The organism is Caballeronia sp. LZ065 (assembly GCF_031450975.1).
Lineage (GTDB): Bacteria > Pseudomonadota > Gammaproteobacteria > Burkholderiales > Burkholderiaceae > Caballeronia.
The window spans coordinates 1,593,625-1,649,631 of the sequence record NZ_JARUXV010000001.1 but is presented as its reverse complement, the minus strand read 5'-3'; the positions used below and the strand labels follow the sequence as shown (position 1 = coordinate 1,649,631).

The window sequence follows — 56,007 nt, the reverse complement described above, 5'->3', positions numbered from 1 at the left end:
AAGCGATGCCTTATAATCTTTTCTTCGACGGACGCGGGGTGGAGCAGTCTGGCAGCTCGTCGGGCTCATAACCCGAAGGTCGTAGGTTCAAATCCTACCCCCGCAACCACAGTTGAAGATTCATGCAGTGTGGCATCTGTCAGGGCCAGCGAATCCGGCAACACGTCGTACACATCAACCCGCCATCGAGCGGGTTTTTTGTTGTCTGCGGTTCTTCTTCTGCATTCAATCCGCGTCGAATCGCCGCTCCACCCGCCCCCGTCCCGCCATACCCCCATGGCATAATCCCCCCGTTCAGCATCGTCCAAACATCGAACGCGGCATGCATCACTTGCGTCGGGCCATCGTCAGGAAGATCGGCGGAATCGCAGCACTCTGCGCGATACTGCTGCTCTCGCTTGCGCCCGTCGCATCGCAGGCGCTCGAACATGCGCGTATCGATGCATTGCTCGCTTCTGTCTGCGCTTCCATTGCGCCCATCGCGCATTCAGACCAGCAGGCTTCCGCTCATCGCACGAACCACGACAGGCTCGCGCACCTGCAAGCCTGCGCCTATTGCGACTTCATCGCGCACGCGCCCACGCCGCCCGCAGCGCCATCCCGCCCAGACATCCTGCAAGCCGCCCGTGAACCGTTCACGACCCAGGCTCCCGCCGACGCGCCATTCAGCGCACGACTGCGCACCGCACAACCCCGTGCCCCGCCCGCCGCTCTCTGACCTCTGACGCGCGCGCCTGAAATCAGCGCGCCGAGCCTTCGTTCCTCATCAACACCCATCCGCGACGCACCCCGTCCGGAGCCTTCAAGGACACGTCATGACGCCTTCATCGCTTATGCGCGGCGCGCTCGCGCTCGCCTGCGCCCTGGCCACGCAACTCGCGCTCGCCCACGCCTTGCCCAAGCTGCAGCAACCCGGCCCCGGCGCGACGGTCAGCGCGCCGCACGAGGTTGCCATCGATTTCGGCGAAGCGCTCGAACCGACCTTCAGCAAGCTCATCGTCACGAATGCGCAAGGCACGCAGGTCAACACCGAAAAATCCGTGGTCGCCGACAGCGACAAGAAGCACATGAGCGTCGCGCTTCCTGCGCTGCAACCGGGCGTCTACAAGGTGCAATGGACCGCGCTCGCCGCGGACGGGCATCGCACGCAAGGCCACTACAACTTCACCGTCAAGTGAGCACCACATGAAAAAAATTGTTCTTTTCGCAGGCGCGCTCACATGCGCGTCCCTCGCCCAGGCAGCCACGCTCGAAGCGCATGACTGCTGGATTCGCGCGATGCCGCCCACGCTGCCGTCGTCGGGATATTTCAGCCTCGCCAACAACGGCGACGCGCCCGTCACGCTCACCGACGCGCACACCCCCGCCTTCGGCATGGCGATGATGCACAAGTCCGACATGAAGAACGGCACGGCCACGATGTCGCCCGTCGATTCCGTCGATGTCCCCGCGCACGGCAAGCTCGACTTCGCGCCGAAGGGCTATCACCTGATGCTGGAGGAACCGGCGAAGCCGCTCAAGGTCGGCTCCAGCATTCCGCTCACGCTGACGTTCGCGGACAAGTCCACGTTGCAGATGAATTGCTCGGTCAAGCCGGCAAGCGCGACCGGTCACTGACAAGCCGCCGCCTGAAATAAAAAACGCGCCAGGTTCTTTCCGAACCCGGCGCGTTTGCTTTGCAACGCAGCGTTTGAAAGCAGCACCCCTACGGCTTGCTGAACATGTCCATGATCTGCTTGCGCTCGTCGGTGGTGACTTGCGGCGGCGGCGCCTGCATGCCCGCCGGGCCGACACCGCCCATGGTGGTGGCATCGCCGGCCATCGGATTGGTGTTGTCGAGCCCGACGCTCGCGACGAAGCCCATGCCCGGCGTCCGATCGGCATAGAACAACTCGCCATCGACCGTCGTGATGCCGTCCGGCTGGGTCATCTCCTGCTGCGGGATGCCGCGCAGCGCGCGTCCCATGTACTCGACCCAGATCGGCAACGCCAGCTGCGCGCCGAACTCGCGGCTGCCGAGCGTCTTAGGCTGGTCATAGCCCATCCACGCCACCGCGACCAGCTGCTTCTGATAGCCCGCGAACCAGCCGTCCTTCGCGTCGTTGGTCGTGCCGGTCTTGCCTTGCAGGTCATTGCGCTTCAGCACATTGGTGCCCGCGCCCGTGCCCTGGGTCGCCACCGTGTGCAGCAGACTGTTCATGATGTACGCGTTGCGCGGCTCCAGTGTCTGCGGCGCATTGCTGCCCGCCGTCAACGGATTGGCGCGCGAGATGACGGCGCCGCGTGCATCGTCGACTTCGCCGATCAGATACGGATTGATGCGGAACCCGCCGTTTGCGAACACCGAATACGCGCCGGACAGTTGCAGCGGCGTGACCAGCCCCGCGCCGAGCGCGAGCGGCAGGTACGGCGGCGTCTTGTCCTTGTCGAAGCCGAAGTTCTTCGTCACGAAGTCCTGCGCGTAGCTCGTGCCGATGTACGACAGGATGCGGATCGACACCAGGTTCTTCGACTTCTGCAAGCCCGTGCGCATGGACATCGGGCCATCGGGCTGGTCGTCGTCCTTCGGCTCCCACGGATCGCCGCCGTTGGTCGCCGGGAAGAACAACGGCGCGTCGTTGATGATGGTCGCCGGCCCGAGTCCCTTGTCGAGCGCCGCCGAGTAGATGAACGGCTTGAAGCTCGACCCTGGCTGGCGCCAGGCCTGCGTCACGTGGTTGAACTTGTTCTTGTTGAAATCGAAGCCGCCGACCAGCGCGCGGATCGCGCCGTCCTGCGGCACCATCGACACCAGCGCGCCTTCAACCTGCGGCAGTTGCGTGATCTGCCAGCCGCTTTTCTCCTTGTCGTCGCGCATCAGGCGCACGATCGAACCCGGCTTGATAGCCAGCGTCTTCGATGCATTGCTGCGCAGCGCGGCCGCGACGAAGCGCAGGGCATCGCCGGACAGCGTCGCGGTATCGCCGCCGACGAACTGCGCCGTCACCTGCTTCGGGCTCGCGGACGTCACCACGGCGGACACGAGTTCGCCGTTGTCCTGGTGATCGACGAGCGCGTCCTCGATGGCCTCCGCGCGATCGTCCGCATTCGACGGCAAGTTGATGTTGCCTTCCGGACCGCGATAGCCGTGGCGCCGCTCGTAATCCATCACGCCCTTGCGCACGGCCTTGTAGGCGGCGTCCTGATCGGCGGAATCGATGGTCGTGACTACCGTCAGGCCGCGCGTGTAGGTTTCTTCCTTGTACTGCGCGTACATCATCTGCCGCACCATCTCCGCGACGTATTCGGCATGCACGCCGTACTCGGTGCCGGCGGACTTCGTGTGGATTTCCTCGGCGGCGGCCTGGTCGTACTGCTCGCGCGTGATGAAGTTCAGGTCCAGCATGCGCTTCAGGATGTACTGCTGACGCACCTTCGCGCGCTTCGGATTGACGACCGGGTTGTACGCCGAAGGCGCCTTCGGCAGGCCCGCGAGCATCGCCGCCTCGGCGAGCGAGGTGTCCTTCAGATCCTTGCCGAAGTACACGCGCGCCGCCGCCGAGAAGCCGTACGCGCGCTCGCCCAGATAAATCTGATTCATGTACAGCTCGAGAATCTGATCCTTGCTCAACGCACGCTCGATCTTGTACGCGAGCAGCATCTCGTAGACCTTGCGAGTGTAGGTTTTTTCACTCGAGAGGAAGAAGTTGCGCGCCACCTGCATCGTGATCGTGCTGGCGCCCTGCGATGCGCCGCCGTGCATCAGGTCGGCGACGCCCGCCCGCAGGATGCCCACGAAATCGACCCCGCCGTGATCGTAGAAGCGGTAATCCTCGATTGCGAGCACGGCCTTCTTCATCTGGTCGGGAATGTCCTGGAAGCGCACGAGACTGCGGCGTTCCTCGCCGAATTCGCCGATCAGCACGTGGTCCGCCGTGTAGACGCGCAGCGGCACTTTCGGCCGGTAGTCGATCAGCGCATTCAGCGACGGCAGGTTCGGCTCCATGACGACGAGCGCGTAGCCGACGATGAGTCCGCCCACCACGGCGCCGAGCGCCACGAGGCCGGCGAACCAGAGCGCGATGCGCGCCATGACGGAGCGGCCGCCACGGCCGCCTCCGCCGTTGCGGTCATTGTGGCCGTTGCCGCCGCCACGGCGGCCGCCGCCGTCACCGCCGCCGCGGCGGGTGCGGCCGCCGGCGTCGGAGTCGTTGCGTGCCTGGTTGCGTGATTCGTTCCAGCTGGGTTCGCGATCGTGTCGCGTGGAATTCGATGAGTCGGGTCGTTTGATGATAGGCATGACTGGGTTCGTTCGGCGTGCGCCGGAGGCGCGCGCTGCGCCGCTGCACTGCTGTGCGGGCGCGACTGCAAAGACGGGCGAGCGAATGAGCGGGCCGGTGTCGACCGAGGGTAACAGCGCATTTTAAAGAATTCGCGCGCGTCACCCCAAAACCGCACGGATTTTTTTGTAAGTGAGTGCGCAGAAGGGCTTATGCGGCTCCCTTGCCGCCCCCCGTGACCGCCCTTGTGTTGAGTTACCCACAGAGGCACTGCACAGAGTTGTGGACAACTGTATGAGAATATAGGCAAGTGTTTGAACGCACGGCAGTTTCAGCGCGTGCTCAAAGCATGAACAGCGAGTGTGATCAGCGAGCGGCGGCCCACCGACGCTCAGCCCACGCCCGCGCGCAAACCGATATGATGGATGCATGGATTGCAGGTTCCCGGTCGGTCATGCGCGAACCCTGCGGTAAAGATGTCGTGCCGTTTGATGAACCGAAGTTGCGATTCGTCCAGCCAGTCGTCCGGTTACGATCGCCTTACTGTTTGCGAGCCGCTCATGTCGACCAAACCCAGCGAACGCATCGTTGTCTTCGTCACTCCCGCGCAGAAGCTGGCCATCAGCAAGACAGCGGACACGCTCGGCATCAGCGTGAGCGAACTCATGCGCCGCGCCGTGCTGAACTTCAACGCCACCAGCGAGCAGATCAAGGTGGCCGGCATCGTCGACCGCTTGCGCGCTCCGAAGGCGCCTGATCCGCTCAATGTCGCGCTGAAGAGCGTGGCCGCCAAGGCCGCCGCGCGCGAGGCACGTGAAGCGGCGGCGAACGCGACCAAGCGCGCCGCCCTGCCGCCCCGGGTCCGGACGGAGCCGCCTGCCGCCGGCGCCACAGCAAGCATGGCCCCGCGCACCGACGACACCCTCAACGAACACGACTCACTCGGTGCAGGCGAAGATACAGGCGAAGACGCCTCGCTCACCGATGACTCAGGCTCCGGCCATTGATACTGCCCTGCCCGTGGCCGATGTGTCCCGCGCAAGCCGGGGAACATCGGGCGTTACACTCCTTAACGTCAGGTTAAGGTCGGATTAAGGGCGGGCGTGCTCTAATGGGCGGACAGACCCCGCGCGGTGGCACACTCGCGCTCGCATCCGCGGGAAGTTTTTCTCGAACCGCTTGCAATCCCGCATCTCGCCCTTCAACTACGCGCCGCGCACGCCCGCTGCGGCCAGATAGCACGCGGCGCAGGCGAGCCGCAGTCTTCATCCAGGAGAAATACATGTCGCTTTTCGATTCGATTACCCGCACGGTCAAGGGTCTCTTGAACGACGCCGCCGACACCATGCAGGATCCGTCGCGTGACGCGCGCCAGATCGTGCGCGAGCTCGACGACAGCATTGCCAAGGCGGAGAACTCGCTTATCGAGATCGAGGCGCAGGTCGCGACGCAGCAAAGCAAGCGCGACGCCGCCGCCGACAAGGCGAAGAAGTACGAGGACGGCGCCCGGCGCGCGCTGCAATCCGGCGACGAAGGTCTGGCGCGTGAAGCGCTCGCCGCGCAAGCCAACGCCGAAACCGAACGCGACGCGCTCGCCGGTGAACTCCAGACGCTGGAGCCGTCGGTCGAGCATCTGAAGACGCAGATCGCCGACATGCGTCAACGCCGCAACGATCTCAACGCACGCTCGAACATCCTCCAGGCGAAGCAGCAGATCGCGCAGGCGAAGGACACTGCGGCCACGGCGCTGGGCGGGATCGGCGGAAAGAATCTTTCCGAAGACTTTCAGAAGCTCGAAGACAAGATCCAGCTGGCCAACGCCCGCTCGGATGCGCGCCTGAATTCGGCCGACCAGAAATCCGGCAAGGCGCTGGAGGACAAGCTCGCCGCGCTGAATCGCGGTCCGTCGGTGGAAGACCGTCTCGAAGCGCTGAAGAAGCAAGTCAATCCGCCGGCGCAGTAATTGCGGACGGAGGCAGGTGCAATTGAATTGTCCGGCGCGCCGCCAACTCACCGCTTCGCGACGCGTCGGAGCATGATGCGTTATCTCGAGCAGGACATGTTTGCAGCTTCAACAGGAGACGGACGTTTATCGCGTCCGGCCGGCCTCATGAAAAAGTTTTTGACGGCCCTCGCATTGTCGCTGTCGCTCGCTTCGCCGCTCGCATTCGCCGTACCGACGGTGCAGCAGGTCGAGCAATCGATGACGCAGGGCAACTGGCAGAAAGCCGACTCGCAGTTGAGCGAAGTGCTCGACGCCCATCCGAAGAATGCCCACGCGCATTATCTGTATGCGCAGGTATTGGATCGCGAAGGACGCTACAGCGATGCGTTATCGCATCTGCAACAGGCGAAGACGATCGATCCGTCGCTGAGCTTCACCGATCCGGCGCGCTTCGCGGCTACGCAAGCGCGCATTCAAGCCGATTCGACCCGCGCCAGCATCTCGCCGCGCCCGGACAACGGCACGAACACGACGGCGGTGCGCAATCCGTTCAACCCGGATCAGGCCGCGGCTGCCGCGCCGCAGAAGCACGGCATCGGCATGGGTGCGTGGATCGGCTTCGCGGTGTTGATCGCGGCCATCGCGCTGGTGCTGCGCTGGGGCTTGCGGCGCGCGCGCGCACGCGACGACGGCCAGGCCGAAACCGACCGCCGCGGGCAACTCAAGCGCGCCACCGATCTTCTCAACGAAGTGCGCTCGCTCAAGCTCGACGTGCGGCTCTCGACCGCGCCTGGGCATGAAGCGCTGCTGAAGGACGTCGAGGGTGCGGAAGCGCAGTTGCGCGATACCGTCGAGTCACTGACGAACGCGAAGAATCCGGTGCCTCCGTATGCCATCGAGGATCTGGAGAATCAGGTTGCGAGCCTCAAGGCCCGCGCTGAAGGCCGCCCGGACCCGGCCGCCGCTGCGCAGGCTGGCGCACCGAACGCTTCGCCGTATGCACAGGAAGCCGAGCGCTTCGGCCGCGGCCAGCAGCCGCCTTATCCGCAACAGCAAGGACCCTATCCGCCGCAGCAAGGGCAGCCGCCCGTCATCATCCAGCAAGGCGGCGGCGGGTTTGGCGGCGGCATGGGCGGATTGTTGACCGGCGTGCTGCTGGGCGAAGCGCTGTCGCATGGACGGGATCGCGTGATCGAGCGCGATGTGCCGGTCGATCGTCCGGCGCAGAACGACAACGGCGGTCTCGACTTCGGTAACAACAACGGCGGCGGCCTCGACTTCGGCAACGGCTCCAACGACTGGAGCGACGGCGGAGGCGGCGGCATGGATCTCGGCAACAACGACGACGGCTGGCGCGATACCTGATCCGCTGATCCGTCTGCCTAGCACATGACAAGGCCCCGCATGCGGGGCCTTTTTTTTGGGGAAGCGCGAGAAACAAGCGCGCTCAGCCGCCACCGCCGAGAAAGCGCAGCAGCCCCCACAGGAACTTGAAGAAGCCGACGACGAACGCCCAGATCCGCTCCAGCTGATCCCAGTTCGCGAGGTAGAGCAGCGTCCGCAGCATCATGCGGCGGGCGTGGCGCGGCGGCGAATGCTCACGCGGTCATGCAAGGTCAAAGCGGCCATCAGCGAAATCAGGAGAAAAAAGAAGGCGGCTCGCGCCGCCTTCGATTGCAATCGCAAAGATCGCATCATACCGCCCCGCCGGTCAGCGACTCACCTGCCGCCTCACTGCTCCGACTGCTTCGACTGGTCCTGCGGCGGGATTTCGTCCGTCAGCGCTTCTTCCAGACGCTTGAAGATGCGTCGCGTCGCGCCGCGCGGCTGCAGCGCGAACAGCACCAGCGAGCGGCCCGTCACCTGGTAGACATCGTCGGAACCGAACACCGGCAACTCCTCGCGGACCGGCGCGTTGGTGTCGATCAGACAGATCCATTCGTCCGGTCCCGGAATGTCCGGCAGCGTGAAATCGACGACATCGTGATAAGCATTCACGATCAGCAACAAGGTCGCATCCGACGCCGGCTTGCGAATGCCCGTCGCCTGCGCGCGCCCGTCCATCACCACGCCGAAGCAGCGCATGTTCGGATCGTCCCATTGCTCCTGCGTCAGCTCGTCGCTGCTCGGGCTCAGCCACCTGGCGTCCGCGACCTGCAGATCCTCGCGATATTCCCCTGTCAGAAAGCGCTGTCGACGCAGCACCGGCAGCGTATGCCGCAAGGTCGTCAGCTTGCGCACGAACTCGGTGAGCGCGAGACCGTTTTCATCGATGTCCCAGTTCACCCAGCTGATGTCGTCATCCTGGCAATACGCATTGTTGTTGCCTTGCTGCGTGCGGCCGAACTCGTCGCCGGCCAGCAGCATCGGCGTGCCTTGCGAAAACAGCAGCGTCGCCAGCAGGTTGCGCTTCTGGCGCTCACGCAGCGTGCGGATCTCGTCATCGTCGGTCGGGCCTTCGGCACCGCAGTTCCACGACTTGTTATCCGAATGGCCGTCCTTGTTGTCTTCGCCGTTGGCCTCGTTGTGCTTGTCGTTGTAGGAGACGAGATCGTTCAGCGTAAAACCGTCGTGTGCGGTCAGGAAGTTCACGCTCGCCCACGGACGCCGGCCGCGCTTGTTGAACTTGTCGCCGGACGCGGTCATGCGGGTCGCAAGCTCGGGCGCTTCGCCTTCGTCGCCCTTCCAGAAGCCGCGCACCGTATCGCGATAGCGATCGTTCCATTCGGCCCAGCCCGGCGGAAAACCGCCGACCTGATAGCCGCCCGGACCGCAATCCCACGGCTCGGCGATCAGCTTGACGCTGGAGAGAATCGGATCCTGGCGGCAGCTGTCGAGGAACCCGCCGCCTTCGTCGAAGCCATACGGCTCGCGGCCGAGAATCGTCGCGAGGTCGAAACGGAAGCCATCGACGTTCATCTCCGTCACCCAGTAGCGCAGGCTGTCGGTGACCATCTGCAGCACGCGCGGATGCGACAGGTTCAGCGTGTTGCCGGTGCCGGTGTCGTTGATGTAATAGCGCGCCTCTTCCGGCATCAGCCGGTAGTACGACGCGTTGTCGATACCTCGGAACGACAGCGTCGGGCCGCGCTCGTTGCCTTCCGCCGTGTGGTTGTAGACCACGTCGAGAATCACTTCGAGACCCGCCTCATGCAGACGGTCCACCATCTCCTTGAATTCCGCCACGACGCCCGCGCCGCGCGCGAAGTAACGCGGGTCCGCCGCGAAGAAGCCGATCGTGTTGTAGCCCCAGTAGTTCGTCAGGCCCTTGTCGGTGAGATGGCTGTCGTTGACGAACGCGTGAATCGGCAACAGTTCGACCGACGTCACGCCGAGGCTCTTGATGTATTCCACCACTTCCTTCTGGCCCAGGCCCTCGAAGGTGCCGCGCATGTGCTCGGGCACCGCCGGATGGCGTTTCGTGAAGCCGCGCACGTGGGTTTCGTAGAAGATCGTGTGTTCCCAGGGCACGCGCACACGGGTGGCGTGCGTCCAGGAAAAGCTCTGGTCGACGACCTGGCACTTCTGCATGAAGGGTGCGCTGTCGCGTTCATCGAAGGTGAGATCGTCGCCTTCGGCGAGCAGCGTATAGCCAAACACCGCCGGGTCCCACTTCAGCTCGCCGACGTGCGCCTTCGCATACGGGTCGAGCAGCAGCTTGTTCGGGTTGAAGCGATGGCCGGCTTCCGGCTCGTACGGACCGTGCACGCGGTAGCCGTAGACGGCGCCGGGCTTGAGATCGTGGACATAGACGTGCCAGACTTCGTCAGTGTATTCGGGCAGTTCGATGCGCTCCAGTTCCTGTTCGCCCTTCTCGTCGAACAGGCACAGGTCGACCCGCGTGGCGTTCGCGGAAAACAGCGCGAAGTTGACGCCGTTTCCGTCCCAGGTGGCGCCGAGCGGAAACGGGGAGCCTTCGGCAATGCGGTGTTCGTTCGGCATGAGATGATCGGATTCGAGTGATGACGCGTGGCGTCGGGATCGTGCGGTGTGTGCTGTGTGCATTGCGGACACGTAAGGCGGATCGAAAAAGAGCATTTTGCGTGCCCGTGGAGCGGCACGGCGCGCGGCTTGCTTGGCGCTGCACTGGACGTTCATGCGCCGCGTCCCTTTTTGTGCGCCGCCGTGTGCCCGACGCGCACACCGTGTAAAACGTGCAAGTCGAGGTCGTTGCGCGCCTGACGCATCTGCCGGACGGCTCACGGTGTCCAAACTTCAAGGAGAGCTCGCCTTGTCCACGCATACCGGTTCCACCCCAGCGAATCCCCAGACCGGCGGCACCGCCGACGCCAGTCGCGCGGCCGGACGCGCCCTGCGCGACGCGGTGCCGTTCGGACAGCACGCCGCATGGCAGCCCGAGTCCGCTCGCCCCGATCCGGTCGAGCGCGTTCTCGCCGGCAACGCCGGCCGCCAGGAGCGGTTCATTCCGCTGCGCATGCAGCGCATGGCGGAGTCGCCGTTCGCCTTCCTGCGCGGCGCCGCCACTGTGATGGCCTGGGACCTGGCGAAGTCGCCTTCGATCGGCCATAACGTCATCATCGACGGCGACGCGCACATCAATAACTTCGGCCTGTTCCGCACGCCGCGTCAGGACGTGGTGTTCGACCTGAACGACTTCGACGAGACGCTCGTCGGACCGTGGGAATGGGACCTGAAACGCCTGACTGCAAGCATCAATGTCGCGGCGCGCGAAAACGGAGTGGATCCGGCCGGACGCGAGCGCGCGGTGCGGTCCGCGTGCGCGGGCTATCGCACGACCATGGCGACGCTCTGGCAGGTGAATCCGTACGATCTCTGGCAGATGCGCAGCTACGCGAGCGCCCTGCACATGGATGCGCCGACGCGGCTCGACGCCGAGGAAAAGGCCACCATCGAGAAGACGGTCGAGCGCGCGATGAAGCGTTCGCACGCGACCATGCTGGCGAAGGTCGCCGAGCCGGTGGGCAAGGGCTATCGCTTCAAGGTCGATCCGCCGATCCTCACGCAGCTCGACGCCGCCGAGAAAAATCATGTGATCGATGGCCTGAAGGCCTATCTGCAGACCATCGCCGGCGAGTGGCGCATGATGCTCGAACGTTACGACGTCGCGGATGTCGCGCATCGGGTGGTCGGCGTGGGCAGCGTCGGCACGCGCGCCTATCTGGTGCTGATGCTCGGCCGCGCGCTCGGCGATCCGCTGTTCGTGCAGGTGAAGGAAGGCATCGTCCCGGCCGCCGCGCCGTTCGTGCCGCCGCTGGACGAGCCGTTCCAGCATCAGGGACGGCGCGTCGTGCATGGGCAGCGGCTGATGCAGAGTTCGTCCGATGCGCTGCTCGGCTGGACCACGATCTCCGGCCGGTACTTCTACGTGCGCCAGATGAAGCAGATTCGCGGCTCGATTCCGGTGGACTGGCTGCACGGCGCCACTTTCGATTTCTACGCGTGGTGCCTCGGCATGCTGCTCGCGCGCGCCCACGCCCGCACCGGCGACGCCGCGCTCATCGCCGGCTATTGCGGCAGCTCGGACAAGCTCGATGCCGCCTATGCGACCTGGGCCGAGCGCTATGGGGCGCAGACCGTGGCGGACCACGCCGCGTTTTGCGCGGCGATCAGCCAGGGGCGCGTGCCGGCGAAGTGAGACACGCGAGCACAAGACCGAGTGTGCTGTGCGCGGGCGGTTCGCAGTCGAATTGACTATCATGGACGCTGTCCACGCCGCATTGCCCGACGCGGCGCGGCTTACCGGCGTTTCAATGGCATAGCCCTTGCTGCCGCTCTACCCCGTTACACCGTCCCGAACTTCAACTGGAGGAAGCCGCGCATGAGCATGATCGATGAATTCAAGAACTTCGCCCTGAAGGGCAATGTCATGGACCTCGCGGTCGGCGTCATCATCGGCGGCGCGTTTTCGACGATCGTCAATTCCGTCGTGAAGGACCTGATCATGCCGGTGGTCGGCCTTGCCACCGGTGGCCTCGATTTTTCCAATCTCTTCGTCAAACTCGGACCCATACCCCCAACCTTCAAAGGCAATCCGGATTCGTACAAGGACTTGCAGACAGCGGGCGTGGCCGTGTTCGGCTATGGCTCGTTCATCACGGTGCTGATCAACTTCATCATTCTCGCGTTCATCATCTTTCTGATGGTCAAGTTCATCAACAACCTGCGCAAGCCCACGGAAGCCGCCGCGCCGCCGTCCACGCCCGAAGACGTGCTGCTGCTGCGCGAAATCCGCGACGAACTGAAGAACGCACCGCGCGTCTAGGCGGCCGATCCTTCGAGAATCTCAGGAACCCGCGCGGCGTGCGCGGGTCTGCATAAACAGCAGCCCACTTCCGTTGGTGCGCCCTGCCGCTTTTTTCTTTACGAAAGCTGTTCTTGCGGGCAGGAGCGGGACTATTATTGGGAATAGATGCTCAGAGGGATGCCCAGATGGATGCCAAGCGGGCCGCCAATCGGTCAACGGCATGAATCGTGCGCCAGGATCGTGCAATCAGGCAGGAGACCGTGCAAATCTTCGGTCGTGATCCTTGGCCCGAATCACCGTGACCTATTCACATCGATGCGCTATAAAAGATCGACGTGCGGCGCGCAAGACGGGAGTGGCCGCATGAGGACGCTGCGTTTCTTGCAATTCTTTTTCAGGCGAGTTTTTATGTCCTTCCCGAAAAAGCGTAAACGCGTGAAAGCCGACGGCGACGAGTCGTTCCTCGCCGTGCTCCGGCATTTCAGGCCTTTCGGTCAGCTAGACACCAAGATCGCGCGCGCGCGTGCGCAGGACGAACCGGTGCTCTACGCCCATGTGTTGCCCGGACTCGATGTTCTTCTGTGCAGCGTGCGCGGCGCCCAGCCGCCCTATCCGGCGATCGACGAACTGCACAGGCGCTGTGTCGAATCCATCACCAATGCGCTCGAACAACCGCTCGACGGACTCGAGAACGGCGGCTACTGGTATGAGGCCAACGGTTTCGGTTTTCTTGTTTTCGCCAGCCGCGCCCGCACCCAGATCCTGAACGACTTTGGTGCCACCGTTTCGGCACGCAGGCGGCGCGGCGCGCGCCGGCAGGATGCGGGGGACGCCGCTTCACGTCCGTTGCGCTGAGTTTTTCATAATCCCCCGTAGCGCGAATCGATCGGGCCTCCATGCGAGGCCCGATGCATTCAGGGCGATGGATCGAGCACGTCCCTCGCGCAAACCCCGACTATTCCCGCAGGCTTTCATGTTCTCTAATGGAAGCCGCGCGCCGCCACAGCCAATGGCGCGCGCCTTGCTGCAACGACATTGCAAGCTTCTCGCGACGCCACCGGCCCATCGCGCCGCCCTTCATCAAGAACGGAGAACACCATGTCGGAACACGTCTACAAGCAGATCGAACTCACCGGTTCCTCGCCCCAGTCCAGCGACGACGCCGTGCGCGTCGCTTTATCGAAAGCCTCGAAGACGCTGCGCAACATTCACTGGTTTGAAGTCACGGAAACGCGCGGACACGTGGAGGACGGCAAGGTCGCGCACTGGCAGGTGACGCTCAAGGTCGGCATTCGCCTCGAGGATTGACGCGTTCACCCGTCGCATGAAAAAGCCGCGCTTCGTGTCGCAACGAAGCGCGGCTTTTGATTTGCTGGCGGCCCAAGACTGACAGACCGACAGACCGCCTGGCCAACGTACTTACTTTGGCAGCGAACCGTCCACGCCTTCGACGTACCAGTTGATGCGTTGCAGTTCCGGATCCGTCAGCGTCTTGCCGGCCGGCACCTTCTCCGCGCCCGACTGATCCTTGATCGGACCGCTGAACACATCCCACTTGCCGCCATGCAGCTCGTCACGCTTCGCGGCAACCGCCTGCACCGCCTTCGCGGGAATCACGCCCGTGTTCAAGTCTTCCAGGTCCACGGCCTTCTGCGGAATGCCGAGCCAGACCGGATCGTTTTTCCACTTGCCGTCGATCACCTTCTGGATCACGTCGTTGTAATAGACGCCCCAGTGCGCGACCACCGAACCCAGATGCGCGTTCGGGCCGAACTTCTTCATATTTGAATCCCAGCCGAAGGCATACACGTGCTTCTCGGCGGCCGTGTTGAGCGTCGCGTTCGAATCCGTGTTCTGCAACAGCACGTCGGCACCCTGGCCGATCAGCGTTTCGGCCGCCTGTTTTTCCTTGCCCGGATCGAACCAGCTGTTGATCCAGATGACCTTCGTGTGGATCTTCGGATTCACCGAGCGCGCGCCCAGCGTGTACGCGTTGATGTTGCGGACCACTTCGGGAATCGGCACCGACGCGACGAAGCCCAGCGTGTTGGTCTTCGTCACGTAACCGGCCGCGACACCCGCGAGATACGCGCCCTGGTACATGCGCACGTCGTAGGTGCCGAAGTTCTTCGCCTTCTTGAAGCCGGTGGCCGTCAGGAACGTGGTGTCGGGAAAGTCCTTCGCCACCTTCAGCGCGAAATCCTGATAGCCGAAGCTCGTCGCGAAGATCACCTTGTTGCCCTTGTTGGCGAGATCGCGGAACACGCGCTCCGAATCGGCCGATTCCGGCACGTTCTCCACGCGCGTGATCTTGATCTTGCTGCCGTACTTCGCCTCGGCTTCCTTGCTGCCCGCGTCGTGCGCGAAGGTCCAGCCGGCATCGCCCGGATTGCCGAGATAGACGAACGCGACGCCCGGCGCATCGGCCGCCTGCGTGCTCATCGCGGCGACGCTGGCCGACAGCGCGACCGTCGCGGCGACGGCCTTGAGCCATGGTTTATTCATTGTGATTCTCCTGGTCGATGTTGTGTGTGAATCAATTGTGCGTGTGACAGAGTGTGGTCAGCCAAAAAAACGGACGAAAGCGCCGGGCGCGCCGTGGCAGTCCGCTAGCTCGCCGCAAAAAACGGCTTGCCGAGCGAAGCCGGCGCATTGAGCTTGATGGTGTTCGGGTTGCGCGAGATCAGCACCAGCACGACGATCGTCGCGATGTACGGCAGCATCGCGAGGAATTGCGTCGGCACCGGCACGCCGATGGCCTGCGCATAGAACTGCAGCGCCATGACCGCGCCGAACAGAAGCGCGCCGATCAACAGGCGTCCCGGCCGCCAGGTCGCGAACACGACGAGCGCGAGCGCGATCCAGCCGCGTCCTGAGGTCAACTGCTCCTGCCAGACGTGCAGATAGACGATCGAGTAATAACCGCCCGCGATGCCGGCCATCGCGCCGCCGAACAGCGTCGCGCCGTAGCGCACGCCGACGACCGGAAAGCCCACCGAATGCGCGACCGCCGGCGATTCGCCTACCGAACGCAGCACGAGCCCCGCGCGCGTCTTGTAGAGGAACCAGCCGATCACCGCGAACATGATGAACGCGAGATAGCCGAGCGGCGTGAGCGAGAACACCGCCGGGCCGAGCACGGGAATCGACGAAAGACCGGGAATCGGCATCACGTCGATGCTCGCGCGCACCGCCGCCGAGGTGTACGGCTTGCCGACATAGGCCGAAAAACCGATGCCGAAGATCGTCAGCGAGAGTCCGGTGGCGACCTGGTTGGCGAGCATCGTGATGGTGAGAAAGCCGAACAGCAGCGCCATCGCGAGCCCGGCGAACACCGAGGCGACGATGCCGAGCCACGGGCTCCCGGTGGTCGCCGTGACGGCGTAGCCGGTGACGGCGCCCATCAGCATCATGCCTTCCACACCGAGGTTGAGCACGCCCGACTTCTCGGCGACGAGCTCGCCCGCGCCGGCGTACATCAGCGGGATGGCGGCGATGACGGCGCTCGACGCGAGGCTGCTGGCCTGATTGATATCCATGGTCTTCTGCTCTCGTTAGGCTTAAGCGGCGTGGCGCGCCGAGCGACGCGTGATGCGGTAGTTCACAAAGAGATCGCAGCCGAGCAGGCAGAACAGCAGCAGGCCCTGGAACACGCCCGCGAGCGCCTGCGGCAGTTGCAGCGAGGTCTGCACGGCTTCGCCGCCGAGATAGAGCAGCGCCATCAGCAGACTCGCGAGCACGATGCCCACCGGATGCAGCCGCCCGACGAACACGACGATGATCGCCGTGCAGCCGTAACCGGGCGACCAGCCCGCCTGCAACTGGCCGATCGGACCGGCCACCTCGCCCATGCCGGCCAGGCCCGCCAGACCGCCCGAGAGCAGCAGCGAGGTCCAGATGGTCTTCTTGTCGGAGAAACCGGCATAGCGCGCGGCGAGCGGCGCGAGACCGCCGACGTTCATCCGGAAGCCCGCGAAGCTCTTGCGCATGAAGACCCATACGCAGGGAATCGCGATTGCCGTGAGAAACACCGACGCGTTGATGCGCGTGCCCTTGAGCCACGCCCAATGCCAGTCGCCGTAGAGGCGCGGGAACAGCGCGTCGTCGCCGAACATGGCCGAGATCGGAAAGTTCATGCCGTCAGGATCGCGCCACGGGCCGCTCACCAGATAGATCAGCAGTTGAGCCGCGACGTAGGTGAGCATCAGGCTCGTCAGAATTTCATTGGTGTTGAACCGGCTCTTGAGCAACGCGGGAATCGCCGCCCACAGCATGCCGCCGACCACGCCGCCCGCCATCATCAGCGGCAGCGTCCACCAGCCGGATGCATCGCCGGCGTGGATCGCAATGCCGCCCGCGACGATGCCGCCCAGCAGCATCTGCCCTTCCGCGCCGATGTTCCACACGTTCGCGCGATAGCCGACCGCGAGGCCCAGGCCGATCAGGCACAGCGGCGACGCCTTCAGCACGAGTTCCGACCAGCCGTTGACGCTCGACAGCGGTTCGATGAAGAACGCGTGCATCGCGCGCAGCGGATCCTGGCCGACGAGGCTGAAAATCAGAAAGCCGATGACGAGCGTCGCGACCGCGGCGACCACCGGCACGGCAAGCTGCATGGCGCGCGACGGCGTCGGGCGCGCTTCGAGTCGATAGGGAAAGATCATCGTTCGCTTACTTCGGGAGTGAATCGAGTTCGGCCGACTGCGCGCGCTTGCCGTCGAACAGGCCGGCCATGAACAGGCCGATCTCTTCCGCGTTGGTTTCGCTGGTCGGGCGCACCGGCGAGAGCTTGCCGCCCGCGATCACCGCGAGCCGGTCGCAGATGTCAAAGAGTTCTTCCAGTTCCTCGGAGATCACGAGAATCGCGACGCCGCGCGCTGCGAGATCGAGCAGTTGCTGACGGATGAAGCCCGCCGCGCCGACATCGACGCCCCAGGTGGGCTGCGCGACCACCAGCACTTTCGGCTCCTGGAGAATCTCGCGCCCGACGATGAACTTCTGCAGGTTGCCGCCCGACAGGCTCTGCGCGAGCGCGCCGCAGCCGCCGCAGCGCACGTCGAAGGACTGGATGCAGCGGTTCGCGAACGCCTGCACCGCACCCGAGCGGATCCAGCCGCCGCGCACCATGTTCTCGCGATGCGCCGTCAGCAGGCCATTGTCCGCGAGCGACATGGCCGGGACCGCGCCGCGTCCGAGCCGCTCTTCCGGCACGAAAGCGAAACCCAGCCGCCGCCGTCCGCCCGCGCTCAGGCGCGCGGCGGGCCTGCCGCAGATCGACACGGCATCGGCGGCAATGTGTTTGTCGCGGATCTCGCCCGACAGCGCCGCCAGCAGTTCGGCCTGGCCATTGCCCGACACACCCGCAATGCCGAAGATTTCGCCCGCGTGCACGGCGAACGAGACGTTGTTGAGCGACGTGCCGAAGGGATCGGGGCTGGCCGCCGACAGGTTCTTCACCGCAAGCCGGATCTCGCCCGGCTGGTGCTCGCGCCGCGTGTAGTCCGGCAGCGAATGGCCGACCATCATCTGCGCGAGCGAGGCCGGCGTCTCACGGCGTGGATCGGCATTGCCGGTTACGCGGCCGCCGCGCATCACGGTGGCGTTCTCGCAGAGCGACTGGATTTCGTCGAGCTTGTGGCTGATGTAGAGAATGCTGCAGCCTTCGGACGCGAGACGGCGCAACACCTTGAAAAGCTTCTGGACCGCCTGTGGCGTGAGCACCGATGTCGGCTCGTCCATGATGAGCAGACGCGGATTCTGCAACAGGCAGCGCACGATCTCCACGCGCTGCCGCTCGCCGACCGTCAGGCTGTGCACGTGGCGCTGCGGATCGACATCGAGCCCGTAGTCTTTCGACACCTCTCGAATGCGTTTGCCGAGCGCCTTCATGTCGAACTTTTCGTCGAGCGCGAGCGCGATGTTCTCGCCCACCGTCAACGTCTCGAACAGCGAGAAATGCTGGAACACCATGCCGATGCCGAGCTTGCGCGCCGCCGCCGGGCTGCCGATCTCGATGACCTCGCCTTCCCAGCGGATCTCGCCTTCGTCGGGCCGCACGGCGCCGTAGATGATCTTCATCAGCGTGGACTTGCCCGCGCCGTTTTCGCCAAGCACGGCGTGGATTTCACCCGGCATGACGACGAGATTCACGCCGTCGTTCGCCTTGACCGACGGATACTGCTTGCTGATGCCTGACAACGCCAGGCGCGGTGGCGTCGTCGACGATTGGATGGCGTCGCCCATTGAGATCCAGAAATGCGCCCGGCCACCGAGCAGGCCAGGCTGGAAAAGTTACCGCGAAACCGGCGCGCGACAAATGGACGTCACGCAAATCGGGCCGCGGGCAGAATGTACAGAATTCGGGTCTCCAAGTCGATCACTCAAAATAACGCGCCAAATCACGCGCAGCCAGGTTTTGCGGGTAAGCCACACCTTGACGAAATTTTCGAGACATACTAAAAACCATATGGACAACCCCTGCTTATATCAGGCAGAACGTATAGTGGAGATAACATGAGTCAGCAACGCGAGGCGATCGATACTTACTTATTGCGCGTCTTGCACACTCTGCTGATGGAACGCAGCGTGACCCGCGCGGCCGTCAAGCTCAACCAGTCGCAACCGGCCATCAGTGCAGCGCTGCGCCGCCTGCGCGACATCACCGGCGACCCGCTGCTGGTACGCGGCAAGTCCGGCATGGTGCCCACCGAATACGGCCTGCGCCTCCTCGAACCCACCCAGAACGCCTTGCGGGAAATCGAGCGCATCAAGGTGCAGCAGCACAACTTTGATCCGTCGACGTCGGTGCGGTGTTATCGCATCGGCTGCCCCGATTATCTCAACGTGCTGTTCGTGCCGACGGTCGTCGAACGCTTCCGCCAGGCCGCGCCCGACGCCACGCTCGAATTTCATTCGCTCGGCCCGGCGTTCGACTACGAACTCGCGCTGGAAGACGGCAAGCTCGATATCGTCGTCGGCAACTGGCCGGAACCGCCCGAGCAACTGCATCTGTCCAATCTGTTTGTCGACAAGATCGTCTGTCTCGTCAGTAATACGCATCCGTTCGCCAAGCGCGGCGGTCTCACGCTCGATCAGTATCTGAACGCCCCGCATCTCGCGCCGACGCCCTATTCCGTTGGCCAGCGCGGCGCAATCGACGTGCATCTGGCGCGCGAGCGGCTCAAGCGCCATGTGGTCGTGACGCTGCCCTACTTCAATCTCGCGCCTTACGTGCTCATCAAGTCGGACCTCGTGTTCACGACGACGCGGCTCTTCGCGGATCATTACGCGCGCTTTCTGCCGCTGGCCGTCGTGCCCGCGCCGCTCGATTTCCCGCCGATGCAGTATTACCAGCTGTGGCACGAGCGCTGCCATTACTCCGATGAAGTCCGCTGGCTGCGCGGGCTCGTCGCGGAGGCGACGCGCTCGCTGATCGATCAGCCGTGATGCCGTCGCGGGGCGCTTGCAGGCGCCCCGCAGCGTTTTCTACGCCCGGTTCGCGAGTTCGCCCGCCAGCCGGTTATGCCGTTCGACGACGGCGCCGAGATCGAGCGTCGTCAGGCGGCCTTCCTTCACGACAACCTTGCCGTCGATCACGCTCGTCGATACCTGCGACGGCGCGCAGAACACCAGCGCCGCGACCGGATCGTGCAGTGCGCCCGCGAACGCCGTCTGCTTCAGGTCGAACGACACGAAATCCGCGGCCATGCCGGGCGCGAGTGCGCCGATGTCGTCGCGATTCAGCACTTTCGCGCCGCCGAGCGTGGCGATCTCGAGCGCCTCGCGGGCGGTCATCGCGTCGGGGCCGAAGCCCACGCGCTGCAGCAGCAAGGCCTGGCGCACTTCCGCGACCATCTGCGCGCCGTCGTTCGACGCGGAGCCATCCACGCCGAGTCCCACCGGCACGCCGGCATCGCGCATGGCGCGAATCGGCGCGATGCCGGAAGCCAGCCGCATGTTCGAGCATGGACAATGCGCGACGCCGGTGCCGGTGCGCGCGAACAGTTCGATGCCCGCGCGGTCCAGCTGCACGCAGTGCGCGTGCCATACGTCATGCCCGACCCAGCCGAGGTCCTCCGCGTATTCGGCGGGCGTCATGCCGAATTTCTCGCGGCTGTAGGCGACGTCGTTGACGTTTTCAGCCAGATGCGTGTGCAGCGAGACGCCGTGTTCGCGGGCGAGCAGCGCGGCGTCGCGCATCAGTTCGCGGCTCACGGAGAACGGCGAGCACGGCGCCACGACGACGCGCAGCATCGCGTAGCGGCCTGCGTCGTTGTAGGTTTCGATGAGGCGCTGCGTGTCCTTCAGGATCGCGTCTTCCTTCTCGACGACGGAATCGTGCGGCAAGCCGCCGTCCTTCTGTCCGACGCTCATGCTGCCGCGCGCCGCGTGAAAACGCATGCCGATCTCGCGCGCGGCCGCGATGCTGTCGTCGAGCCGGCTGCCGTTCGGGTAGATGTAGAGGTGATCGCTGGACGTCGTGCAGCCGGAGAGCAGCAACTCGGCCATTGCGGTCTGGGTCGAGACGTGGATCATCTCTGGCGTGAGATGCGCCCAGATCTTGTAGAGGTTCGTGAGCCAGCCGAACAGCTCGGCGTTCTGCGCGGCGGGAATGGCGCGCGTCAGGCTCTGGTACATGTGATGGTGCGTGTTGACGAGGCCCGGAATCACGAGATGGCCGCGCATGTCGAGGATGTCGTCGGCGGTGGCGGGAAGTTCGCTCGTCGGGCCGACCGCCACGATGCGGTTGCCTTCGATGAACATGCCCCCGTCAGCGATTTCGCGACGCTGCGCGTCCATCGTGACGAGCATGTGGGCGTTCCTGACCAGCAGGGTTCTGGATTGCATCGATGTTTCTCCTGAAAACGGCGTTGAGGTCCGGTTGAGCCCCGGTTACCCAGCGTGGCTCGCCGTCTTCGGGACGCGGCACAGTATCCTGATATCGTGCGCGCCATGCCACTGTCCGCAGCCAAAAAATCGGACGCAATCAGACTCCCAGCATGGTCGTCCTCAGCCCGCCGATATATTTGCGATTTTTGGCGCGGTTAACATCGCCGGGAGGCCCGGCAGACGGGCGCAAGGGCTGCTTCGGGACCGCGCTCATGCGTTGGGCATTATCTTTCCTATCGCGGGCGCACAGCGCGCGGCGACTTCCTACAATGCTGTACACGGCGCGCATCCGAAACGCCGACGGGTATGTAGCCACTGACGTGGAGCCTCGATCCGCCGCACACGCACCCCGCCCCGGGGACGCGGAATTTCGGATCAGCGCTCCGCCAGATCTCGCATAACTCAAGGAAACTGCGAATGGGCAAGCTCACTACCCACGTCCTCGACACCGCGCACGGCCGCCCGGGCGCGCATCTTCAGGTCGAACTGTTCGCGCTCGACGGCGACACGCGCCGCGCGCTCAAGACCATCCACACCAACGACGACGGCCGCGCCGATGCGCCGCTGCTCGAAGGCGCCGAATTTGGCATCGGCGAATACGAACTCGTGTTCCATGCCGGCGATTACTTCGCGAAACTGGGCGTGAAGGTGCCCGAACCGCGCTTTGTCGACCGCGTGGTGCTGCGCTTCGGCATCGCGGACGCGGCATCGCACTATCACGTGCCGCTGCTGGTTTCGCCGTGGGCGTACAGCACGTATCGCGGCAGCTAGACCCATTACGTTGCGCCCTGCCCCTGGTCCCCTCGCAGACGGCGCGCATAAAACAAATCGGTAGTGGAGGAGTACATGGAAGGCTTTGTCACCGACTGGCTCAATCTCGTATTGCGCTGTCTGCATGTCATCGTGGCGATCGCCTGGATCGGCGAATCGTTCTACTTCGTCGCCCTGGATAACAGCCTGAAACCGCCGACCGACCCGAACGCGCGACGACGCGGCGTGTTCGGCGACTTCTGGCACGTACACGGCGGCGGCTTCTATCACATGCAGAAGTATTCCGTCGCGCCGCAGGACATGCCGGAAAACCTGCACTGGTCGTTCTGGCCGTCGTACACGACATGGATGTCCGGCTTCGGTCTCTTCTTCGTGCTGTATCTGCTGTCGCCGTCCACGTATCTGATCGACAAGAGCGTGCTGGACATGGGTCCGGTGGTGGCGGTGTCGGCGGCGCTGGGCTTCCTGATGGCCGGCTGGATCGTGTATGACACGCTGTGCCGCGTGCTCGGCACCAACGACAAGCTGCTCGGCATCTGCGTGGGCATCTATGTGCTGATCGCGGCGTTCATCGCGTGCCACGTGTTCGCGGGCCGCGCCGCCTACCTGATCACCGGCGCGATGATCGCGACCATCATGTCGGCGAACGTGTTCTTCGTGATCATTCCGGGGCAGCGCAAGATGGTCGCCGCGATGCTCAAGGGCGAAACGCCGAATGCCATCTTTGGCAAGCGCGGCAAGCAGCGCTCGGTGCACAACACGTATTTCACGCTGCCGGTGGTCTTCGCGATGCTGTCGAACCACTATGCGATGACCTACACGCACAAGTTCAACTGGCTGATTCTGGTGCTGATCATGCTGGCCGGCGCGCTGATCCGCCAGTTCTTCGTGATGCGTCATCGCGGGCAGGTACTGTGGTACATGCCCGTTGCGGGGCTCGTGCTGGTGCTGGGCGCGTTCGCCTGGACGATGCCCGCGCCGACGATGCCCGTCGCCCAGGCCGCCGGTGCGCCGACGATCAAGGTCGCGGATATCCAGCCGATCATTCAGCAGCGCTGCGCGACATGCCACTCCGCGCATCCGACGATGATGGGTAGCGCGCCGGCGGGTGTATTGCTGGATACGCCGGCCGAGATCAAGCAGAACGCGCAGCGCGTGAATCAGCAGGCGGTGACGCTGAAGGCGATGCCGTTGGGGAACGTCACGCAGATGACCGATGCCGAGCGGCAGAAGGTGGCGGCGTGGTTTGCCGGAGGGGCGGTGGAGTAAGGCCGTGCTTCTGGCTTGAGAAAGCTTGGTTTGAGTTTGAGCTGAACCCCGGTTCGTTGGACTTCGGTCCAGGGAATCGGGGTTTTGATTTCCAGGCGCCGATTGCGCGATATCGAATACATTCGCGACCACTTCACGAACACTAAACCGAATTTTTAAGACTATTCGTGTATCAGTCTTCGATCCAGCGCGAGAGGATCATCTCGGATGGCGCGCGCTCGTGCGCCTGTTCTGATAACGGGTTAGTCAACAATGAGTTTTCCAGCGTCCGTGCAGTACGACAATGATGAGCCGTCGTATCACTGGGATGATAAACGTGAACCGGCGGCATCCGACATTTTCGAACTGCGTCCGCCGGGAGTCCCGGAACGCGCGAAATCGATCTACGACGAATATCTGAACGCCGTCATTGGGTATCAGGATGAGATTGCGGGCGTTTCCAGGATCTACTCGCTCGACGGGATCATGCATTTAACGGAAAAGCCGCTGGAAACACCGTTGCTCGATCCACTCGACATTATCTTGATGATCGGAGGGTTTTCGCGCGCCGGAATGCAAAGCTTTACTCGCTCGGGACTTCGGGGTATAGGAGCGACTATCGGCGAACATACCCTATCTGGATTGCGATCGCGCTATCTTGCGATGTCGCAGGCACCGATAAAGTTTGCGGCTCAACCGCTGACGCACATGAGAAACCCCCATCGATTCGTGCCCGTGCATATCTTGCGACTCGCAATAATGTTTGGAAAGCGTGGCCCGGATCCGAAAAACATGAAAGGGTTATCCATGTATGAACAAGCCATCAAGATTAACGGAAAAGCGTATGTACTCGAAGTTCTGGTACGCGAGAAGGACTATACTATTCTTCATTTTCTCTATAAGCAGATCAGATGAACCCGATGATCAGGGTAAAGCCGGCACTGCACGAACCTCCTTTGGTCAAAAGCTATTGGGATGTTAACGCCTTTTCATTGCTGTGCGAGATCGCGTATGGTGATGGCGAACCTACGACAGACACCGGGACGCTGAGTCAAGCACTCGATCGTCAATTCAGTATCCATCCCCGTGGCTACGTTCTCACAGCCAGTTCGTTTTCAATGGCGCTCGATTCAAGAAAGCGAGTGATTGACTGGGATGTTTTGACGAATCCGGCGCAATGGATTGATTGCACCTTTCCGCATGTCGAAGCGCCCCTATCCATACTCACCTTCTCGGCGGATTTCGATTCGAACAATCGCGCGGGAATGGAAGAGCCCACGATCTACTACGAACGCACAAACGGTACGCTCTATCTGTCCTGGTCCCCTGCGGCGTCCTGGTACGCAATCGATAAAGAGCTTGCGTTCGGAGCAACGGAAGACGGTTATCTGGCCCAGATCCGTCTGGACGGGTTTTCCATCGACAGTCGTTGAGTCCGACTTCGCGATATCCGAAGGGAATCGGAGTCTTCATTGAGTGAAGCATCTTCCGGATGCTCCGACTCCTGCTGACCATGCGTTGAATCGGCCCTTTCCTCTGAGCCGGTGCAACCAGGCAGACGACGTCACGAGCCCGCTTCTCCGATGCGCAATCGAAACCCCTCACCGCGCAAAGTACCCCTTGACGGCCTGAATCACCGTATCGATGTCTTCCCGCGACACATCCCGATGCGTCACAAACCGCGACGCATACAGCATCTGCATCAGAATGCCCCGCTCCTTCAGATACGCTTCCAACGAAGCGCAATGCCCTTCAGGAATCTGCGCGAACACCATGTTCGTGGCCTGCGACAGCACCTTGATCGGCTCGATCTGCGCAAGCCCCGCGGCGAGACGTTCGGCGTTCTCGTGATCCCGCGCGAGCCCTTCGACATGATGATCCAGCGCATGCAAACAAGCAGCCGCGAGCAACCCCGCTTGCCGCATCCCGCCGCCCAGCACCTTGCGCCATCTACCCGCCACCTCCAGCAGCGCGCGCGGCCCCACCAGCACCGAGCCGACCGGAGCGCCCACGCCCTTCGAGAAACAGATCGACACGCTATCGAAAGGCGCGCAGATGTCCGCGATCGGCTTGCCCGACGCCACCGCCGCATTGAAAGCGCGCGCGCCATCCAGATGCACCGACAAACCGCGAGCGCGCGCAAGACGCGTCGCCTCCTCGACATACGCCGCCGGCAGCACCTTCCCGCCGATGGTGTTCTCCAGCGCAAGCAGCTTCGTGCGCGCGAAGTGATTGTCGATGGGCTTGATGGCCGCCGCGATCTTGTCCAGCGGCAGCGAGCCGTCCGCCGCATTCTCGATGGGCTGCGGCTGGATGCTGCCCAGCACCGCGGCGCCGCCGCCTTCGTACTTGTAGGTATGCGCCGCCTGCCCGACGATGTACTCGTCGCCGCGTGCGCAATGCGCCATCAGGGCCGCGAGATTGCTCTGCGTGCCGCTCGGAAAGAACAGTCCGGCTTCCTTGCCGGTGCGTTCGGCGAGCGTCGCCTGGAGCTTGAGGACGGTGGGATCGTCACCCCAGACGTCGTCGCCGACTTCGGCCGCCGACATCGCGGCGAGCATGGCCTGACTGGGACGGGTAACGGTATCGCTGCGCAGATCGATCATCGTGTGGAGGTAGTCGGGGAAAAGAGCCGCCTATCTTAACGCCCCCAAATAAAAAGGACCGGCTCGACTGCAACCGGTCCTTCCCCGCGTGCCCGAAGAATCGTCTCAACGCATCGCTTCTTCAGTCAGCCACAGCGACTCTCTCAGGTCCTGCTCGTTGAGGTTATGCCCTTCGCCGCCGCCGCGATCGACGACGATGTAATCGCTCACCTTCTCCAGCGCCAGCAGCGGGTGATGCCATACGCCCTTCGCGTAGTTGACGCCCTGCCAGCCGCGCGTGACGAAAGCGCGAATCTTCGTTTCGTCGAGATCGCCCGCAGGCGCGACGACCACCAGCGTCGGCCGGTCATCCAGCGGAATGAACGCCTGGCTGCCGAACGGATGCCGTTCCAGCATCGTGCATTCGAACGGCAGCGCGCGCGGCTGCCCGCGAAAGAGATTGACGATCGCGTGACCGCCGCCGTCCGTTACATCGACGCGGCACAGATCGTGGAAACGGATCGTCGTGCCGAGGTTGATCGGGATCTGCTTCGCGCCATCGAGCTCGATGACATCGCCGAACGGCTCGAATGCAGCGCGCGTCAACGGTTCGATGACGAGTTTCTTCATGATGCCAGGGTTCCGAAAAGACGCAGGCGCGACACGCCGCCGTCAGGGAAAATGTTGAAGCGCACGTGCGTCACCGGACCGAGCGCTTCGAGCTCGGATTCGAAGAAATGCTGCTTGTCCATCTGCAGCTTCTGTTCGCCGAGCAGGACCGGCCAGAACATCGCCTGCGTGACGAGCGAACTGTCCGTGCCGCCCTTCACATACGCCGCCTGGAGCGAGCAACGGTCGGGATAGTTGCCTTTGAAGTGCGCGGTATCCACTTCCACTTTCTTGATGACGCCCGGCTGTGCCAGCGCGACGATGCACCAGTCGTTGCCCGGCTCGCGGCGACGACGCGTTTCCCAGCCGTCGCCCATGTTGACGCCGCGGCCCGGCATCAGCAGCGTCGAGGCCAAGCCGAAGTGCTGGTTATTGGTGCCGACCAGATATGCGCCGTTTTCCATCGCGCCGAGATCGACGAGCTGGTTGCGGTCCGCACGGCTCCAGTCGAGTTGCGGCTGGCCATAGACGCGCAGCCGCGCAATGCCGCCGTCCGGATAGATGTTCACGCGCAGATGCGTGAACGGCTGCTCCGTCTTCACGTCGAGATAGTGATGGTTGTTGCCCTGCAAGGTCGTGGACGGCACGATTTCCGTCCATTGCGTCGACTGGTTCGGCGCGCCTTCGATCACATGCGCGCCCTCGATCGACGCCGCCGGCGGGAAGTTGCCGGTGAAGTGGCTCGTATCGAGATCGATGCCCTTGATCACGCCCGGCCGCGCCAGCTTGACGATGCACCAGTCATAGCCGGTCGAACGCTTGCGGCGGGTTTCCCAGCCGTCCATCCACTTGCCGTGATCGTCGAACTTGCCGGGAATGAACACGGCCGGCTCGGGGTTCAGCATGCGCTCCTTCGGCGCGAAAAAATCGTCGCTCGCCTCGAGTGCCTGCGCACCCAGACGCGGATCCGCCAGGTTCACATGGCGGCGCGTGAATTCGGGTGCGTTGGGATCGAGTGTCGGAATAGCCATTTATCAAGTCCTTGTCGTGGATCGTGGCGGTGAAGGCGGATCAAGCCTGGATCAGGTCGTTCAGCCTGAAACGGGCGATCCGGTAGATCTGGTCGAGGCTCGTGCGCAGCTCTTCGGCGCGATCGTGATTCACGCGCTGCTCGAAGTTCGCGATGATGCCGTGCCGGTCATAGCCGCGTACCGCGAGGATGAACGGAAAGCCGAACTTCTCGCGATAGCGCGTGTTGAGTGATTGAAGCTTGTCGAATTCTTCCTGCGTGCAGAGATCGAGGCCCGCGCCGCTTTGCTCGCGCGTGGACTCGGCGGTCAGTTCGCCGCGCACTGCCGCCTTGCCGGCGAGCTCCGGGTGGGCGTTGATGAGCGCGAGCTGCTTCTCTTCGCCCGCTGTCTCGACGATATGCGACATCGCCGCATGCAACGCATCGATGTCCTTGAAGGGACGTTGCCGCGCCGCCGCTTCCGGCACCCACGGCGAATGTTCGAAGATGCCGGCGAGCACCGTCACGAAGGTGTCGGCGGGCATGGAATTGAGTTGGTCGAGTGAGTAGTGCATCGCCTTCATGCCGCCGTCCCGTTGCTGGATTGATCGAAAGGATGGTGTTCGCGCCAGTGCCGCGCGATGTCCACGCGCCGCGTGACCCACACGCGGTCGTGCTGCTCGATGTGATCGAGGAACTTCTGCAGGCCACGGAACCGGCCCGGACGGCCCAGCAGACGGCAATGCATGCCGATCGAGAGCATCTTCGGCGCTTCGTCGCCCTCTGCGTACAGCACGTCGAACGCGTCCTTCAGATAGGTGAAGAAGTGATCGCCGGTATTGAAGCCTTGCGGCGTCGCGAAGCGCATGTCGTTGGTGTCGAGCGTGTACGGCAGGATCAGATGCGGCTTCTTCTCGCCGCCCGTCACCTCCACTTCGGTCCAGAACGGCAGGTCGTCGCCGTAGTTGTCGGAGTCATAGAGGAAGCCGCCATATTCCGCCACCAGCCGATGCGTATTGGGGCTGTCGCGGCCGGTGTACCAGCCGAGCGGCCGCACGCCGGTCACGCGTTCGATTGCCTCCATACCGAGGCGCATGTGTTCCGCCTCGCGTTCCGCCGACATGTCCTGATAGTGAATCCAGCGATAGCCATGACACGCGATTTCATGTCCGAGTTCGACGAACGCTTTCGCCAGTTCCGGATGACGTTCGATGGCCATGCCCACGCCGAAAATGGTGAGCGGCAAACCGCGTTTCTCGAATTCGCGCAGGATGCGCCACACGCCCGCGCGCGAGCCGTATTCGTAGATCGACTCCATGCTCATGTGACGCGACGGATACGACGCCGCGCCGACGATCTCCGACAGGAACTGCTCCGAGCCCGGATCACCGTGCAGGACGCAGTTCTCGCCGCCTTCCTCGTAATTGAGCACGAATTGCACGGCGATGCGTGCGTTTCCCGGCCAGTTGGCCTGGACCGGGTGGCGGCCGTAGCCGATCAGGTCGCGTGGATAGTTCGGATCGTGTGACATGGCTGGGTGTTCGCAGGCTGGCGTTGGAAAGCGGGATTGTTGACGATTCAGTGTAGCCAAAAGACCCGGACGCGCCCATACATCAGGGCAGATAATCCGGGTCACGCCAGCGGTATGTGGGTCCCGCCGGCGCGCCGGTGCAGGCTCAGCGCGGACTGAAATCGGCCAGCACGCCGTCGTAGCGCTTCGCCAGCGGCCGCGCGTAGTCACCGCGCTTGGCGGTGTGAAGTTTCAACGCGACGAGCGCCTCGGTCCATTTCACCGCCGCCGTGACGCCCTCCACCACCGGCGCGCCGATCGCGTCCTCCACCTCGCGGCAGAACTCCGCCATGCCCGCGCAGCCCAGCACGATGGCGTCCGAACCGTCTTCGTCGAGCGCGCGCCGGCACTCGTCGATGATCGTCTGGCGCGCCGACGAACCCGGCTCGTCCAGTTCGAGCACGGCGACGTCGGTGGCGCGGACGTTCTTGCAGAAGCGCGACATGCCGTAGCGCTCCGCCAGATGCCACGCCATGCCGACGGTGCGCTGCAAGGTCGTCACCACCGAGAAGCCCGGCGCGATCACGCTCGCCGCATGCATCGCCGCCTCCGCGATGCCGATCACCGGCCCACGCGCCAGTTCGCGCGCCGCGTACAGGGCGGGATCGCCGAAACAGGCGATCACATAGCCGTCGAAACCCTGCTTCTCTCCCGCCTCGATCTCGGCCAGCAGGCCGAGCGAGGCCACCGCTTCGTCGTAATAGCCTTCGATGGACGGCGGGCCCATCGTCAGGCTCACTGCCACGATCTCCGTGCCCGGTGCGGCGACTTGCCGGGCGCAGTGTCCCATTGCGTCGGTCATGCGCTGCGTCGTGTTGGGGTTGATCAGTTTGATGCGCATTGCGGTTCTCCACGTACTGCTTCGAAAAGGCTCTCAGGTTCTTGTTGGTTCACACCGTCAGACGTGCTTGCGGTCCGCCAGGAAGAAATAGAACACCGCGCCCAGGCCCGCACCGATGAACCACGAAAAGTTCGCGGCGCCTTCGAGCGACGGCAGCATCACGCACAGGATCGCGATCACGGCGGCCGGCAGCAGCGCCATCACCGCACGGCGGTTCACGCCCTTCGTGTACCAGTAGCGGCCTTGCTCGGAAACGGTGTAGAGATCGTCGACGGCGAGCTTGCCGCGCTTGACCATGTAGAAGTCGAGAATCAGCACGCCGTACAGCGGTCCGATGAAGCTGCCCAGGATATCCAGCGTGTAGTGGATGACGGCCGGGTTGTTGAACAGGTTCCACGGCGTGATGAAAATCGACGCGGTCGCGGCGAGCATACCGCCCATGCGCCAGCTGATGAGCTTCGGCGCGACATTCGAGAAGTCGAAGGCCGGCGAAACAAAGTTCGCAACGATGTTGATGCCGATGGTGGCGATCGTGAAGGTCAGCGCGCCGAGGATCACGGCGGTCGGATGATCGATGCGGCCGACGGTTTCCACCGGATCGGTGATCAATTGGCCGAACACCGGCAAGGTGGCTGCGGTGGTGATGACGGTCACCAGCGAGAACGCCAGGAAGTTGACCGGCAGTCCCCAGAAGTTGCCGCGCTTGACGCTGCGGAAGCTCTTGCCGTAGCGCGAGAAGTCGCCGAAGTTGAGCATCGGGCCGGAGAAGTACGACACGACCAGCGAGATCGCGGTGATCATCACCGGGATGACTTCCATGCCGTGATACTTCACGCCGCCGAGGTTCAGACCGATGTTCTTGATGCCCGCGCGCCACACCATGTAGCCGGCGAGCATGAACATGACCACGTAGACAGCGGGACCGGCGAAGTCGATGAACTTCTTGATCATCTCCATGCCGCGCCAGAAGACGACCGCCTGCAGCACCCACAACAGCATGAAGCCCGCCCAGCCGAGCGCGGAGAGCCCGACGAAGCCGTACTTGTGGACATCGGCGTAAGGCATCAGCGACGGCACGAACTTCAGCACGACGATCACCAGTGCGCTCGACGCCAGATAAGTCTGGATCCCATACCACGCCACCGCGATGAGGCCGCGGATCACGGCCGGAATGTTCGCGCCGAGCACGCCGAAAGTGGCGCGGCATGCCACCGGATACGGTACGCCCGCGACCTGGCTCGGTTTCGCGATCAGGTTGCACAGCACGTTGACGAAGCCGATGCCGATCAACAGCGACACCAGCACCTGCCAGCTTGTCAGGCCGAGCGCGAACAGACTGCCGGCGAACACATAACCGCCGACGCTGTGGACGTCGGACATCCAGAAAGCAAAGATGTTGTAGGCGCCCCAGGTCTGGTTCTTGAGCGGGGCGAGGTCTTCGTTGTAGAGGCGGTCGCTGTAACCGGCGGGCATGCCCGGATCGTGTCCGGGTGCCTGCTCTTCGTATTGCGGCAGGGCTGAGCTGCCTGATGCACTGAACTGGGCCATGACGTCTCCTTCATTGGCTGCTTGCGTGATGAATGACTGCAGATTCCCGAAAGACCCTGGCGGGTCGGATACCTTCGCTGTCGTCCTTTCCTGTCCGGCGCAGCGCGATACTCTTTGGATTTGCATTTGCACCGCCGGGCGTGAAGCCGAGAGCGCCCGAGGCGTGTGCCTCCGCGCCCGCCCGACGGCGGTTGTTCATCTGCCGCTCATCGGCGACTCACGTGAGCGTGCGGTTCAATGCAACGCGCATGGCGTTTTCGACGCATGCGACTGGCCGCGCGCCCGGTGTCTGGCGGGGCGCGGTGTGACTGGATCGTGTGGTTCCTACGTGTCGGACGGCGTGTCGCGCCCGGCAGGCCTTGCGAATACTTCTCTCAGATCGACCGCGCCGCGCGCCGGCCGCTCCAGCATCTTCAATTCGACATCGCGCAGATGCCGGGCCATCAATTCGGCCGCCTCGGGCGCGCGTCCTGCGTCGAGCGCGGCGAGGATGGCTTCATGATCCTCAAACGAGCACGAACTCTTGCCGAGTGACTCATACAGCGCCGAGATCAGCGTCGAGCGCGCGACCAGACCGGCAAGACAGTCGCACAGCACCGTGTTGCCGGTGAGCGCCGCGAGCTCCGTATGGAACTCGCCGGACAGCCGGATCCACGACGAGAAATCGTGGCTCTCGAAGGCCCGGCGCTCCCGTCCGATCGTCGCGCTGATCGACTTGAGGCGGCGCGTGCCATGCCCTTGCGCGATCCGTTCCACAACCGCCAGCTCGATGATGCGGCGCATCTCGAACACTTCATGCACTTCCTGCAGCGACGGACTCGCGACGAAGGCGCCGCGATTCGGCTCCAGATCGACGAGCCGCTCGTTGGCGAGTTGCGCCAGCGCCTGACGCACCGTACCGCGCTTCACCGCAAAGACTTCGCACAGTTGCGCCTCGGTCAGCTTGGCGCCCGGCGCCAGACGATGTTCGAGGATCGCGGCGCGGATGTTCTCGGCGATCGACTCGGCATTCGCCGCGCCGGGGTTGCCGGGGGCGCTCGATGAGGCATTCAGTGCGGCAGTGGCTTGGGCGTCGGACATGATGTGCTCGCTGGCATGTTGATCATCTTAGAAGCGACATAATGATTGTCAACAATCAATTTCAATTGATTGCTGCGAATTGGCTGTTTTCAGCGGCTCGTGCGCGCCGCGAGGCCGTAGATACGGGACTTCCAGCCGATTACGTCAGTTTTTGTCAGCATTGCACGCACGTTTTTGTCGACAATCCATCGCGTGGAATATTGGCGTCAGGACAGGCGTGCGAATGAGAATTCGGCGGTTAGTTGTCGGTGACGCGCATAAAAAAAGCGCCTTTCGGCGCCTTCTATGCGTCCGCCCCGAACCTCAACTCAGATGCGGATAGTCGGACAATTTCAGCGTGAACCCGCGCGGCTCCGCGACGAGATGCGCCGTAGCACCGAAAGGCAGCGTCAGCAAGTTCTCGACGTGCCCGAATTGCAGGCCCGTCACCACAGGAACGCCTGTCGCCGTGCGCACCTGCTCGATCATCGCGTCGAGGGAATAGCCGTTGTCGTAGTCCGAGAGCCGTCCACCGGAAAACTCGCCCATCACGATTGCCTGCTGCCGCCCGAGCACGCCCGCCTGATGCAGTTGATAGATCATCCGCTCGATCCGGAACGGATGCTCGTTGACGTCTTCGATGAACAAAATGCCGCCTTCGACCGGCGGCAGATAAGGCGTACCGACCAGCGATGCCAGGATCGCCAGATTGCCGCCCCACAGCATGCCCGTGACGTCGACCGACTCACGCTGCGGCACGTTGCTCCGCACCGTGAACTCCGCGTGCGAGATCGCGTTCCAGAAGTGTTGCATCGTGAAGGCGCTCATATTCTCAGCGCCGAAATCGCCCGCGAACATCGGCCCGCCGAAACTCTTCACGCCCGCATGCGCGTAGAGCGCGCACTGGATCGCCGTGAAATCGCTGTGACCGACGATCGCGACCGGCTGATCCGCAAGACGCCGCAGGCCGAGATAATCCAGCCCGTGCAGCAGACGCGTCGCGCCGTAGCCGCCGCGCACCGCCAGCACGATGTCGGGCACCGGACGCGCAGGATCGGCGAGACGGTTCAGATCCGCCGCGCGCTCCGCATCCGTGCCGCCGAAACGCTGGAAGCGCCGGCGCGTCGCCTCGACGTTCTCCAGCCGATGCCCTTCCCTGCGCAAACGCGTGAGGCCGCGCTCGACCGCGGCGGGATCGCTCGGATAACCGGAGGGCGCGACGAGATCGATGGTGCGTGATTTCACGGTGTTGTCGTTGGATTCGTTATTGGAGCGGAAGAAGAAACACCCTCGCCCGACGCGGCCGCCGCTTCTCGCGCGCGACGGGCATCGCGCTCATCGCGGGCAAGACGCCTGCGTTCGGCAAAGAAATTCTTGAGCGCGTGACCGCACTCGTCGGCGAGCACGCGGCCCGTCACCGATGTGTGGTGATTGAGCTGCGCGTTCGCGAACACGTCCACCACACTGCCGCACGCGCCCGTTTTCGGATCAGTGGCGCCGAAAACGACGCGTGCAATGCGTGCATGCATGATCGCGCCCGAGCACATCAAACAGGGTTCGAGCGTCACATAGAGTTCGCAGCCCGGCAACCGGTAGTTTTCGAGCTTCTGCGCCGCGGCGCGCAGCGCGACCATTTCGGCGTGCGCGGACGGATCATGTGCGTGGATCGGATGATTGAAGCCGGTGGCGATGACTTCATCGCCCCGCACGATGACGGCGCCCACCGGCACCTCGCCCGCGCGACGGGCTTCGTCGGCGGCGCGCTGGGCGAGCGCCATGAAACGGCGGTCGCGTTCGCTGGGAAAATCCGCAGGAGAAAGCGCTGCGTGCAGGACGCCCGGAGACGGTGAGTCGGGCGTGCCGGTCACTTCGGCGGTTGCGCCGCGCGGGACAGCGCGCGCTCCGAGAGCCGTTCAGCGATGCGCCGGCGATACTCATGCGGCACGCAACCGCCGCCGCGCAACGATTCGAGGGCCATGTCGAGCGCGAGCATCCTGGCTTGCAACTGGCAGCGGGCGGCGGGATCCGTCACCCGGTCGAACTCCTCCTGGAGGCCACGAAGGGCCCGGAGTTGCTCGACGGCGGGCGGCACGAAGCCCGCATTTTTGAGAATCCGATTGGCGACGCGCACTTCCTCGGGAACGAGGACGTCGTCTGCGAACTGGAGCGGAGCGCCCTCGCCCGGCAAGTCCTTGAACTCACCACGCGCGGCGGCTTCATTGATCCGCTGTTCGACCAAAGCATCTAACAATTTCATCGGGGATTTCGACCGGCTTGAACCCGCCTGGGGCGGACGCGGTCTGTCGCGATTTCCGTTGGTTGGCCTGAAGTCGGAGGGCAGCCGGAAGACCACGTTCACGCAGTGTTCGGCACGTCTCGACAACCCAGTGCCTATTCTATCAGCGGCCGCGGCGCCGTTTTCGTCTGATGAAGCATGGTATGTGGGCTGCCGCCGTATACAGGGCTTACTGACATCGATATGCGTCCTTTGCGCAACATGCGTTTGACCGCTCGGTGCCGGATATGCTTGTACGACGACTACGTTCGTGGCGCCCCTTCCGGACGTCGCGTATAGCCTTCGGTGGCGGCGAGCAGGCGCCGCGTGTACTCGTGTTCGACGCGACGCGCACGCACCGCTTCCACGTCCACCTGTTCGACGATCTCGCCATTGCGCATCACGGCGATCCGGCTGCACAGAAAGCCGATGACCGACAGGTTATGGCTGACGAGCATCATCGTGAGCTTGCGTTCCCGATGGAGCCGCCGCAGCAGATTGAGGATTTCGGCCTGGACGGACACGTCGAGCGCCGACGTGGGTTCATCGAGCAGCAGCACGCGTGGTTCGACGATCAGCGCACGCGCGATCGACACCCGTTGCCGTTGGCCGCCGGACAACTGATGCGGATAGCGGAATCTGAAGGTTGGCCCGAGCCCGACTTCGCCCAGCGCGGCGAGAATGCGCGCGTCCGGGTCGCCGATGCCGTGAATCGCGAGCGGCTCGCGCAAGGTCTTGTCGACGGTGAAGCGCGGATGCAGCGCGCCATACGGGTCCTGGAAGACCATCTGCACGTCGCGGCGCGCGCGGCGTGACGCCGTCTCGCCGCCAATGCGCATCGTCCCGCCCGCGAGCGGCGCGAGACCGGCGAGCCCGCGCAGGAGCGTCGACTTGCCGCTGCCCGATTCCCCGACGAGCCCGAACACCTCGCCCTCGTTCACCTGCAAGGACACGTCGCGCACGGCGTCGACGTGGCCGGTGCGGGTGCTGAAGCGGATCAGCGCGCGGTCGATCTCGATCATCGCGCGGCTCCGGCGTCGAACGTCTCCGCGAGCCAGGCGGGATCGCGGCGCAAGGTCGGCAGTTCGTCGGGCGGATGATCGAGCGGCGGATGCGCGGCGAGCAGCCCTTGCGTGTACGGATGGGTGGCGTGCCGCAGATCGCGCGCCGCGCAGGTCTCGACGATGCGTCCGCCATACATCACCGCGACGCGGTCGCAGAACGACATCACCAGCGGCAGATCGTGACTGATGAACACGAGCCCGGTGTCGTGGCGTTCGATCATCTCGTCGAGCACGGCCAGCACCTGGATCGACACGAGGACGTCGAGCGCGCTCGTGGGCTCGTCGGCGATCAGAAGCCGCGGCCCTGCGCTCACCATCATCGCGATCATCACGCGCTGCCCCATGCCGCCCGACAGCTCGTGCGGATAGGCGTCGGCCACGCGTTGCGGATCGCGGATATGCACCGCTTCGAGCGCCGCGACGATGCGCTCGCGCAGCTGACGCCGGCTCTCGCCGGGCGTCTGCCGGACGAAGGTCTCGCGCATCTGCTGCGCGACCGTCATCACCGGATTCAGCGAGTATTTCGGGTCCTGCAGGATCATGCTCATGCGCGTGCCGCACAGCCGGCGACGTTCCTTCGGACGCATCGCCAGCAGATCCTGGCCCTCGAAGCGCAGCGCGTCGGCGGACCAGCGCGCCTCGGGCGGCAGCAAGCCGAGCAGCGCCCGCCCGGTCAGCGACTTGCCCGAGCCCGATTCACCGACGATGCCAAGCCGTTCACCGCGCCGCACCGTCAGCGAGACGCCGCGCACGGCGGGCGTGAGCGTGCCGTCGGTAGCGGTGAAAGCCACCTTCAAGCCGTCGAACCGTGCCAGCGGCTCGTCCATGTCAGCCTCCATGACGGGGATCGAAGACGTCGCGCAGACCGTCGCCGAGCAGGTTGAAGGCGAGGCTTACCGCGAGGATCGCGAGGCCGGGAATCGTCGCGACCCACCAGGCGTCCAGCAGCACGTTGCGCCCCGCCGCGACCATGTAGCCCCATTCCGGGCTCGGCGGCTGGGCGCCCAGCCCGAGGAAGCCCAGCCCCGCGACGGCGAGAATGATGCCGGCCATGTCGAGCGTGGCGCGCACGATCACCGACGACGAACACATCGGCACGATATAGCGCAGCACGATGCGCAGATGCGAAGCCCCTTGCAGGCGCGCCGCGTGGATATAGTCCGACTGCGCGAGCCGCAGCGACTCGGCGCGCGCGAGCCGCGCATACGGCGGCCACGCAGTGATCGAGAGCGCGATGACCGCATTCAGCACGCCCGGCCCGAGCGCCGCGGCGAACGCGAGCGCCAGCACGATCTTCGGAAACGCGAGCGCGACATCGGTGACGCGCATCAGCACCGTATCGACGATGCCGCCGCAATAGCCCGCCACCGTGCCGATCAGCAAGCCCACCGGCACGACCAGCACGACCACCAGCAACGCGATGGCCAGGGTCAGGCGCGAGCCGTACACGAGCCGCGAGAGAATGTCGCGGCCGAGTTGATCGGTGCCGAACCAGTGCGCCGCGCCCGGCGGCGTCAGGCGTTCGGCGAGCACTTGCGCCAATGGATCGCGCGTGACGGCGAGCGGCCCGAACGCGGCCGTCGCCACGAGCAGCAGCAGGATCGCGAGCCCGAGCATGCTGAGCGGATTCGACGCGAAACTCCGCCAGCGCCGGTACGCGCGCCCGAGCGACGCCTGCCGCGCGGACGCGGGCGTGTCGGTGAGCAGCCAGGCGCGCCAGCTTCCCCGTTGACGTGTCATCGGCGTGCGGTCCGCGGGCGATTGCATCGGCGTGTGTGCTCCATGTCAGCGCGCGCGGGGATCGAAGACGCGGTAGAGCGCATCGGTCAGCAGATTGAGCGCGATGAAGGTCGCGCCGATCACAAGCGTGCTGCCGAGCACGGCGTTCATGTCGGCGTTGAGCAGCGCGCCGGTCAGATACGATCCGATCCCGGGCCACGCGAACACGATCTCGGTCAGCACCGAACCTTCGAGCAGATAGCTGTAGGCGAGCGCGATCACCGTCAGCAACGGCACCGCGATGTTGCCGAACGCGTGACGCCAGATCACGCGGCGCTCGGGCAGGCCCTTGGCGCGCGCCGTCGTCACGTATTCCTGGCTCAGTTGTTCGAGCATGAACGAGCGCGTCATGCGCGACAGATACGCAATGGAATAGAACGCCAGCACGCCCGCCGGCAGCGCAATGTGCGAGAACGCGTTCCTGAAGACATCCCACTCGCCGGCGAGCAGCGAGTCGATCAGCAGGCTGCCGGTGCGGGTATCGACCATGCCGTCGTACATCGGATCGATGCGGCCCGGACCCGACACCCAATGCAGCCGCGCATAGAACAGCAAGAGGCCCATCAGCGCGAGCCAGAACACCGGCACGGAACTGCCCGCGAGCCCGATCACGCGCGCGAGATGATCGACGATGCGGTTGTGCCGCACCGCCGCCGCGACGCCGAGCGGCACGCCGATCGCCACGCCGACGAAGGTCGACAGCGTCGCCAGTTCGAGGGTGGCGGGAAACACGCGTTTGATATCGTCGATGACCGGATTGGCCGTCAGCAGCGAGATGCCGAGATGGCCATGCAGCACGTCGCGCGCGTAGATCAGGAATTGCTCGACGAGCGGTTTGTCGAGCCCGAGTTGCAGTCGCGCGGCCGCGTAGGCGGTGGCGGACGCGCGGTCGCCGAGAATGGCCAGCACCGGATCGATCGGAATCTTGCGGCCGATGAAGAAGGTGATCGCCAGCAGCCCGGTGAACGTGATGGCGAGCATCGCGAACCAGCGCAGCAGCGCCAGCGCGATGCGCAATCCGCCGCGCCGCGCGCCGGCTGTGCGCACGCGCTCGATGAACGTGGCCGCGCTCACTGCTTCCTGAGAGTGCGATAGGACACGAGATCGTTGATCGGCCCGACTTCGAGGCCGGTCACGCCCGGACGCGCCGCCACCTGCGACACCTTCTGGAACATGATCACGAACGGCGACTTCGCGAGCACCTCGCGCTGCATCTTCTCGTACAGCTGCGCACGCTTCTTCGTGTCGCTCTCGGCGAGCGCGGCGTCGGTTTCCTTCGTCAGCTGCGGGATGTCCCACGCGTTGCGCCATGCGAGCATCTTGTAGCTCGATGCATCCGAGTTGTCCGGATTCCACACGAAACCCTGCGCGTTGCTGTGCGGATCGATATAGTCCGCCGACCACTCGCCGATGTAGATGTCATGCGCCCGCGCGCGATAGCGCCCGAGCGTCTGCTTGTTGTCGCTCGGCACGAGCTGCACCTTGATGTTCGCGAGCGCGAGATTGGCCTGCACCGCCTGCGCGATCTCGCTGTACGGATAGTCGTTGCGCACGTCCATCTTCACGGTGAAGCCGTTTGCGAGACCGGCCTTCGCGAGCAGCGCCTTGGCCTTCGCGACGTCCTGGTGATACGGGTTTTCGTTCAATGCGCCAAGGAAGCCTTCGGGCAGGAAGCTTTCATGCACCTTGTAGGTGGTGCGGATCACGTTCTTCTGGATGCCCTGATAGTCGATCAGCCATTTCATGGCTTCCCAGACTTCGGGCTTCGCGAGATTCGGGTTCTTGTTGTTGAGCCCGAGGTACATCAGCGTGGCCTGCGGCACGGCCGTCGCCTTGATGACGCCGGACTTCGAGAGCGTGTCGAGGTCGTCGGGAGAGAGATCCCGCGCCACGTCGATGTCGGCGTTCTGGATCATCAGCCGCTGGCTCGCGGCCTCGGTCACGTGGCGCAGCACGATGCGCTTCATCGCGAGCGGCACGCGATAGCCATCGAAACGCTGCAACACGATGCTGTCGTTCGCGGTCCACTTGACGAGCTTGTAGGCGCCCGAGCCGGCTTCGTTGGTCTTGAGCCATTCGTTGCCGTAGTCATTGCCCTTCGCGTGCGTTTCGAGCAGCTTGCGATCCACCACCGACGCCGGCCACGCGCCGAGCACGTTCAGCACGAAGGTCGGCGCGTAGCGGCGGTCGGTCGTCACGGAGACGGTGCTGTCGTCCAGCTTCTTCACGTTCTGCAGGGCGTTCGTCTTCGTGAGCCCGATGCCCGCCAGCACCGCCGCCGCGCCCTTGTCGAGCAGCGCGGTGCGCTGGATCGACCAGGCCACGTCGTCGGCCGTGAGCGGATTGCCGGAATGGAACTTGAGGCCCGGACGCAGCTTGAAGGTGAAGGTCAGGCCGTCGGGGCTCACGGTCCAGGACTCGGCGACATCGCCATTGAATTTCGATGGATCCTTCAGGTCCACGCGCACCAGCCGGTCATAGGTGTTCGCGACGTATTCCTCCGGCACCAGTTCGTAGATCTCGCCGGGATCGAGCGACGTGAATTCGTCGAGCAAGGTCGCCATGACAAACATGTCTTTCGGCGTGGCCGCGCCTGCCGGCTGCGTGCCGAAACCTGCCGTCAGCGCGGCCGCGAACGCGAGCGCCGTCAATGCCTTCTTCATCGGGTGTCGTCCTGTGGATCTTTCGAATGCCGCCATCACATGAGCCGCAGCGGGCCGCTGTCTTCGTTGTCGATCACCTCGAGTTCGCGCGAGCCCGGCAGTTCGTAATGCCACCACTCGCTCTTGATGTGCGTGAAGCCCGCGCCATGCATCACGCCCAGCAGCAAGGTGCGATTGCGCTGCACGTGCTCCGGCAGGCCCCCGTGGAAATGTTCGGACGCGGGCACCATCGCGTCGAAACCGGTGCCCATGTCGAGTTCCTGGCCGTCGCGATCGACGAGCGTCAGGTCCAGCGCCGTGCCGCGACTGTGATTCGAGCCGCGTCCGAGTTCGGCGATGAAGGTCGGATCGGGCAGGAAGTCCCAGAGCACCTTTTGTGCTTGCGGCGGCCGGTAAGCGTCGAAGATTTTGAGTGTCATGCCGATGCTGCGCGCGATCTCGACGGCCTTGCGCAACGCGGCTTCGGCGGGTTCCAGCAGCAGGCAGTGCTGGGCCTTGTAGATGGGCTTGCCGGTGAGGTTGCGATCGGTCGCGTAGACCAGATCGATCTGGACATGATGCGTATCGGGCGTAACGTGCAGCAGACGGGAACGAGTCATGTATTCGAGATCCGGGCAGAGCGCTGTTGCGTGCAGCTTGGGTATCGATACCCGAACCTTAACCCGTCAGAAAAATCTTCGAAAGCCTTTCCGTCCAATGGTTTTGCCGGATCGTTTTGCCGGATTGCTTTTTCGGATCAGCCCGCGAGCGGCCAGCGCGCGAGCACTTCGTGGCGCGACTGACCGAGCAGGCTGCGCACCAGCGCGAACTCGCGCGCGCGCCAGGCGACGAGCGCGACGGGATGGGACGGCACGCGCTGTTCATCGTAGAGCAGGGTTACATGCGGCACGAATCGCGGATGACGCTTGACGGCGATGCCCGCGTCAGCGAGCGCGGCGTGGAGGGCGTGAAGCGATGGGCTTGCATCGCCTGAAAGTACCAGCGGACGCTTCGCGCGACGGCCAGGAAAGCTTTCGATTCGAGCGAGTTCGATTTCGGCGGGCGGCAGCGCGATGCTCGATGCCGCGGCATGCGCCCGCGCGATGAGTCCGTCAGGAAGGCCTGCGAACGCGCCGAGATAATGCAGGGTGACGTGGAGCCTTTCGAGTGGTATCGGCCTCGCTTTCAGGCCGTATTGCGAGCGGAGTTGCTTGGACAGGTCGGTGAGACGTGCGGCCGCGGCTTCGTCCGGGAACAAGGCGAAGAACAGCGAGTCGGTGGCCAAGACGCGCGCCGGCTTGCCGGACGGTTCCGGTGAGCCGGCGCTCATGCCGCGCCGCGCGATGCGATCATTGGCTGAGACAGCGGAGTTCGAAGCATGTCGGCGGATTCCTCATGGGGGGAGCGGCTGCGCGCTCGAACGCCCCATGAGATTAACGCCGTTCCGGGTGCGCGCTGAAGATGCCAAACGGGCTGATGTCCGTATCGCCGGGGTCCGAGCTCTCGTCCGTTTGCCTGAACACGCTCACCGTGAAGGACGTGTAATCGGTGACGAACACGGTTCGCTCGTTGTCGAGCGTGGCAATGTCGCGTGGAAACTGGCCGGTCGGGAGCGTCTGAACCAGCTCCGCGTGCGGTGCCGAGACATCGAACACCGAAAGGTTCACCTGGTTGATGGGCGGATTCGCCCCGCGCGTCGTGCTCGTTCCATAGCGATCCGAGTTCGTCACCATCAGACGGGGACGCGCCGGATCCAGGTACAGCGCGACCGGCGACAGGCCATTGCTGGCCACGGTCTGCAGCAACGCATGGTCGGGATCGACGGCGAGCGTGGCGCGGTCGAATTGCAGCAGTTCATTGCTGCCCCGCGCCACGACCCAGACCGAGGATCCGTCCTGCGTTTCCTCGACGCGAACCGGCGAACAGGCTGCGGCGACGGAGGTCACGACAGCATTGCTGATCACGGTCGGCGCAGTGCCGGGCGTCGCGGCGCCTTCGATGGCCTTTGCCACATCGATGACATTGAGCGCGCCATTCGGCCGCGGATTTTGGGGATTGCCCTGAACGCATTGCGTGCTGACCAGCGCCGCATTGTCAGTACCCGAGAGCGTCTTGTTTCCGGCTGATACGATTTCGGTGGTCGCGTAGGCTCGCTGGCCGTCCGGGGAAACCGACACATCCGCCAGCGTGTTGCCGACGACAGGAATGAAGCCCACGGGCTTGCCTTGGGTGCGGCCGTCCCGCTGCTTGTCGAGCGCGATGAGCCCGATGTAGCCGCTGCCGGACGTGGGCGTCAACTTGCCGTCCTCGTTGGCGACGAACGCATACTTGCCATCTGGCGTAACGGCTGTCCCGAAGGTGCCGGGACGGGCGAACGCGCCACCATTGCTTTGGTCCACAAACGAAGGCGTTGCCTTGCCGGCCAGCGCGTCATGGACATCCACCAGTGCCACGCCGCTTTTCTCCAGCGCAACGACCAAGGTGGTCTTGTCCGGCGTGATGCTCATGCCTTGCGCGTGGTCGTCGGCTTTCAGCCTGACCGTGCCCGTTTGCCGGTACCCGTGGTCGATCTTTCCAAAGATCAACACTTTGGCGACTTCCACGCCGCTCTGGTTTGTAGCTGTCGTCGCCACGAATATGGCGTCTTTATCAAGCGCGACGATGCCGTTGGGGTTGCCGCCGGCCGGCAAGGTTGTTTCCGGGATGAAATTCGGAGTCGAACGAGAGGCCGCCTCGCAGGAATCCGGGAACCCAACCAAAGCCACAAGACTCGCGACACTGGCGCTGATTACTGCCGACTTGAAACCGTAAGACATGTTTCGCTCCACGAAAAATATCGAAATTGCGTGGTGGTGATGCTAGTTCGCCGTCGGTTGTAAAAAAAGGTGGCATGCAGCGACAGTCGTGTTCTGAATTTCCGACCACGAGCGGACAACGTCGTGCCAGCGAAGCGCGCGCCCTCGCGCCCTGTTCGTCGTCGAGTGGATTCGTTCCTGCGGGAGCGCGACGCCGCGACAGTTGAACCACACGTTGAGAGCTTGGAAATCGTCACAATTGAATGCACGGATTTTGCGGATGTCAGGCCGAACTATCATGGGAACCGGCTTTCTCAGTGTTTGAAAGATGTGTCGATCATTGCCTGAATTTGCCAGACCCAATACATTGTTTCCAAGGATGACAATGAATACCTTCGCCGCAGACGAAACAGATAATGTCCTCCGTTACTTTGATCTTTATTCGGACTCGAGTGCGGAGCAACCGCTGCTTTTCATCCACGGCTTGGGCTGCGCTTCCAGCAGCGACTATTCGCCTGTAGTTGCTTCGAAGGGTTACCCCAGGCAGCGATCGCTTTTGATGGATCTGATGGGATCCGGTTTCAGCGACAAGCCCGACACCGGCAAGTATTCCTCGGGAGCGCAGGTGGCATTGCTGTCGAATTTCATCGGCGCACAGGCGTTTTGCAGCGTCGATCTTTTCGGGCACAGCGCCGGGGCGTTCATTGCGCTGAAACTGGCGCAGGATGTGTCGAATCGACGCGGTACGCTCATCTTGTGTGAGCCTGGGATCAATGAATATGGCGTGTCCATGCTGTCTGAAATCACCGCGATGAACGAAGACGAATTCGTCGAGCAAGGCTTCGCGGCGTTTCTGGCGGAGTTGAAAGCGCAGGGAACGAACGATGCGTGGCTCGGGCCGTTTTCAGTCGCGTCTCCGCATGCGATTTATCAGTGGGCAACGTCAGCGCTGAATGACAACGCGAACGACTGGATCGGCGATCTCGCGCGGCTCGAAGGGGAGAAAGGCGTCATTCTGTCGGCTTCGGCGAGTAGCGAGGATATCGAACGGTTCGAACAGGCCGGGTGTGTCGTGCAATGCGTGCCGGATACCGCCCATATGATCGCCTACGATAATCCGGAGGGGCTGGCGGAGGCGATCAGTCATCTGCTTCGGATGCAGTGACAGCAAGCGCCGGACGCGCCGGCGCCCGCTTTCAGGGCGTCGATCGAGCCGACGCCTTCCGCATTAACGCCATCTCCAGCAATTCCTGTTGATACACGAAGCGGGACTGTACGTACTTCATCAGCATTGCTCCGATCGATACTCCGAATATTAGCGCGATGCCCCAAAGGATCGCGGTATTCGTGACATTGTCGGCTGCAAAGCCGCGCAAAAACGTATGTTGGAGCCACGCCAGTCCGCCCGCATCCTTGATGGTCGAGAATGTGAGCGCAAGTAGCGAGTACACGGCCGTGCTTCCTCCGAAGAAGAAAACGATGCGTGTATCGAACCGCTTGATCTTGAGTTGAACCCAGTACTGCGCTCGTTTCAACGCATCCTCGTCATGGCGGATCAGGCGCTTGACGCTGGCTTCATCGTTTTCGATTTCGGAGACGAAGGTGTGTGTCGTCTCCGCTTTCCAGCGCAGCATGACCCAGACAAGGACGGCCGGTTCTACGAGCAGAGCCAACAAGCTGAACAAGGAAGTCAGCACGTAGAACGCGAGCGCGATATACGCCATTGCCGGTGTACGTTGTAGCTTGTACCCAAGGCCCGCCATGACGAGCAGAGCCATGCATATCGCTCCGAGAACAAGCAGCAGATGAGCTAGCTTCCTCGACCATTTCATATACAGCTTCTTCGAGGGGTTGTAGGGTTCAGCATCCGCGAGTTCTTCCAGAATGGCCTTCAGGTCTTGCATTGGGTCTCACATCAATCAAAATGATTTCGCAACGCCACCATTTCCGGTTTGGCGAGCCTGCAATCCGTGCGCTCGCGGCGAATCCACGCCGGAGTGCGCGGCTTGTTTTTATTGCGCCGTTATATGGACAAAGGGCTGCCGTCACGCAAAAGAGCCCGCACTTGGCGGGCTCCGAAGCCTTCACTCACGGCTGACTCAGTCACGCGACACGTTTGAACAAGCTCGGCGCGAACCTGAAAGACTGCACGTTCCGAGCTTGCCTGACACTCACTCCCACTCGATCGTCGCCGGCGGCTTCCCGGAAATGTCGTACACCACCCGATTGATCCCTCGCACCTCATTGATGATGCGATTGCTCACATGTCCGAGCAGTTCATGCGGCAGATGCGCCCAGTGCGCGGTCATGAAATCCAGCGTCTGCACGGCGCGCAGCGCGACGACATACTCATACGTGCGTCCATCACCCATCACGCCGACGCTCTTCACCGGCAGGAACACCGCAAACGCCTGACTCGTCAGGTCGTACCACGACTTGCCCGTTTCCTTGTCGATGGTCGTCCGCAGCGTCTCGATAAAAATCGCATCCGCGCGACGCAGCAGATCCGCGAACTCCCGCTTCACCTCGCCGAGAATCCGCACGCCCAGACCCGGGCCCGGGAACGGATGGCGATACACCATCGCGGGCGGCAAGCCCAGCTTCACGCCGAGCTCGCGCACTTCGTCCTTGAACAGTTCGCGCAGCGGCTCAAGCAGCTTGAGGTTCAGCGTCTCCGGCAAGCCGCCGACGTTGTGATGGCTCTTGATGGTATGCGCGCCCTTCTTGCCCTTGCCCGCCGATTCGATCACGTCCGGATAGATCGTGCCCTGCGCGAGCCATCGTGCGTCGGTGAGCTTGTCGGATTCCGCGTGGAACACCTCGACGAACTCCGCGCCGATGATCTTGCGCTTCGCCTCGGGGTCCGTCACGCCGGCGAGCTTCTGCAGGAAGACTTCGCTCGCATCGACGTGGATGACCTTCACGCCGAGGTGATCCGCGAACGTCGACATCACTTGCTCGGCCTCGTTCTGGCGCAGCAGGCCATGATCGACGAACACGCAGGTCAACTGGTCGCCGATCGCGCGATGCAGCAGCGCCGCCGCCACCGACGAATCCACGCCGCCCGACAGCCCGAGAATCACCTTCTCCTTGCCCACCTGCGCGCGAATCTTCTCGACCGCTTCGTCGATGTAATGCCCCATCTCCCAGTCCGGATTCGCGCCGCACAGTTTCAGCACGAAGCGGTCGAGCATCGCGCGGCCCTGCACCGTATGGGTCACTTCCGGATGCCATTGCAGGCCGTAGAAGCGACGGTCGTCGTCGGCCATGGCGGCAATCGGGCATGAGGGCGTCGAGGCCATCAGCTTGAAGCCCGCCGGCAGATCCACGACCTTGTCGCCGTGGCTCATCCACACCTTCAGCATGGAGTCGCCCTTCTCGGCCTTGAAGTCCTCGATGCCTTCCAGGAAGCCCGTGTGGTTCAGCGCCTGCACTTCCGCATAACCGAACTCGCGCACATTGCCGAGCTCGACCTTGCCGCCCAGTTGATCGGCCATGGTCTGCATCCCGTAGCAGATGCCGAGCACCGGCACGCCCAGATCGAAGACGATCTGCGGCGCACGCGGCGACTTCGCCTCGGTGACCGAGTTCGGGCCGCCCGACAAAATGATGCCCTTCGGCGCGAATTCGCGGATGAAGGTTTCATCGACGTCATACGGATGAATCTCCGAGTAGACGTGCGATTCGCGGATACGCCGCGCGATCAGCTGGGTGACTTGAGAGCCGAAATCGAGAATCAGGATTTTGTCGTGCATGGCTGCGGCCAAAGGCTAGAAGAACGATTGATGTCGATGCTGCCGGTCCGCCCTCGTGCGCGAGCCGTCAGCGAAGTGTTCGCAAATGAATCGACGGCCGGCGCCCTGGCCGACCGTGCTGGTGTGTCCTGTTGCCGCCCGGCGCCCCGCACGCTTCGCAGCAGCGCCGGCCCGGAAAGCGCGCGCGTTGTTCAGCGAGGCGCTCCGCGTGCCGGACCCGCGCGCGGATCAAGCGGATCAAGCGGCTCGATTCGCCGGCCGGTTGCCGGATCGATCCCGCGGCTGATCTCCGGCTCGATGCGCCGGCCCGTCGCGGCGTCGATCTCATGTCCGCTGACAGGATCGAGCTTGCGGCCCGTGACGGGATCGAGTGTCGCGCCGGTCACGGGATCCACCGCGCCGCCATCGAGCGGACGGCCCGAAGGCTCGACCATGCGGCCGCTGGCGGGATCGATGCCGGTCGCCTCGGGTGCCCGCGCCGACGGACGCACCGCCGTGTCCGGCGGCACTGAAACGGGAACCGGCGCCACGGGCGTCACTGCTTCGGGCTCCGTGCGCGCACTGTCGCGTGTCTTTGCCGCCCGCTTTTCCGCACGTTGCGCCGAAGCGGCGCCCGCCTGCGCGGCCCGCTCGCGCCGGCGCACCGCCGACGACAACCTCACGCTGCCGAACCCGAGCACCACGAGCACGACGCCCACCACCGCCGCGCTCATCTGCCCGAAGCCGTCGACCTGCGGCATCTTCAATCCGAGCAGCCAGACCAGCACCACGACGCCCGACAGCCACTGCACGTGCCCCGAGACGCGCGCCGCTCGCGCGGTCAGCGCGCCGTCAACCGCTGCGTGGAACGCGAGCCATGCGAGGCCCATCAGCGCCACGCCGAGCAATTGCCCGGCGAACGCGGGCTGCACCCGGATGGCGTCCAGCTGCAACGCGCCGTACAAGCCCGCCCACGGCGTCAGCAGGAACAACAGGCCGAACGCCAGAAAGATCAGGGCATTGATGACCAGCACGACGCGCAGCAACGGTTTCATGGGCAGTCCAGGTCAGTTGACGAACAAGCGCGAAGCAAGGGACAGCGACGCTCAGTCGACGTGATAGTTGGGCGCTTCTTTCGTGATCTGCACGTCGTGCACGTGCGATTCGCGCATGCCCGCCGCGGTGATCTGCACGAACTCCGCCTTCTCGTGCATTTCGCCGATGGTGCTGCAACCGCAATAGCCCATGCTCGCGCGCACGCCGCCGATGATCTGGAACAGGATGGCGTTGACCGAGCCCTTGTAGGCCACGCGACCTTCGATGCCTTCCGGTACGAGCTTGTCGATGTTCGCCGAGTTGTCCTGGAAGTAGCGGTCCGCCGCGCCGTCCTTCATCGCGCCGACCGAACCCATGCCGCGATACGCCTTGTACTGACGGCCCTGAAACAGGAAGACGTCGCCCGGGGATTCCTCGGTGCCCGCCAGCATGCTGCCCATCATGACGACGTTCGCGCCCGCTGCCAGCGCCTTGGAGACGTCGCCCGAGAAGCGCACGCCGCCGTCCGCGATGACCGGCACGCCGCTGCCGCGCAGCGCGTCCGACACATTGGCGATTGCCGTGATCTGCGGCACGCCGACGCCCGCGACGATCCGCGTGGTGCAAATGGAGCCCGGACCAATGCCGACCTTGACCGCGTCCGCGCCATACTCGACGAGCGCCTTGGCGGCCGCCGCCGTCGCGATATTGCCGCCGATCACCTGCACGTGCGGATAGTTCTGCTTGACCCAGCGCACGCGTTCGAGCACGCCCTGGCTGTGGCCGTGCGCGGTATCGACGACGATCACGTCGACACCCGCCTGCGCCAGCAGATCCACGCGTTCCTCATTGTCCGCCCCGACGCCCACTGCCGCGCCCACGCGCAGCTTGCCGTCTTCGTCCTTGCACGCGTCCGGGTTTTCGGTCTGCTTCGTGATGTCTTTCACGGTCATCAGACCGCGCAGTTCGAACGCGTCGTTGACGACCAGCACGCGCTCCAGGCGGTGACTGTGCATCAGCGCCTTGGCCTCGGCGAGCGAGGTGCCTTCCTTGACCGTCACGAGTCGTTCGCGCGGCGTCATGATGGAGCGCACTGGCTCATCCATGCGCTCTTCGAAGCGCAAGTCCCGGTTCGTCACGATGCCGATCAGCTGCGCGCCCTCGACCACCGGAAAACCCGAGATGCCATGTTGCTGCGTCAGCGCGATGACGTCGCGCACGCGCATTTGCGGCGGCACCGTGATCGGATCGCGCACGACGCCCGATTCGAACCGCTTCACCTTGGCGACTTCGCGCGCCTGTTCCTTGGCGGTGAGGTTCTTGTGAACGATGCCGATGCCGCCCAGCTGCGCCATGGCGATGGCGAGTCGGCCTTCGGTGACCGTGTCCATGGCGGCGGACACGAGGGGCATGTTCAGGGAGATGTTGCGCGTCAGCTGGGATTTCAGGCTGGTGTCGCGCGGAAGAACGCTGGAGAAGGCGGGCACGAGGAGCACGTCATCGAACGTGAGTGCTTTCTGGATCAGACGCATGGCAAATCCTATGGGCGCAAAAGCAGATTATACCGATAGTTCTCCGGGTTTTCACTGTCCGAACAGCAAGTTAGGCCACTCTCGGACAAAACCGGGCCGGCGCCGCGCCGCGTGCCGGACCGCCTTCGTGGACCGCACCGGAGGCGCGCGTGCTACGCTTCGCGCCTTCTTCAAAGATGCAGACGGGAGTCGGGCCATGCAGCGCGGTGTGATGTACGGAATGTCGGCGGGTGCGATCTGGGGTTTCATCTTCCTGGCGCCGCGCGTTCTGCCCGACTTTTCGCCCCTCACGCTCAGCATCGGCCGCTATCTGATGTATGGCGCGGTGTCGCTCGCGGCCGCGCTGCCCATCGCGCGCGGACCGCTCAAGAAGCTCACGCGCGCCGACTTCGTCGCCCTCGCCCGGCTCGCGCTGGTCGGCAACCTGCTCTACTACATGCTGCTGGCCAGCGCCGTGCAGCTTGTCGGCGTGGCGCCGGCGTCGCTGATCGTCGGTATCCTGCCGGTCACCGTGACGCTCGCCGGCAGCCGCGATCACGGCGCCATCGATGTGAAACGGCTCGCTGGTCCCCTGCTGCTCGTGCTGGCGGGCATCGCGTGCATCAACCTCGATGTGTTCCGCGATCTGCTCGGCGTGTCCGCCACCGTGTCACAGACGAGCATCGGCACGCGCCTCGCGGGTCTCGCCTGCGCCGTCGGCGCGCTCGCTGCCTGGACCTGGTACGCGGTCGTCAACGCCCGCTATCTGCAGGCAAACGATCACTTCGACGGCAACGAGTGGTCGGTGCTGTGGGGCATCGTGACGGGATTGCTCGGTGCGGTGCTCGGCGCGATCGCCTGGATGCTGCCTGCGGGCACCGTCCAGGCCGCCGTTGCGCCCGAACGCTGGCATCTCTTCTGGATCGTGAGCATTGCGCTCGCGACCGGTGGTTCGTGGCTCGGCAACATGCTGTGGAATGCGGCGGCGAAGCGCCTGCCGCTCACGCTGTCCGGTCAGATGATCGCGTTTGAGACGCTCTTCGCGCTGCTCTACGCCTTTATCTACGATGGGCGCTGGCCGCGCACGCCCGAAGTGCTCGCGGTGGTGCTGCTGCTCGCGGGCGTCAGCTGGTCTGTGAGACAGCATACCGTGCTGCCGGCGGTCTCTGCGCGAGAAGCCCCCGCGCATTGACACAAGACGACGCTAGCGCGCGTCCTTCGACTGCCACTTGCGCCCTTCAATCGATCCCGCGCGGCGCGTTTTTTCGACGCGGCGCAGCCGGGCTGTCTTCGGATCCACTGTCAGCGGCCGATAGATTTCCACGCGGTCGAATGCGACGAGCGCCGTATCGAGCGTACTGAGCTTGCCGAACACGCCGACCTTCTGCCGCGTCAGGTCGATGTCCTGATGCACGCGCAGCACGCCGCTCGCCTCGATGGCGTCGCGCACCGTCGCGCCGTCCTGCAGCGTGACCTGCGCGAGGAAGCTGGCGCCGTCGGGCAGACCGTAGCACACGTCGATCTGCATCATGGCTTGCCGTAGCGCTGGTCGGCGCGCTTCACGAAGGAATCGACGAAGGTATTGGCGATATGACTGAACACCGGTCCGATGAGTTTTTCCAGAATCACATTGGAAAACTCGTAGTGAAGTGCGAACTCGATCTTGCACGCATCCGCCCGCAGCGGCGTGAAGCGCCAGTAACCGGTGAACTTCTTGAAAGGGCCGCTCAGGAACTCCATATCGATACTGGTCGGACGTTTCTGGGTGTTGCGCGTGGCGAAATGCTGCTTGATGCCCTTGAAGCTGATGTCGATCTTCGCTTCCATGCCGTTCTCGTCATGGCGGCCTATCTCGACGCCGCCGCACCAGGGCAGGAAGTTGGGATAGTCGGCGACATCGGTGACGAGGTCGAACATTTCCTCCGCCGAATGGCGGATCAACACGGTTTTCTGGACATCTGCCATATAGGGCGCAGCGAAGGCTGAATTGGGCGGCAACGCGCAAGAGAACACGGCATCAGAACATTCGCGTGCCGGCGCGCTGCTAAAATCGTGATTTTAAACGAGTTGAGCACTTTCCATTCATGAGCATCATCGACAACAGAAAAGCCTTCTTCGATTACTTCATCGAGGAACGCTACGAGGCCGGTCTCGTGCTCGAAGGCTGGGAAGTCAAGGCGCTGCGCGCGGGCCGCGGGCAGATCAAGGAAGGCTACGTCGTCATCAAGGCGGGCGAGCTCTTTCTCATCGGCACGCATATCAGTCCGCTGCCCGAGGCATCGAAGTTCGAGAACCTGGATCCGGTGCGCACGCGCAAGCTGCTGCTGCATCGCGACCAGATCGACAAGCTCATCGGCAAGGTCGAGCAGCGCGGCCACACGCTCGTGCCGCTCAACTTCCACTACAAGGAAGGCCGCGTGAAATGCGAGATTGGCCTTGCCAAGGGCAAGAAGCTGCACGACAAGCGTGAGACCGAGAAGAAGCGCGACTGGGATCGCGAACGCGCGCGGCTGATGCGCTCAGCCACGAAATAAGGCAGACAGGGCGCTCCTGCAGCGCCCTGTTTTTTTTCAGCCCTTGCGGATCACGCTGCCGCCACCCTCGCCCTTCACGATCGTCAACGCGGACGCAATCAACGAACTCATGTCCGACAGATTCCCCGGCACGATCAGCGTATTGCCCGTCTTCGCGATATTGCCGAACGCGCCGACGTATTGCTCGGCGATTTTGAGATTCACCGCTTCCATGCCGCCCACGGTCTGAATCGCGGTGCCGATCTTCTCGATGGCCTGCGCATTCGCCTCGGCGACGGCAAGAATCGCCGACGCCTCGCCCTGCGCCTGGTTGATCGCCGCCTGCCGTTCGCCCTCGGACTTCTGGATCGCTGCTTCGCGCCCGCCCGCGGCCAGGTTGATCTGCTCCTGCTTGCGGCCTTCGGAGGCCGCGATCAGCGCGCGCTTCTCACGCTCGGCGGTGATCTGCGCCTGCATCGCGTGCAGAATTTCCTTCGGCGGCGTCAGATCCTTGATCTCGTAGCGCAGCACTTTCACACCCCAGTTCGATGCCGCTTCATCCAGCGCATTGACGATGCTGTGATTGATGAAGTCGCGCTCCTCGAAGGTCTTGTCCAGTTCCAGCTTGCCGATCACCGAACGCAAGGTGGTCTGCGAGAGCTGCGTGATGGCGAACACGAAGTTGCTCGATCCGTACGAAGCCTTCATGGCGTCCGTCACCTGGAAGTACAGCACGCCGTCCACCTGCAACTGCGTGTTGTCGCGCGTGATGCAGACCTGGCTCGGCACTTCCAGCGGAATTTCCTTGAGCACGTGCTTGTAGGCCACCCGGTCGATGAACGGCAGCACGATGGTCAACCCCGGCGTGAGCGTCGAATGATAGCGGCCGAGCCGCTCGAGCACCCACGCATGCTGCTGCGGCACGATCTTGATGGTTTGCGCCGCGATCGCGATGACGATCACGAGCAGAATGGCCCCGACGATGGTGACGTCCATCTTTGCTACTCCTGGTTGATGATGTTGATTTCAGCGCCGCGCGACGACCACGAGCCGGTTGCCGTCGAGCGCCGTGATGCGGTACCAGCGCGCGCCTTCGGTTTCGCCCGGCGCGAGTTCGACATCCCACTGCGCGCCGCGATACATCGTGCGCGCGCGGCCGTCGCGCCATTCGTCCACTTCCACAGTGGCGCCGATATCGAGGTTCACGTTCGCATCGCGCGACGCGTCGCGGCGCTTCCAGTTGCCGAAACGCGAACGCCGCAGCGCCACCACCGCAATCAAACCGAACAGCGCCGCCACGACGAACTGCACATGCGGCATCGCACCCAGCACCTGCGCCACCCCGCCCGCAAGAAAGCCGAGCGCCACCATCAGCAGATAAAACGTGCCGGTGAACAGCTCGAACACGATCAGCACACCCGCCGACACCCACCAGAACAGTCCGCTCGCAGCCATGCCCGCCTCCAAATGCAAACACCCCGGAGGATGTCCGGGGTGTTTTTATAGCACGCTCGCGCCTTTCCGAAAGCATCGGGAAAGGCGGATTTTGCTTATTTCGACAAGGCCTTCGCCAGTTGCTGCCAAGTGTCGATGATCGTGTCCGGGTTCAGCGACATCGATTCGATGCCCAGTTCCGCCAGCCACACGGCGAGGTCCGGATGATCCGACGGGCCTTGTCCGCAAATCCCGACATACTTGTTCAGCCGCAGGCACGTTTCGATCGCGCGCTTGAGCATGAACTGAACGGCTTCGTCGCGTTCGTCGAAGTCCGCGGCGAGCAGTTCCATGCCGGAGTCGCGGTCGAGGCCCAGCGTCAGCTGCGTCAGGTCGTTCGAGCCGATCGAGAAGCCGTCGAAGCGCTCCAGGAACTGCTCGGCGAGGATGGCGTTGGACGGCACCTCGCACATCATCACGAGCTTGAGGCCGTTCGTACCGCTCTTCAAGCCAAACTTCGCCAGCAGCTCGATCACGCGGTCCGCCTGCTTCAGCGTACGCACGAACGGCACCATGATCTGGACGTTGTCGAGACCCATCTCCTCGCGCACTTTCTTCAGCGCGATGCATTCCATGTGAAACGCCTCGGCGAAGTCTTCCGCGATGTAACGTGACGCGCCACGGAAACCGAGCATCGGGTTCTCTTCGTCCGGCTCATAACGCGAGCCGCCGATCAGCTTCTTGTACTCGTTCGACTTGAAGTCGGACAGGCGCACGATCACGGGCTTCGGATAGAACGCCGCCGCGATCGTGGCGATGCCTTCCGTGAGCTTGTCGACATAGAACGCACGCGGCGACGCATGACCGCGCGCGACGCTCTCCACGGCTTTCTTCAGGTCCGCGTCGACGTTCGGGTACTCCAGGATCGCCTTCGGATGGACGCCGATGTTGTTGTTGATGATGAATTCAAGACGCGCCAGACCCACGCCCGCATTCGGCAGCTGCGCGAAATCGAACGCGAGTTGCGGATTGCCGACGTTCATCATGATCTTGACTGGAATGTCCGGCAGTTCGCCGCGCTGAACTTCGGTCACTTCGGTTTCGAGCAGGCCGTCATAGACCCGGCCTTCGTCGCCTTCCGCGCACGACACGGTGACGAGCGCGCCGTCCTTCAGAATGTCCGTTGCGTCGCCACAGCCAACCACTGCCGGCACGCCCAGCTCACGCGCGATGATGGCCGCGTGGCAGGTACGCCCGCCGCGATTCGTCACGATGGCCGATGCGCGCTTCATCACCGGTTCCCAGTTCGGGTCGGTCATGTCGGCGACCAGCACGTCGCCCGGTTGCACACGTTCCATTTCCGACGGATCGTGAATGACGCGCACCGGACCCGCGCCGATCTTCTGGCCGATCGCGCGGCCGGTGGTCAGCACGTTCGACTGGCCCTTCAGCTTGAAGCGCATCTCGGCCTTGCCGGACGCCTGGCTCTTCACCGTTTCGGGACGCGCCTGGAGGATGAACAGCTTGCCGTCGCGGCCGTCCTTGCCCCACTCGATGTCCATCGGACGCTGATAGTGCTTCTCGATGATGACCGCGTACTTCGCGAGTTCGATCACGTCTTCGTCGGTGATCGAAAAGCGGTTGCGCTGCTCGTGCGGCACGTCGACGGTCTTCACGCGGCCCGGCTCGCCCGGCTTCGTGAATTCCATCTTGATGAGCTTGGAGCCGATGGAGCGGCGGATGATCGGATACTTGTTCTGTTCGAGCGTAGTCTTGAAGACGTGGAATTCGTCCGGATTCACCGCGCCCTGCACGACGGTTTCGCCCAGGCCGTAGCTCGACGTGATGAAGACGGTTTCCTTGAAGCCCGATTCGGTGTCGATGGTGAACATCACGCCCGCCGCGCCGACGTCCGAGCGCACCATGCGCTGCACGCCCGCCGACAGCGCGACTTCAGCATGCGTGAAGCCCTTGTGGACGCGGTACGAGATGGCGCGGTCGTTGTACAGCGAGGCGAACACGTGCTTCATGCGATCGAGCACGTCCTCGACGCCGACCACGTTCAGATAGCTTTCCTGCTGGCCGGCGAAGGATGCGTCGGGCAAGTCTTCCGCGGTCGCGGACGAACGCACGGCAAACGACAGTTCTTCGGGCGAGCTGCTTTGCAGGACCTCGAAGCCACGGCGGATTTCTTCTTCGAGACGCGATTGCAGCGGCGCGTCGACGATCCATTGACGGATCTCCTTGCCGGCTTCGGCAAGCGTCTTGACGTCGTCGACGTCGAAGGTTTCGAGACGCTTCGCGATGCGGTCCGTCAGGTTGTTGTGCTGGAGGAAGTCGCGGAATGCGAGGGCCGTGGTGGCGAAGCCCGTGGGCACGCGAACGCCGGCTTCGGAAAGCTGGCTGATCATCTCGCCGAGCGACGCATTCTTGCCACCGACGATTTCCACATCGGTCATTCGCAACTGCTCGAATGGAACTACATACGCCTGATCCTTTGCGACATCTTTCGCGACATTGACTGCGTTAGTCATACAAGCCCCTAAGGTGGATGGAATTCTCGATCGCACGAGTGGGCTCACAGGCCGCGGCGCTCATTGGAAGCGTCCGCTGCCTCTCGTACAACCTGTTTGATAAGCCTTCGGGGGAGTCACGCCGCTTGATAC

The 56,007-nt window shown here is 63.7% G+C and carries 54 protein-coding genes and 1 tRNA gene; 19 read left to right on the top strand and 36 right to left on the bottom strand.

What is annotated here, in order from left to right; genetic code table 11:
- The first annotated feature begins 32 nt into the window (after positions 1 to 32).
- The 4 genes from QCE63_RS07570 to QCE63_RS07555 all read left to right on the top strand — a co-directional run bounded on the left by QCE63_RS07570 (position 33) and on the right by QCE63_RS07555 (position 1,617).
- Positions 33 to 109: transfer RNA gene (locus QCE63_RS07570), tRNA-Met, on the top strand.
- Positions 110 to 322: 213 nt separating this feature from the next.
- Positions 323 to 718: a DUF2946 family protein gene (locus QCE63_RS07565; protein ID WP_309832043.1), complete on the top strand. Its 396-nt coding sequence runs from the start codon at positions 323 to 325 to the stop codon at positions 716 to 718.
- Positions 719 to 815: 97 nt separating this feature from the next.
- The gene (locus QCE63_RS07560) at positions 816 to 1,178 is read left to right on the top strand and encodes a copper resistance protein CopC (protein ID WP_309832041.1); all 363 of its coding nucleotides are present in this window, start codon (positions 816 to 818) and stop codon (positions 1,176 to 1,178) included.
- Positions 1,179 to 1,185: 7 nt separating this feature from the next.
- Positions 1,186 to 1,617: a copper chaperone PCu(A)C gene (locus QCE63_RS07555; protein ID WP_309832040.1), complete on the top strand. Its 432-nt coding sequence runs from the start codon at positions 1,186 to 1,188 to the stop codon at positions 1,615 to 1,617.
- Between the two features lie 88 nt (positions 1,618 to 1,705).
- On the opposite strand, the gene QCE63_RS07550 is transcribed toward QCE63_RS07555, so the two are convergent.
- Complete coding sequence (locus QCE63_RS07550) at positions 1,706 to 4,279, bottom strand: penicillin-binding protein 1A (protein ID WP_309832037.1); 2,574 nt, start codon at positions 4,277 to 4,279, stop codon at positions 1,706 to 1,708.
- 540 nt (positions 4,280 to 4,819) lie between these two features.
- On the opposite strand from QCE63_RS07550, the gene QCE63_RS36820 reads away from it, so the two are divergent.
- The 3 genes from QCE63_RS36820 to QCE63_RS07535 all read left to right on the top strand — a co-directional run bounded on the left by QCE63_RS36820 (position 4,820) and on the right by QCE63_RS07535 (position 7,569).
- Complete coding sequence (locus QCE63_RS36820; RefSeq protein ID WP_404990088.1) at positions 4,820 to 5,266, top strand: plasmid mobilization protein; 447 nt, start codon at positions 4,820 to 4,822, stop codon at positions 5,264 to 5,266.
- A 275-nt stretch (positions 5,267 to 5,541) separates the two neighbouring features.
- Positions 5,542 to 6,222, top strand: coding sequence for a PspA/IM30 family protein (locus QCE63_RS07540; RefSeq protein ID WP_309832034.1), 681 nt, complete (start codon positions 5,542 to 5,544; stop codon positions 6,220 to 6,222).
- Positions 6,223 to 6,369: 147 nt separating this feature from the next.
- Positions 6,370 to 7,569 (top strand): tetratricopeptide repeat protein, encoded by a 1,200-nt coding sequence (locus tag QCE63_RS07535; RefSeq protein WP_309832032.1) that lies wholly within the window; start codon positions 6,370 to 6,372, stop codon positions 7,567 to 7,569.
- 82 nt (positions 7,570 to 7,651) lie between these two features.
- Here QCE63_RS07535 and QCE63_RS07530 read toward each other — a convergent pair whose 3' ends face one another.
- Positions 7,652 to 7,774, bottom strand: coding sequence for a hypothetical protein (locus tag QCE63_RS07530; RefSeq protein ID WP_309808134.1), 123 nt, complete (start codon positions 7,772 to 7,774; stop codon positions 7,652 to 7,654).
- A gap of 161 nt (positions 7,775 to 7,935) precedes the next feature.
- A complete protein-coding gene (gene glgX, locus QCE63_RS07525) occupies positions 7,936 to 10,146 on the bottom strand; it encodes a glycogen debranching protein GlgX (RefSeq protein ID WP_309832030.1) in 2,211 nt (736 codons plus the stop codon).
- Positions 10,147 to 10,435: 289 nt separating this feature from the next.
- Here glgX and QCE63_RS07520 point away from each other — a divergent pair, with 289 nt between their 5' ends.
- The 4 genes from QCE63_RS07520 to QCE63_RS07505 all read left to right on the top strand — a co-directional run bounded on the left by QCE63_RS07520 (position 10,436) and on the right by QCE63_RS07505 (position 13,738).
- A complete protein-coding gene (locus QCE63_RS07520; protein ID WP_309832028.1) occupies positions 10,436 to 11,821 on the top strand; it encodes a DUF2252 domain-containing protein in 1,386 nt (461 codons plus the stop codon).
- A gap of 183 nt (positions 11,822 to 12,004) precedes the next feature.
- Positions 12,005 to 12,448, top strand: a complete 444-nt coding sequence (gene mscL / locus QCE63_RS07515; protein ID WP_309832026.1) for a large conductance mechanosensitive channel protein MscL — start codon at positions 12,005 to 12,007, stop codon at positions 12,446 to 12,448.
- A gap of 345 nt (positions 12,449 to 12,793) precedes the next feature.
- A complete protein-coding gene (locus QCE63_RS07510) occupies positions 12,794 to 13,285 on the top strand; it encodes a hypothetical protein (protein WP_309832024.1) in 492 nt (163 codons plus the stop codon).
- Between the two features lie 243 nt (positions 13,286 to 13,528).
- Positions 13,529 to 13,738, top strand: coding sequence for a dodecin (locus tag QCE63_RS07505; RefSeq protein WP_309832023.1), 210 nt, complete (start codon positions 13,529 to 13,531; stop codon positions 13,736 to 13,738).
- A gap of 111 nt (positions 13,739 to 13,849) precedes the next feature.
- On the opposite strand, the gene QCE63_RS07500 is transcribed toward QCE63_RS07505, so the two are convergent.
- From QCE63_RS07500 to QCE63_RS07485, 4 genes are all read right to left on the bottom strand, one after another.
- Positions 13,850 to 14,935, bottom strand: coding sequence for a BMP family ABC transporter substrate-binding protein (locus QCE63_RS07500; protein ID WP_309808127.1), 1,086 nt, complete (start codon positions 14,933 to 14,935; stop codon positions 13,850 to 13,852).
- Positions 14,936 to 15,039: 104 nt separating this feature from the next.
- Positions 15,040 to 15,969: an ABC transporter permease gene (locus QCE63_RS07495; RefSeq protein WP_309832021.1), complete on the bottom strand. Its 930-nt coding sequence runs from the start codon at positions 15,967 to 15,969 to the stop codon at positions 15,040 to 15,042.
- A 21-nt stretch (positions 15,970 to 15,990) separates the two neighbouring features.
- On the bottom strand, positions 15,991 to 17,094 hold the full coding sequence (locus tag QCE63_RS07490) for an ABC transporter permease (protein ID WP_309832019.1): 1,104 nt from the start codon (positions 17,092 to 17,094) through the stop codon (positions 15,991 to 15,993).
- Positions 17,095 to 17,101: 7 nt separating this feature from the next.
- Positions 17,102 to 18,673 (bottom strand): ABC transporter ATP-binding protein, encoded by a 1,572-nt coding sequence (locus QCE63_RS07485; protein ID WP_309832017.1) that lies wholly within the window; start codon positions 18,671 to 18,673, stop codon positions 17,102 to 17,104.
- Between the two features lie 270 nt (positions 18,674 to 18,943).
- Here QCE63_RS07485 and QCE63_RS07480 point away from each other — a divergent pair, with 270 nt between their 5' ends.
- Positions 18,944 to 19,876: a LysR substrate-binding domain-containing protein gene (locus QCE63_RS07480; protein ID WP_061124662.1), complete on the top strand. Its 933-nt coding sequence runs from the start codon at positions 18,944 to 18,946 to the stop codon at positions 19,874 to 19,876.
- Between the two features lie 39 nt (positions 19,877 to 19,915).
- Here the strand turns inward: QCE63_RS07480 and QCE63_RS07475 are convergent, their stop codons facing one another.
- Positions 19,916 to 21,277 (bottom strand): 8-oxoguanine deaminase, encoded by a 1,362-nt coding sequence (locus QCE63_RS07475; protein WP_309832015.1) that lies wholly within the window; start codon positions 21,275 to 21,277, stop codon positions 19,916 to 19,918.
- A 459-nt stretch (positions 21,278 to 21,736) separates the two neighbouring features.
- Between QCE63_RS07475 and uraH the strand changes: the two genes are divergently transcribed.
- The 4 genes from uraH (at position 21,737) to QCE63_RS07455 (ending at position 24,771) form a co-directional block, all read left to right on the top strand.
- Positions 21,737 to 22,090, top strand: a complete 354-nt coding sequence (uraH, locus tag QCE63_RS07470) for a hydroxyisourate hydrolase (RefSeq protein WP_309832013.1) — start codon at positions 21,737 to 21,739, stop codon at positions 22,088 to 22,090.
- 75 nt (positions 22,091 to 22,165) lie between these two features.
- Entirely contained in the window at positions 22,166 to 23,359 is a 1,194-nt protein-coding gene (locus tag QCE63_RS07465; RefSeq protein ID WP_309832011.1) for a urate hydroxylase PuuD, read from the top strand.
- A 270-nt stretch (positions 23,360 to 23,629) separates the two neighbouring features.
- Positions 23,630 to 24,253, top strand: coding sequence for a hypothetical protein (locus QCE63_RS07460; RefSeq protein WP_309832009.1), 624 nt, complete (start codon positions 23,630 to 23,632; stop codon positions 24,251 to 24,253).
- The gene (locus QCE63_RS07455) at positions 24,250 to 24,771 is read left to right on the top strand and encodes a hypothetical protein (protein WP_309832008.1); all 522 of its coding nucleotides are present in this window, start codon (positions 24,250 to 24,252) and stop codon (positions 24,769 to 24,771) included. The genes QCE63_RS07460 and QCE63_RS07455 overlap by 4 nt, the downstream gene beginning before the upstream one ends.
- 168 nt (positions 24,772 to 24,939) lie before the next feature.
- Here QCE63_RS07455 and ltaE read toward each other — a convergent pair whose 3' ends face one another.
- The 19 genes from ltaE to QCE63_RS07360 form a co-directional block, all read right to left on the bottom strand.
- A complete protein-coding gene (ltaE, locus tag QCE63_RS07450) occupies positions 24,940 to 25,944 on the bottom strand; it encodes a low-specificity L-threonine aldolase (RefSeq protein WP_309832006.1) in 1,005 nt (334 codons plus the stop codon).
- A 105-nt stretch (positions 25,945 to 26,049) separates the two neighbouring features.
- A complete protein-coding gene (locus QCE63_RS07445) occupies positions 26,050 to 26,553 on the bottom strand; it encodes an ureidoglycolate lyase (protein ID WP_309832004.1) in 504 nt (167 codons plus the stop codon).
- Positions 26,550 to 27,563 carry an allantoicase gene (alc, locus tag QCE63_RS07440; RefSeq protein WP_309832001.1) on the bottom strand — a complete coding sequence of 338 codons (1,014 nt, stop codon included), beginning with the start codon at positions 27,561 to 27,563 and terminating at the stop codon, positions 26,550 to 26,552. The genes QCE63_RS07445 and alc overlap by 4 nt, the downstream gene beginning before the upstream one ends.
- Positions 27,564 to 27,603: 40 nt before the next feature.
- Positions 27,604 to 28,125, bottom strand: a complete 522-nt coding sequence (gene uraD / locus QCE63_RS07435) for a 2-oxo-4-hydroxy-4-carboxy-5-ureidoimidazoline decarboxylase (protein WP_309832000.1) — start codon at positions 28,123 to 28,125, stop codon at positions 27,604 to 27,606.
- Positions 28,122 to 29,072 (bottom strand): allantoinase PuuE, encoded by a 951-nt coding sequence (gene puuE / locus QCE63_RS07430; protein WP_309808114.1) that lies wholly within the window; start codon positions 29,070 to 29,072, stop codon positions 28,122 to 28,124. Before puuE ends, uraD begins: the two co-directional genes overlap by 4 nt.
- Before the next feature lie 145 nt (positions 29,073 to 29,217).
- Entirely contained in the window at positions 29,218 to 29,952 is a 735-nt protein-coding gene (locus tag QCE63_RS07425; protein WP_309831998.1) for an aspartate/glutamate racemase family protein, read from the bottom strand.
- 57 nt (positions 29,953 to 30,009) lie between these two features.
- Entirely contained in the window at positions 30,010 to 31,500 is a 1,491-nt protein-coding gene (locus QCE63_RS07420; protein WP_309831996.1) for an NCS1 family nucleobase:cation symporter-1, read from the bottom strand.
- A gap of 324 nt (positions 31,501 to 31,824) precedes the next feature.
- Complete coding sequence (locus QCE63_RS07415) at positions 31,825 to 32,580, bottom strand: GntR family transcriptional regulator (RefSeq protein ID WP_309831994.1); 756 nt, start codon at positions 32,578 to 32,580, stop codon at positions 31,825 to 31,827.
- Between the two features lie 303 nt (positions 32,581 to 32,883).
- Positions 32,884 to 33,804 (bottom strand): muramoyltetrapeptide carboxypeptidase, encoded by a 921-nt coding sequence (gene ldcA / locus QCE63_RS07410; protein WP_309831992.1) that lies wholly within the window; start codon positions 33,802 to 33,804, stop codon positions 32,884 to 32,886.
- Positions 33,801 to 34,391, bottom strand: a complete 591-nt coding sequence (gene tadA / locus QCE63_RS07405) for a tRNA adenosine(34) deaminase TadA (RefSeq protein WP_309833722.1) — start codon at positions 34,389 to 34,391, stop codon at positions 33,801 to 33,803. The genes ldcA and tadA overlap by 4 nt, the downstream gene beginning before the upstream one ends.
- A gap of 32 nt (positions 34,392 to 34,423) precedes the next feature.
- A complete protein-coding gene (locus QCE63_RS07400; RefSeq protein WP_309833721.1) occupies positions 34,424 to 34,816 on the bottom strand; it encodes a DnaJ family domain-containing protein in 393 nt (130 codons plus the stop codon).
- 281 nt (positions 34,817 to 35,097) lie between these two features.
- Positions 35,098 to 35,856, bottom strand: coding sequence for an ABC transporter ATP-binding protein (locus QCE63_RS07395; protein ID WP_309831990.1), 759 nt, complete (start codon positions 35,854 to 35,856; stop codon positions 35,098 to 35,100).
- On the bottom strand, positions 35,853 to 36,725 hold the full coding sequence (locus QCE63_RS07390; protein WP_309831988.1) for an ABC transporter ATP-binding protein: 873 nt from the start codon (positions 36,723 to 36,725) through the stop codon (positions 35,853 to 35,855). Before QCE63_RS07390 ends, QCE63_RS07395 begins: the two co-directional genes overlap by 4 nt.
- A 1-nt stretch (position 36,726) precedes the next feature.
- Positions 36,727 to 37,665: a nickel transporter permease gene (gene nikC / locus QCE63_RS07385; protein WP_309831986.1), complete on the bottom strand. Its 939-nt coding sequence runs from the start codon at positions 37,663 to 37,665 to the stop codon at positions 36,727 to 36,729.
- Positions 37,666 to 37,683: 18 nt separating this feature from the next.
- A complete protein-coding gene (locus QCE63_RS07380) occupies positions 37,684 to 38,751 on the bottom strand; it encodes an ABC transporter permease (protein WP_309831984.1) in 1,068 nt (355 codons plus the stop codon).
- A complete protein-coding gene (locus tag QCE63_RS07375) occupies positions 38,748 to 40,340 on the bottom strand; it encodes an ABC transporter substrate-binding protein (RefSeq protein ID WP_309831981.1) in 1,593 nt (530 codons plus the stop codon). The genes QCE63_RS07380 and QCE63_RS07375 overlap by 4 nt, the downstream gene beginning before the upstream one ends.
- Positions 40,341 to 40,375: 35 nt before the next feature.
- On the bottom strand, positions 40,376 to 40,939 hold the full coding sequence (gene ddpX, locus QCE63_RS07370; RefSeq protein ID WP_309831978.1) for a D-alanyl-D-alanine dipeptidase: 564 nt from the start codon (positions 40,937 to 40,939) through the stop codon (positions 40,376 to 40,378).
- Positions 40,940 to 41,076: 137 nt separating this feature from the next.
- Positions 41,077 to 41,604: a 2'-5' RNA ligase family protein gene (locus QCE63_RS07365; RefSeq protein ID WP_309831976.1), complete on the bottom strand. Its 528-nt coding sequence runs from the start codon at positions 41,602 to 41,604 to the stop codon at positions 41,077 to 41,079.
- A gap of 148 nt (positions 41,605 to 41,752) precedes the next feature.
- Positions 41,753 to 43,135, bottom strand: coding sequence for a hypothetical protein (locus tag QCE63_RS07360; protein WP_309831973.1), 1,383 nt, complete (start codon positions 43,133 to 43,135; stop codon positions 41,753 to 41,755).
- A gap of 364 nt (positions 43,136 to 43,499) precedes the next feature.
- Between QCE63_RS07360 and QCE63_RS07355 the strand changes: the two genes are divergently transcribed.
- Positions 43,500 to 44,279 (top strand): alpha/beta hydrolase, encoded by a 780-nt coding sequence (locus QCE63_RS07355; RefSeq protein WP_309831972.1) that lies wholly within the window; start codon positions 43,500 to 43,502, stop codon positions 44,277 to 44,279.
- A gap of 31 nt (positions 44,280 to 44,310) precedes the next feature.
- On the opposite strand, the gene QCE63_RS07350 is transcribed toward QCE63_RS07355, so the two are convergent.
- From QCE63_RS07350 to guaB, 4 genes are all read right to left on the bottom strand, one after another.
- Positions 44,311 to 45,018: a hypothetical protein gene (locus tag QCE63_RS07350; protein WP_309831969.1), complete on the bottom strand. Its 708-nt coding sequence runs from the start codon at positions 45,016 to 45,018 to the stop codon at positions 44,311 to 44,313.
- A 267-nt stretch (positions 45,019 to 45,285) separates the two neighbouring features.
- The gene (gene guaA / locus QCE63_RS07345) at positions 45,286 to 46,869 is read right to left on the bottom strand and encodes a glutamine-hydrolyzing GMP synthase (protein WP_309831967.1); all 1,584 of its coding nucleotides are present in this window, start codon (positions 46,867 to 46,869) and stop codon (positions 45,286 to 45,288) included.
- A 191-nt stretch (positions 46,870 to 47,060) separates the two neighbouring features.
- Positions 47,061 to 47,903 (bottom strand): hypothetical protein, encoded by an 843-nt coding sequence (locus QCE63_RS07340; protein WP_309831965.1) that lies wholly within the window; start codon positions 47,901 to 47,903, stop codon positions 47,061 to 47,063.
- A 51-nt stretch (positions 47,904 to 47,954) separates the two neighbouring features.
- Positions 47,955 to 49,415 carry an IMP dehydrogenase gene (gene guaB / locus QCE63_RS07335; RefSeq protein ID WP_309831963.1) on the bottom strand — a complete coding sequence of 487 codons (1,461 nt, stop codon included), beginning with the start codon at positions 49,413 to 49,415 and terminating at the stop codon, positions 47,955 to 47,957.
- Positions 49,416 to 49,611: 196 nt separating this feature from the next.
- Here guaB and QCE63_RS07330 point away from each other — a divergent pair, with 196 nt between their 5' ends.
- On the top strand, positions 49,612 to 50,586 hold the full coding sequence (locus tag QCE63_RS07330) for a DMT family transporter (protein WP_309831961.1): 975 nt from the start codon (positions 49,612 to 49,614) through the stop codon (positions 50,584 to 50,586).
- A 12-nt stretch (positions 50,587 to 50,598) separates the two neighbouring features.
- Here the strand turns inward: QCE63_RS07330 and QCE63_RS07325 are convergent, their stop codons facing one another.
- Together QCE63_RS07325 and QCE63_RS07320 are read right to left on the bottom strand one after the other, a co-directional pair.
- Positions 50,599 to 50,925, bottom strand: a complete 327-nt coding sequence (locus QCE63_RS07325; protein WP_309831959.1) for an RnfH family protein — start codon at positions 50,923 to 50,925, stop codon at positions 50,599 to 50,601.
- A complete protein-coding gene (locus QCE63_RS07320) occupies positions 50,922 to 51,359 on the bottom strand; it encodes a type II toxin-antitoxin system RatA family toxin (RefSeq protein WP_309831957.1) in 438 nt (145 codons plus the stop codon). Before QCE63_RS07320 ends, QCE63_RS07325 begins: the two co-directional genes overlap by 4 nt.
- Before the next feature lie 119 nt (positions 51,360 to 51,478).
- Between QCE63_RS07320 and smpB the strand changes: the two genes are divergently transcribed.
- Positions 51,479 to 51,928 (top strand): SsrA-binding protein SmpB, encoded by a 450-nt coding sequence (gene smpB / locus QCE63_RS07315; protein WP_309831954.1) that lies wholly within the window; start codon positions 51,479 to 51,481, stop codon positions 51,926 to 51,928.
- Between the two features lie 36 nt (positions 51,929 to 51,964).
- Here the strand turns inward: smpB and QCE63_RS07310 are convergent, their stop codons facing one another.
- From QCE63_RS07310 to ppsA, 3 genes are all read right to left on the bottom strand, one after another.
- The gene (locus tag QCE63_RS07310; RefSeq protein ID WP_309831952.1) at positions 51,965 to 52,903 is read right to left on the bottom strand and encodes an SPFH domain-containing protein; all 939 of its coding nucleotides are present in this window, start codon (positions 52,901 to 52,903) and stop codon (positions 51,965 to 51,967) included.
- A 30-nt stretch (positions 52,904 to 52,933) separates the two neighbouring features.
- A complete protein-coding gene (locus QCE63_RS07305; RefSeq protein ID WP_309831950.1) occupies positions 52,934 to 53,362 on the bottom strand; it encodes an NfeD family protein in 429 nt (142 codons plus the stop codon).
- 95 nt (positions 53,363 to 53,457) lie between these two features.
- The gene (ppsA, locus tag QCE63_RS07300; RefSeq protein WP_309831948.1) at positions 53,458 to 55,875 is read right to left on the bottom strand and encodes a phosphoenolpyruvate synthase; all 2,418 of its coding nucleotides are present in this window, start codon (positions 55,873 to 55,875) and stop codon (positions 53,458 to 53,460) included.
- Positions 55,876 to 56,007 lie beyond the last annotated feature (132 nt).

Excerpts from the sequence above, each read along its gene's own strand:
- guaB (WP_309831963.1), bottom strand. The coding sequence starts at position 49,415 with ATGCGTCTGATCCAGAAAGCACTCACGTTCGATGACGTGCTCCTCGTG.
- QCE63_RS07395 (WP_309831990.1), bottom strand. The coding sequence starts at position 35,856 with ATGATCGAGATCGACCGCGCGCTGATCCGCTTCAGCACCCGCACCGGC.
- QCE63_RS07340 (WP_309831965.1), bottom strand. The coding sequence starts at position 47,903 with ATGAAACCGTTGCTGCGCGTCGTGCTGGTCATCAATGCCCTGATCTTT.
- QCE63_RS07330 (WP_309831961.1), top strand. The coding sequence starts at position 49,612 with ATGCAGCGCGGTGTGATGTACGGAATGTCGGCGGGTGCGATCTGGGGT.
- mscL (WP_309832026.1), top strand. The coding sequence starts at position 12,005 with ATGAGCATGATCGATGAATTCAAGAACTTCGCCCTGAAGGGCAATGTC.
- nikC (WP_309831986.1), bottom strand. The coding sequence starts at position 37,665 with ATGCAATCGCCCGCGGACCGCACGCCGATGACACGTCAACGGGGAAGC.
- guaA (WP_309831967.1), bottom strand. The coding sequence starts at position 46,869 with ATGCACGACAAAATCCTGATTCTCGATTTCGGCTCTCAAGTCACCCAG.
- QCE63_RS07400 (WP_309833721.1), bottom strand. The coding sequence starts at position 34,816 with ATGAAATTGTTAGATGCTTTGGTCGAACAGCGGATCAATGAAGCCGCC.
- QCE63_RS07350 (WP_309831969.1), bottom strand. The coding sequence starts at position 45,018 with ATGCAAGACCTGAAGGCCATTCTGGAAGAACTCGCGGATGCTGAACCC.
- QCE63_RS07560 (WP_309832041.1), top strand. The coding sequence starts at position 816 with ATGACGCCTTCATCGCTTATGCGCGGCGCGCTCGCGCTCGCCTGCGCC.
- QCE63_RS07355 (WP_309831972.1), top strand. The coding sequence starts at position 43,500 with ATGAATACCTTCGCCGCAGACGAAACAGATAATGTCCTCCGTTACTTT.
- QCE63_RS07360 (WP_309831973.1), bottom strand. The coding sequence starts at position 43,135 with ATGTCTTACGGTTTCAAGTCGGCAGTAATCAGCGCCAGTGTCGCGAGT.
- alc (WP_309832001.1), bottom strand. The coding sequence starts at position 27,563 with ATGGCTATTCCGACACTCGATCCCAACGCACCCGAATTCACGCGCCGC.
- ppsA (WP_309831948.1), bottom strand. The coding sequence starts at position 55,875 with ATGACTAACGCAGTCAATGTCGCGAAAGATGTCGCAAAGGATCAGGCG.
- QCE63_RS07480 (WP_061124662.1), top strand. The coding sequence starts at position 18,944 with ATGAGTCAGCAACGCGAGGCGATCGATACTTACTTATTGCGCGTCTTG.
- QCE63_RS07485 (WP_309832017.1), bottom strand. The coding sequence starts at position 18,673 with ATGGGCGACGCCATCCAATCGTCGACGACGCCACCGCGCCTGGCGTTG.
- QCE63_RS36820 (WP_404990088.1), top strand. The coding sequence starts at position 4,820 with ATGTCGACCAAACCCAGCGAACGCATCGTTGTCTTCGTCACTCCCGCG.
- QCE63_RS07490 (WP_309832019.1), bottom strand. The coding sequence starts at position 17,094 with ATGATCTTTCCCTATCGACTCGAAGCGCGCCCGACGCCGTCGCGCGCC.
- ddpX (WP_309831978.1), bottom strand. The coding sequence starts at position 40,939 with ATGACTCGTTCCCGTCTGCTGCACGTTACGCCCGATACGCATCATGTC.
- QCE63_RS07555 (WP_309832040.1), top strand. The coding sequence starts at position 1,186 with ATGAAAAAAATTGTTCTTTTCGCAGGCGCGCTCACATGCGCGTCCCTC.
- QCE63_RS07325 (WP_309831959.1), bottom strand. The coding sequence starts at position 50,925 with ATGATGCAGATCGACGTGTGCTACGGTCTGCCCGACGGCGCCAGCTTC.
- QCE63_RS07390 (WP_309831988.1), bottom strand. The coding sequence starts at position 36,725 with ATGGACGAGCCGCTGGCACGGTTCGACGGCTTGAAGGTGGCTTTCACC.
- uraH (WP_309832013.1), top strand. The coding sequence starts at position 21,737 with ATGGGCAAGCTCACTACCCACGTCCTCGACACCGCGCACGGCCGCCCG.
- ltaE (WP_309832006.1), bottom strand. The coding sequence starts at position 25,944 with ATGATCGATCTGCGCAGCGATACCGTTACCCGTCCCAGTCAGGCCATG.
- QCE63_RS07445 (WP_309832004.1), bottom strand. The coding sequence starts at position 26,553 with ATGAAGAAACTCGTCATCGAACCGTTGACGCGCGCTGCATTCGAGCCG.
- QCE63_RS07420 (WP_309831996.1), bottom strand. The coding sequence starts at position 31,500 with ATGGCCCAGTTCAGTGCATCAGGCAGCTCAGCCCTGCCGCAATACGAA.
- QCE63_RS07415 (WP_309831994.1), bottom strand. The coding sequence starts at position 32,580 with ATGTCCGACGCCCAAGCCACTGCCGCACTGAATGCCTCATCGAGCGCC.
- QCE63_RS07305 (WP_309831950.1), bottom strand. The coding sequence starts at position 53,362 with ATGGCTGCGAGCGGACTGTTCTGGTGGGTGTCGGCGGGTGTGCTGATC.
- QCE63_RS07535 (WP_309832032.1), top strand. The coding sequence starts at position 6,370 with ATGAAAAAGTTTTTGACGGCCCTCGCATTGTCGCTGTCGCTCGCTTCG.
- QCE63_RS07455 (WP_309832008.1), top strand. The coding sequence starts at position 24,250 with ATGAACCCGATGATCAGGGTAAAGCCGGCACTGCACGAACCTCCTTTG.
- uraD (WP_309832000.1), bottom strand. The coding sequence starts at position 28,125 with ATGAAGGCGATGCACTACTCACTCGACCAACTCAATTCCATGCCCGCC.
- QCE63_RS07375 (WP_309831981.1), bottom strand. The coding sequence starts at position 40,340 with ATGAAGAAGGCATTGACGGCGCTCGCGTTCGCGGCCGCGCTGACGGCA.
- QCE63_RS07505 (WP_309832023.1), top strand. The coding sequence starts at position 13,529 with ATGTCGGAACACGTCTACAAGCAGATCGAACTCACCGGTTCCTCGCCC.
- QCE63_RS07540 (WP_309832034.1), top strand. The coding sequence starts at position 5,542 with ATGTCGCTTTTCGATTCGATTACCCGCACGGTCAAGGGTCTCTTGAAC.
- puuE (WP_309808114.1), bottom strand. The coding sequence starts at position 29,072 with ATGTCACACGATCCGAACTATCCACGCGACCTGATCGGCTACGGCCGC.
- QCE63_RS07425 (WP_309831998.1), bottom strand. The coding sequence starts at position 29,952 with ATGCGCATCAAACTGATCAACCCCAACACGACGCAGCGCATGACCGAC.
- QCE63_RS07320 (WP_309831957.1), bottom strand. The coding sequence starts at position 51,359 with ATGGCAGATGTCCAGAAAACCGTGTTGATCCGCCATTCGGCGGAGGAA.
- QCE63_RS07510 (WP_309832024.1), top strand. The coding sequence starts at position 12,794 with ATGAGGACGCTGCGTTTCTTGCAATTCTTTTTCAGGCGAGTTTTTATG.
- QCE63_RS07565 (WP_309832043.1), top strand. The coding sequence starts at position 323 with ATGCATCACTTGCGTCGGGCCATCGTCAGGAAGATCGGCGGAATCGCA.
- QCE63_RS07475 (WP_309832015.1), bottom strand. The coding sequence starts at position 21,277 with ATGCAATCCAGAACCCTGCTGGTCAGGAACGCCCACATGCTCGTCACG.
- smpB (WP_309831954.1), top strand. The coding sequence starts at position 51,479 with ATGAGCATCATCGACAACAGAAAAGCCTTCTTCGATTACTTCATCGAG.
- QCE63_RS07495 (WP_309832021.1), bottom strand. The coding sequence starts at position 15,969 with ATGGATATCAATCAGGCCAGCAGCCTCGCGTCGAGCGCCGTCATCGCC.
- QCE63_RS07310 (WP_309831952.1), bottom strand. The coding sequence starts at position 52,903 with ATGGACGTCACCATCGTCGGGGCCATTCTGCTCGTGATCGTCATCGCG.
- QCE63_RS07550 (WP_309832037.1), bottom strand. The coding sequence starts at position 4,279 with ATGCCTATCATCAAACGACCCGACTCATCGAATTCCACGCGACACGAT.
- QCE63_RS07465 (WP_309832011.1), top strand. The coding sequence starts at position 22,166 with ATGGAAGGCTTTGTCACCGACTGGCTCAATCTCGTATTGCGCTGTCTG.
- QCE63_RS07500 (WP_309808127.1), bottom strand. The coding sequence starts at position 14,935 with ATGAATAAACCATGGCTCAAGGCCGTCGCCGCGACGGTCGCGCTGTCG.
- QCE63_RS07530 (WP_309808134.1), bottom strand. The coding sequence starts at position 7,774 with ATGATGCTGCGGACGCTGCTCTACCTCGCGAACTGGGATCAGCTGGAG.
- glgX (WP_309832030.1), bottom strand. The coding sequence starts at position 10,146 with ATGCCGAACGAACACCGCATTGCCGAAGGCTCCCCGTTTCCGCTCGGC.